At 58.3% G+C, this 57,671-nt stretch carries 37 protein-coding genes, 1 tRNA gene and 8 pseudogenes; 9 read left to right on the top strand and 37 right to left on the bottom strand.

Features of this window, described 5'->3' with window-relative positions; translation table 11 throughout:
* Positions 1–376: 376 nt before the first annotated feature.
* The 5 genes and pseudogenes from ACVIGB_RS42285 to ACVIGB_RS42265 form a co-directional block, all read right to left on the bottom strand.
* Positions 377–1,156: an aldolase gene (locus ACVIGB_RS42285; protein ID WP_456724880.1), complete on the bottom strand. Its 780-nt coding sequence runs from the start codon at positions 1,154–1,156 to the stop codon at positions 377–379.
* 1,052 nt (positions 1,157–2,208) lie between these two features.
* Positions 2,209–3,149: pseudogene (locus tag ACVIGB_RS42280) on the bottom strand (tyrosine-type recombinase/integrase).
* A 486-nt stretch (positions 3,150–3,635) separates the two neighbouring features.
* A pseudogene (locus ACVIGB_RS42275) lies at positions 3,636–3,824 on the bottom strand (IS110 family transposase); the annotation flags it as partial.
* Positions 3,825–4,054: 230 nt separating this feature from the next.
* Positions 4,055–5,254 (bottom strand): ABC transporter substrate-binding protein, encoded by a 1,200-nt coding sequence (locus tag ACVIGB_RS42270; RefSeq protein ID WP_456724881.1) that lies wholly within the window; start codon positions 5,252–5,254, stop codon positions 4,055–4,057.
* A 290-nt stretch (positions 5,255–5,544) separates the two neighbouring features.
* Positions 5,545–6,587, bottom strand: a pseudogene (locus ACVIGB_RS42265) (IS630 family transposase); the annotation flags it as partial.
* A gap of 861 nt (positions 6,588–7,448) precedes the next feature.
* Here ACVIGB_RS42265 and ACVIGB_RS42260 point away from each other — a divergent pair.
* Positions 7,449–8,897, top strand: a complete 1,449-nt coding sequence (locus tag ACVIGB_RS42260) for an aldehyde dehydrogenase family protein (RefSeq protein ID WP_456724882.1) — start codon at positions 7,449–7,451, stop codon at positions 8,895–8,897.
* An 871-nt stretch (positions 8,898–9,768) separates the two neighbouring features.
* Here ACVIGB_RS42260 and ACVIGB_RS42255 read toward each other — a convergent pair.
* Together ACVIGB_RS42255 and ACVIGB_RS42250 are read right to left on the bottom strand one after the other, a co-directional pair.
* Complete coding sequence (locus ACVIGB_RS42255) at positions 9,769–10,674, bottom strand: NAD(P)-dependent oxidoreductase (RefSeq protein WP_456724883.1); 906 nt, start codon at positions 10,672–10,674, stop codon at positions 9,769–9,771.
* Between the two features lie 138 nt (positions 10,675–10,812).
* Positions 10,813–12,543: a dihydroxy-acid dehydratase gene (locus ACVIGB_RS42250; RefSeq protein ID WP_456724884.1), complete on the bottom strand. Its 1,731-nt coding sequence runs from the start codon at positions 12,541–12,543 to the stop codon at positions 10,813–10,815.
* 131 nt (positions 12,544–12,674) lie between these two features.
* On the opposite strand from ACVIGB_RS42250, the gene ACVIGB_RS42245 reads away from it, so the two are divergent.
* Positions 12,675–13,571 (top strand): LysR family transcriptional regulator, encoded by an 897-nt coding sequence (locus ACVIGB_RS42245; RefSeq protein ID WP_456724885.1) that lies wholly within the window; start codon positions 12,675–12,677, stop codon positions 13,569–13,571.
* 464 nt (positions 13,572–14,035) lie between these two features.
* Positions 14,036–14,269 carry a hypothetical protein gene (locus ACVIGB_RS42240; protein WP_456724886.1) on the top strand — a complete coding sequence of 78 codons (234 nt, stop codon included), beginning with the start codon at positions 14,036–14,038 and terminating at the stop codon, positions 14,267–14,269.
* A gap of 129 nt (positions 14,270–14,398) precedes the next feature.
* Here ACVIGB_RS42240 and ACVIGB_RS42235 read toward each other — a convergent pair.
* The 4 genes and pseudogenes from ACVIGB_RS42235 to ACVIGB_RS42220 all read right to left on the bottom strand — a co-directional run.
* Positions 14,399–14,710, bottom strand: a pseudogene (locus tag ACVIGB_RS42235) (transposase); the annotation flags it as partial.
* A gap of 354 nt (positions 14,711–15,064) precedes the next feature.
* Positions 15,065–15,196 (bottom strand): hypothetical protein, encoded by a 132-nt coding sequence (locus ACVIGB_RS42230; RefSeq protein ID WP_456724887.1) that lies wholly within the window; start codon positions 15,194–15,196, stop codon positions 15,065–15,067.
* A gap of 187 nt (positions 15,197–15,383) precedes the next feature.
* The gene (locus ACVIGB_RS42225) at positions 15,384–15,623 is read right to left on the bottom strand and encodes a hypothetical protein (protein WP_456724888.1); all 240 of its coding nucleotides are present in this window, start codon (positions 15,621–15,623) and stop codon (positions 15,384–15,386) included.
* Positions 15,624–16,843: 1,220 nt separating this feature from the next.
* On the bottom strand, positions 16,844–17,767 hold the full coding sequence (locus tag ACVIGB_RS42220; protein ID WP_456724889.1) for a dihydrodipicolinate synthase family protein: 924 nt from the start codon (positions 17,765–17,767) through the stop codon (positions 16,844–16,846).
* 980 nt (positions 17,768–18,747) lie between these two features.
* Here ACVIGB_RS42220 and ACVIGB_RS42215 point away from each other — a divergent pair.
* Entirely contained in the window at positions 18,748–19,710 is a 963-nt protein-coding gene (locus ACVIGB_RS42215; protein WP_456724890.1) for a D-2-hydroxyacid dehydrogenase, read from the top strand.
* 283 nt (positions 19,711–19,993) lie between these two features.
* On the top strand, positions 19,994–21,421 hold the full coding sequence (locus tag ACVIGB_RS42210) for an FAD-binding oxidoreductase (protein WP_456724891.1): 1,428 nt from the start codon (positions 19,994–19,996) through the stop codon (positions 21,419–21,421).
* A gap of 893 nt (positions 21,422–22,314) precedes the next feature.
* Here the strand turns inward: ACVIGB_RS42210 and ACVIGB_RS42205 are convergent.
* The 14 genes and pseudogenes from ACVIGB_RS42205 to ald all read right to left on the bottom strand — a co-directional run.
* Positions 22,315–22,642: pseudogene (locus ACVIGB_RS42205) on the bottom strand (ABC transporter permease subunit); the annotation flags it as partial.
* A gap of 117 nt (positions 22,643–22,759) precedes the next feature.
* The gene (istB, locus tag ACVIGB_RS42200; protein WP_456724892.1) at positions 22,760–23,530 is read right to left on the bottom strand and encodes an IS21-like element helper ATPase IstB; all 771 of its coding nucleotides are present in this window, start codon (positions 23,528–23,530) and stop codon (positions 22,760–22,762) included.
* A pseudogene (locus tag ACVIGB_RS42195) lies at positions 23,527–25,140 on the bottom strand (IS21/IS408/IS1162 family transposase). The gene istB and the pseudogene ACVIGB_RS42195 overlap by 4 nt, the downstream one beginning before the upstream one ends.
* A 623-nt stretch (positions 25,141–25,763) precedes the next feature.
* Positions 25,764–26,216, bottom strand: a pseudogene (locus ACVIGB_RS42190) (IS110 family transposase); the annotation flags it as partial.
* A 729-nt stretch (positions 26,217–26,945) separates the two neighbouring features.
* Positions 26,946–27,725 (bottom strand): class II aldolase/adducin family protein, encoded by a 780-nt coding sequence (locus ACVIGB_RS42185; RefSeq protein WP_456724893.1) that lies wholly within the window; start codon positions 27,723–27,725, stop codon positions 26,946–26,948.
* A 211-nt stretch (positions 27,726–27,936) separates the two neighbouring features.
* Positions 27,937–28,920, bottom strand: coding sequence for a phytanoyl-CoA dioxygenase family protein (locus tag ACVIGB_RS42180; RefSeq protein ID WP_456724894.1), 984 nt, complete (start codon positions 28,918–28,920; stop codon positions 27,937–27,939).
* 353 nt (positions 28,921–29,273) lie between these two features.
* On the bottom strand, positions 29,274–30,158 hold the full coding sequence (locus ACVIGB_RS42175; RefSeq protein WP_456724895.1) for a 3-keto-5-aminohexanoate cleavage protein: 885 nt from the start codon (positions 30,156–30,158) through the stop codon (positions 29,274–29,276).
* 171 nt (positions 30,159–30,329) lie between these two features.
* Positions 30,330–31,289 (bottom strand): 3-hydroxyacyl-CoA dehydrogenase NAD-binding domain-containing protein, encoded by a 960-nt coding sequence (locus ACVIGB_RS42170; protein ID WP_456724896.1) that lies wholly within the window; start codon positions 31,287–31,289, stop codon positions 30,330–30,332.
* Between the two features lie 189 nt (positions 31,290–31,478).
* Positions 31,479–32,261 carry a carnitinyl-CoA dehydratase gene (locus ACVIGB_RS42165; protein ID WP_456724897.1) on the bottom strand — a complete coding sequence of 261 codons (783 nt, stop codon included), beginning with the start codon at positions 32,259–32,261 and terminating at the stop codon, positions 31,479–31,481.
* Complete coding sequence (locus tag ACVIGB_RS42160) at positions 32,254–34,332, bottom strand: acetate--CoA ligase family protein (RefSeq protein ID WP_456724898.1); 2,079 nt, start codon at positions 34,330–34,332, stop codon at positions 32,254–32,256. The genes ACVIGB_RS42165 and ACVIGB_RS42160 overlap by 8 nt, the downstream gene beginning before the upstream one ends.
* A 147-nt stretch (positions 34,333–34,479) precedes the next feature.
* A complete protein-coding gene (locus ACVIGB_RS42155; RefSeq protein ID WP_456724899.1) occupies positions 34,480–35,658 on the bottom strand; it encodes an acyl-CoA dehydrogenase family protein in 1,179 nt (392 codons plus the stop codon).
* Between the two features lie 47 nt (positions 35,659–35,705).
* Positions 35,706–36,902: an acyl-CoA dehydrogenase family protein gene (locus ACVIGB_RS42150; RefSeq protein ID WP_456724900.1), complete on the bottom strand. Its 1,197-nt coding sequence runs from the start codon at positions 36,900–36,902 to the stop codon at positions 35,706–35,708.
* Positions 36,903–36,924: 22 nt separating this feature from the next.
* Complete coding sequence (locus ACVIGB_RS42145) at positions 36,925–37,563, bottom strand: thioesterase family protein (protein WP_456724901.1); 639 nt, start codon at positions 37,561–37,563, stop codon at positions 36,925–36,927.
* A gap of 1,207 nt (positions 37,564–38,770) precedes the next feature.
* Positions 38,771–39,883 carry an alanine dehydrogenase gene (ald, locus tag ACVIGB_RS42140; protein WP_456724902.1) on the bottom strand — a complete coding sequence of 371 codons (1,113 nt, stop codon included), beginning with the start codon at positions 39,881–39,883 and terminating at the stop codon, positions 38,771–38,773.
* Positions 39,884–40,485: 602 nt separating this feature from the next.
* Between ald and ACVIGB_RS42135 the strand changes: the two genes are divergently transcribed.
* The gene (locus tag ACVIGB_RS42135; protein WP_456724903.1) at positions 40,486–41,685 is read left to right on the top strand and encodes an IS256 family transposase; all 1,200 of its coding nucleotides are present in this window, start codon (positions 40,486–40,488) and stop codon (positions 41,683–41,685) included.
* A gap of 89 nt (positions 41,686–41,774) precedes the next feature.
* Here ACVIGB_RS42135 and ACVIGB_RS42130 read toward each other — a convergent pair.
* The 5 genes and pseudogenes from ACVIGB_RS42130 to ACVIGB_RS42110 form a co-directional block, all read right to left on the bottom strand.
* Positions 41,775–42,887: pseudogene (locus ACVIGB_RS42130) on the bottom strand (IS3 family transposase).
* 369 nt (positions 42,888–43,256) lie between these two features.
* Entirely contained in the window at positions 43,257–44,042 is a 786-nt protein-coding gene (locus ACVIGB_RS42125) for an ABC transporter substrate-binding protein (RefSeq protein ID WP_456724904.1), read from the bottom strand.
* Between the two features lie 84 nt (positions 44,043–44,126).
* The gene (locus ACVIGB_RS42120; protein WP_456724905.1) at positions 44,127–44,891 is read right to left on the bottom strand and encodes an amino acid ABC transporter ATP-binding protein; all 765 of its coding nucleotides are present in this window, start codon (positions 44,889–44,891) and stop codon (positions 44,127–44,129) included.
* A 13-nt stretch (positions 44,892–44,904) separates the two neighbouring features.
* Positions 44,905–45,738 (bottom strand): amino acid ABC transporter permease, encoded by an 834-nt coding sequence (locus ACVIGB_RS42115; protein WP_456724906.1) that lies wholly within the window; start codon positions 45,736–45,738, stop codon positions 44,905–44,907.
* A gap of 334 nt (positions 45,739–46,072) precedes the next feature.
* Positions 46,073–46,570: a tyrosine-type recombinase/integrase gene (locus ACVIGB_RS42110; RefSeq protein WP_456749307.1), complete on the bottom strand. Its 498-nt coding sequence runs from the start codon at positions 46,568–46,570 to the stop codon at positions 46,073–46,075.
* Positions 46,571–47,335: 765 nt separating this feature from the next.
* Between ACVIGB_RS42110 and ACVIGB_RS42105 the strand changes: the two genes are divergently transcribed.
* Both ACVIGB_RS42105 and ACVIGB_RS42100 read left to right on the top strand, forming a co-directional pair.
* Positions 47,336–47,695, top strand: a complete 360-nt coding sequence (locus tag ACVIGB_RS42105) for an IS1096 element passenger TnpR family protein (RefSeq protein ID WP_456724907.1) — start codon at positions 47,336–47,338, stop codon at positions 47,693–47,695.
* Positions 47,696–47,721: 26 nt separating this feature from the next.
* Positions 47,722–48,060 (top strand): plasmid pRiA4b ORF-3 family protein, encoded by a 339-nt coding sequence (locus ACVIGB_RS42100; RefSeq protein WP_456724908.1) that lies wholly within the window; start codon positions 47,722–47,724, stop codon positions 48,058–48,060.
* A gap of 311 nt (positions 48,061–48,371) precedes the next feature.
* On the opposite strand, the gene ACVIGB_RS42095 is transcribed toward ACVIGB_RS42100, so the two are convergent.
* The 7 genes from ACVIGB_RS42095 to ACVIGB_RS42065 all read right to left on the bottom strand — a co-directional run bounded on the left by ACVIGB_RS42095 (position 48,372) and on the right by ACVIGB_RS42065 (position 56,177).
* Entirely contained in the window at positions 48,372–49,520 is a 1,149-nt protein-coding gene (locus ACVIGB_RS42095; RefSeq protein WP_456724909.1) for a M24 family metallopeptidase, read from the bottom strand.
* A 689-nt stretch (positions 49,521–50,209) separates the two neighbouring features.
* A complete protein-coding gene (locus ACVIGB_RS42090) occupies positions 50,210–51,787 on the bottom strand; it encodes a gamma-glutamyltransferase family protein (RefSeq protein ID WP_456724910.1) in 1,578 nt (525 codons plus the stop codon).
* Positions 51,788–52,460: 673 nt separating this feature from the next.
* Positions 52,461–53,303 (bottom strand): S-formylglutathione hydrolase, encoded by an 843-nt coding sequence (fghA, locus tag ACVIGB_RS42085; protein ID WP_456724911.1) that lies wholly within the window; start codon positions 53,301–53,303, stop codon positions 52,461–52,463.
* 3 nt (positions 53,304–53,306) lie between these two features.
* The gene (locus ACVIGB_RS42080) at positions 53,307–53,708 is read right to left on the bottom strand and encodes a VOC family protein (RefSeq protein WP_456717534.1); all 402 of its coding nucleotides are present in this window, start codon (positions 53,706–53,708) and stop codon (positions 53,307–53,309) included.
* Positions 53,709–53,736: 28 nt separating this feature from the next.
* Entirely contained in the window at positions 53,737–54,846 is a 1,110-nt protein-coding gene (locus ACVIGB_RS42075; RefSeq protein ID WP_456724912.1) for an S-(hydroxymethyl)glutathione dehydrogenase/class III alcohol dehydrogenase, read from the bottom strand.
* A gap of 780 nt (positions 54,847–55,626) precedes the next feature.
* Positions 55,627–55,917: a hypothetical protein gene (locus ACVIGB_RS42070; protein WP_456724913.1), complete on the bottom strand. Its 291-nt coding sequence runs from the start codon at positions 55,915–55,917 to the stop codon at positions 55,627–55,629.
* 35 nt (positions 55,918–55,952) lie between these two features.
* Positions 55,953–56,177, bottom strand: a complete 225-nt coding sequence (locus ACVIGB_RS42065; protein WP_456724914.1) for a hypothetical protein — start codon at positions 56,175–56,177, stop codon at positions 55,953–55,955.
* A gap of 1,079 nt (positions 56,178–57,256) precedes the next feature.
* Between ACVIGB_RS42065 and ACVIGB_RS42060 the strand changes: the two genes are divergently transcribed.
* Positions 57,257–57,332, top strand: a tRNA-Ile gene (locus tag ACVIGB_RS42060).
* The last annotated feature ends 339 nt before the right edge of the window (positions 57,333–57,671 follow it).

Here is a 57,671-nt window from a genome sequence, read left to right as displayed (position 1 = left end):
CGAGGCCGCTGGAATGCGTTTCGCCGGCAAGAGGAACACATGGAATTGCTGCATTGATTTAGCCGCAGCGTCTAGTCCTGCATTTCGAACCTTCCTTCGAAGAATTTGGACGACGGCCGTATCCAGTAAGCTCAAATCAATCCGGATATAGTGCGCACGTTCGCCGATGATTTAGACCGATCGTCCCCGCAGCTGCGCACTGCACTCGAACAGCAGGCTCTGCAGAATTGCGGCGCCATCGTTATAGAAATGGGACAAGACGGTTGATGGAAGAAAAGAGAATGCAGTGCCAGATTATCCGTGCTTTCGCAGCGACCCGCACCGGAGTCCCTCTCCCGCATGTGGGAGAGGGTTTCGTTTAAGCCAAAACGGCTATTTAGCTCCGATAATCTTTGGGCTCCTTACGCTCAAGCATTCGTTTCAGGGCATCAAAGTGAAGGTCCCAAGGTTGCCGATTTCCGTAACTGTAGTTGTTAGTGTACTGCGATGTCAAACGGTGCACCACCTCGGGGTCGACTGGCCGAAGCTCTTGTTGCGTCCACATCGCATAGATCTGCACTTGGCAGGCGCGCTCGAGATAGTAGAGCCGATCATAGGCCTGAGCAGCCGACTCCCCAATGACGAGAACGCCGTGATTAGCCATGAAAAGAATCGACTTGTCCCCGAGGATGTCGGCAAGGCGTTCGCCTTCATCAGCGTCGTAGGCGAAGCCCGTGTAGTGCGCATCATAGGCGATCTGGTTCATAAAGCAGATCTCGGTCTGGCCTATCGCCTGAAGGTGCGGATCCTTGAGCCGGGTGAGCGCGCTGGCATAGGGCATGTGGGTATGGAATACGGCTGCGGCCTTGGGGTTACGGCGATGAATCGGCGCGTGGATGCACAACGCGGTGCGTTCAATTTCGCCACTGCCGCTCAATACTTTTCCATCATAGCTCACTTCAAGGAATGAACTGGCCGTGACTTCCGACCAATGCAAACCAAACGGAATCACCAGGAAACTGTCCGTTTTGCCCGGCGCGATCAACGTCAAGTGGTTGCCGATACCCTCGCTGAAGTGCTGAAGATCAGCCAAGCGATGAGCTGCCGCGAGATCGACTCTTGCTTGCCGTTCGGCAAGGTTTTGATCGGCTTGATCATTGCGTTGAACTAGATTCATCTCCAGGTCTCCATCAACAAATTTGGCGAGGCATCGCTCGCTTGGCTGAGTTTAGTGGTTGATACGGTGCGCAAGCCAGCCACTGGCTCGTCGAGGACAATTTGGGTGCCGGAAAATTGAGGTCCCCGACGAAGCAGGATCACGGCCACTCCGCGCAGCTCCGCCTTCCGATAGATGTCCCACGCCGCAACACAGCTGCTGCAGCTCATGGACGTGAGAGGATTAGTTTATTTCAACTGCCTAGCTTCCTCTCTTTTAAACAGAGCTACACCGCCCTACGCTTTTAATGATCGTAAGGAGGTCGCACGCTTAAAATAGGTAAAGATCGAGTTCCGACGGTGAAATCCTGCAAAATTGGGGTTTCGTCGTTTCGCGAACCGTCTGGCCGCCTGTGAATCACCCGGCAGACTTATCACGCCTTGGTCAACAGCACAGTCGCCAAGCCACGCTGTAGAGCGGCGGTCATCGAAACCCGCTGGCCGAAGCGACGACCAAGCGCAGGTCATCGCGAGTGTGCACAGGCGATGGCGCAGCATTGGCGCGGGCTGCGGAACGCTTGCGCGTTATGACGTGAACCTGGCACTATCAGGACGCGGAAGGATGAAGGTTGCCAGGTTCGACGAGGCATGCCGATAGTCCACCTAGGCAAGGTGGCTCGACGGGGTAACTCCTCCAACTCGCGATAGTGTCGTACACAGGATCGCATCATCCCCGACATCAACGCTCATATCATCTCAAGAGCCCGGCTTGAGGCAACGTTTGATCGCCTTGCACAGAAGAGCGACACGGCGAAGGCTTTGCGTTATGCGTTGCGTCACATCGAGATGGACACCAATGTGAACTGGGTATTGCTCGAGACCGCCCTATGCCGCGCTCGGCATAGAGCTGTTTATGCCGCCCGCCGAACTATGCCGAACGAGTTCGGTATGGCACGTCGTATCACGCTGGCACCGTCGATCGCGTGCACGGTTGCCCCATTCCATTCGGCATAGTCTGGTCGTTCAGAGAGCCTCTAAGAAGGCGAGCAGGCGGTCGTTCGGCTGGAAGCGGGTTCACTTGCCGCGCTCGTACGGCTTAAGCTTCGCCAGGGCAGCTTCCTTGAGGGCGAGGTGGGCGTGCAGGTACGTCTGCGTCGTCTCGACCGATTCATGACCGAGCCACAGCGCGATCACGGAGCAGTCGACGCCGGCTTGCAGGAGTTCCATCGCAGCGCTGTGCCTCAGCACATGCGGTGACACGCTCTTGGCCTTCAAACAAGGGCAACTCTTGTGAGCGGCACGAACATGCTTTCCCAGCAGCGATTGGACGCTGTCGGCACTGAGCCGCCCCCCGTGCACGTTAAGGAACAACGCTGTTGCTCCTTTCCGTAATGGTTCCTTGAGCCATGCCTGGAGGCGCACCCCGAGCGGGTGTGGTCAGCGGAGTGGTCCGCTCCCTCCGCCCTTTACCGACGCATCGTACGTGTGCGCCAGACCCGAGGTGAACGGCATCCCGGTCAAAGCCAGTCAGCTCGGAGAGGCGTAAGCCCGTCTGGGCCGCGACCAGCCGCAAGGTGTGATCGCGGCCATGCCACGTCGTTCGATCGGGCGCGGCGAGAGCCGCCTCGATCTCGGGGCGCGTCGGGAAGTGCACCTGTCGCTTATCGTGGCGCTTGCTCGGAATGGCGAGCACGCGCTGGATCAGCGAACCGTGTGCCGGCTCTTCGAAGGACACAAACTTGAAGAAGGATCGGATGGCGGTCCGACGCAGGTTACGCGTCTTCGCGCTGGCGCCGCGCTTTACCTCGAGATCGGTTAGGAACGCGCCGATGAACGTTGCGTCCAAATCGGTGAGCGTCAGGGCCGATGGGGGCTTCCGCAGCTGCACCTGTGCGAACATGAACAGCGGCCGGGACGTGTCCCTGTAGGAGGCGATCGTGTTGGCGCAAACATTGCGCTGGCGCATGAGGCGCTCGGCGCTCGATCAACGTGGCCACATTGCGGGCGGGCTTCATGGCGTCACCTCCTACCGCCGATCGAGACGCCGCGCCGCTTCTTCCGTCCACTGGGGGCAGGCCGAGAGATACCAGTAGGTATCACGCATGCAGGCGTGGCCGAGGTAGGTGGGGAGCCCTGGGAGTTGCTGCTTGACGTCCTTGCCTTCGCGAGACCAATCGAGCAGCAGATGGCGAAGCGATGACGGAAGTCGTGCACGCGTGACCCGGTACGATCACCTGGGCGCCGCAGCCCGATCTCTCGGGACAATCGCCAGAAGGCGCGATGAACGTACTGGTGTAGCAAGCGGCCTCCCTGTCGGGAACGAAGAAGGTCGAGCCGCAACGTAATCCGAGCATCGCGTCGCGCCGGTGGGCGTAGTCGCGCAACGCGGTTCTCGGCGTAATGGCACGAGCCGCGACTTGCCGAGCTTGGTCAGCCGGACCGTCAGCACGGGGCGTCGAGGTCGACGTCATCGCACTCCAGGCCCATCGCCTCGGATATACAGTAGATTCCATCGCGACACTGGTTACCCCACACGCTTTAAACCAGTCCGCCAGACCATCCAAGTCTTGCGTAAATGTGCCAGACGTACGCACCGGCGTGTCGTTGCGTCGTTGCCCCCTGGGGTCGACCGCCGCCATGTGCATTTTTGATCCAATGTCGATGGCGGCGGCTCCAACGTTGTCCGGCATAAATTCCGAGCGGCCACCGGGAGGCGTTGGGCATCCTACCGCCCGATCATGGGCTGGAGGGTCTGCGTTATGCCAATCGTTATCTTCCTGATCGGGATCGCAGCCGGAACAGCGTCACCACTCTCAAGTGCTGAACTTCCGTCGTTGCATTGCCCACCTCCAGCTCCATGAAACGCCTAATCTTGGTGTCCATCAGTAGCTCATCCGACGCGACTGCGTCGCTCAGCCGGTTACTGTACTCGCCAAGCCTGCCAACGCTCGCCGATGTATTCAAGATTTGTCTTACCATCGGGGCGCTTGGCGGAAAGCCAAGCGGAATCCTCGCGTACGACGTTGGAGGAGTTTTCGGGATTGATGTTTAGGAGCGCAGCCAGATCGGAAGGTAAATGCTTAAGCAGATTCGTATTAGCACCGGGATACCCTGTTCCCATTGTAAAGCCAGCAGCAATTTGCGCTCTATTGACGAAAGCGATCAGCTTCTGTGCGTTTTGGTTGTTCGGGCCACCTTTAAGCACCGTCCAATAAGTGTAACTCACGGCTGCACCATTCCAAATCATCTGGATCGGCACACCTTGACGAATTGGTCCGATCGCCCGACCGTCGAAGTTGCTGGACATTACAACCTCTCGATTCGTGAGGAGCTGATTCGGTTCGTTGGCTGCTGTCCACCATTTCGTCACGTGGGGCTTGATTTCGTCGAGTTTTTTCAATGCCCTTTCAATTTTCTCGTCAGTCAGCGGCCATACGTCTGATGGCGCAACCCCATCGGCTTGCAAGGCATACACGAAGTTGTGCTTGGCGTTTGTGGGCAGCGCCGTAAGACTGCGCGGGCCGGGAAAGGCTTTGACATTCCAAAAGTCAGCCCAGGTTTTTGGACCATTGTCTCCAAACACGCGCTTATCATAGGTAAGCACGCCGGCGGATGAGATTGCGGGAACCGCATCCTTGAGACGGACGGCTTCGGGGGTGCCCTCGACCGATTCAGCATCCCAAAGGCCGTAGTCGATTGGGAGGAACATGCCAGCAGCGTCCATCATAGGGAAGCTCGCACCTACTATGAAGGCCGTATCCCAATCAACCCGTCCAGCTTGGTTCATCGCCTTGACCTGAGGCTCGGCGACGTCAGCGATCACATCGACCACCCTAATCCCCGTTGCTTGGGTAAAGGGCGTGTAGACGTACTTGCGAAGACCCTGAGTGGACACGCCACCCCAAGAGAAAGCGACCACCTGACCGCTCCCCGCGAGCTTCTCTTCAGCAAAGGCGGTCGTTGATTGCGCGACTGCAGGAACAGCCATCGCGGCTACAGCAACCCGCAAAATGTCCCGGCGATTAAACTGAGATTTCTCATGGGGAACTTGCAATGGAACTGTGCCCTGCGATCGCTTGTTGACCAACATAATCTCCCGCTTCGCCTGCTGGCTGACCATTTGCGCAAGCCTGAACTGTGTCCCGCATCGATAATACAATCCAATTCAAGACGAAAAACTGCATTGGCTCATGCGCCAGCGCCTAAGTTCTGCGTCAGAGTGCCGTTTCCCTTGGAAGGTGTTGCTCTTATGGGGACGCAATTGTATGCGTGCGGGATATTTTACGATAGCGGGGCATTTAGTGCATGTCAGCTCGACTGAGTGACTTTCAGCAAATGCATCGCAACCGCTCTATGGTCGTGGATCAGAAGTTCGCGATATCGAATCTGGTTTGGCGGAGCGTTGTACCGGCAGAAGCGTTCGATGGATGCCAGGATGTCATCGGCGGACTTGGTCCAGCGGAACGGCTTGGGATCGGCGTTGTGCCGGTCGATGAAGGAAGCGATGTCTGCCCGGAGGGCGGCAACGCTTCGACAGATGCCGCGTCTGATCTTCTTGTCGGTTAGGAGTGCGAAGAAGCGCTCGACCTGGTTGAGCCATGACGAACTGGCCGGGGTCAGGTGCACGTGCCACCGACCGCTTGGCGAGCCATCTTCGGACCAATTGGCGTCTTGTGGCGTGGCGTAATTGTCCATGATCAAATGGACGTCGAGGTCGCGCGGCACGGCAGCCTCGATCTCGTCGAGGAACTTGCGGAACTCGGCAGCACGGTGGCGTCCATAGCACTTGCCGATCACCCGTCCACTGGCAATGTCGAGGGCGGCGAACAGCGATGTGGTGCCGTGCCTGGTGTAGTCATGGCTTCTTCGGGCCGGCTGGCCAGCACGCATCGGCAGCATCGGCTGACTGCGATCCAGTGCCTGTATTTGGGATTTCTCATCCACACATAGAAGGATGGCGTGCTCCGGCGGTAAGACGTAAAGGCCCACGACGTCGCGCACTTTGGCCACGAAGTTTGGATCGGTCGAGAGCTTGAACGTCTCCAGCCGGTGCGGCTGGAGCCCGAAGGCCCGCGAGATGCGTTGCACCGTCGACACCGACAGGCCGCTGGCCTTCGCCATGCCGCGGGAACTCCAATGGGTGACGTTCTCGGGGCAACTTTCCAACGTCCTCACGATCAGGGCTTCGATGCGGACATCGTCAACCGTACGTGGCGCCCCGGAGCGGGCCTCGTCATGCAGCCCGTCCACGCGCCGCTCCACAAAGCGCCGCCGCCGCTTGTTGACCGGCCCAAGCCCGGCTTGGCCGCCACTTCCTTGTTTTGACCGCCTTCCGCGCAGGTCAGCACGATCCGGGCCCTCAGCTGCGCCGTCTTCCGCCCCGTCGTCAGCGACTTCAGTTCGGCGCGCTCTTCATCACTCAATGTCAGGGAGGCAAGTTGCCGGACCGCCATCAGCTCCTCCTTCACTGCTGCTGCCTCCAGGCTTGGCACAGCGACGCGAACCTACTGCGAATCTACGACTGCGAACTTGTGACTCGGGACACTAACGATGCGGCGTCACGTAATACTGCCGCTATGGGGAGGTAAGCCGTAAGCCGTGCAGCTCACAAGGACGGCTGGTGGTTTGTGGCTTCTGTAGTGTAGTAGGGCACTGCTTGTTCCTTGAATGCCATCGCCCGAAACATGATCAGCGGAACCCACACTGCACCACCGCGGATCCAGGGAAGCCGCCTTCGACGCCTCTTTTCCGGCGGAAACGTGAAGGAATTTGCTGCAATTCTGCGCGTAGCGGATGTTAGCATGAATTAACAAGCCAATCGGAGCCATTTGATCAACGAAGATTGCCAGCGTTTCAGGTCGCACGCACAAGATAGTCAAGAGGGGAATACCGCTCAGCGGCGGCCTCCCTTTTTACTGCCGCTCGCAAAGTTCGAACAGGTCATTGATGAGAAATGTGCGGTGAGCAAGCAACTCGAAATTGGGCCTATGTCACCGAGGTTCGCAATCTGTTGGTGGTACGTCCGGCGTCGACCTTGTGACGCTCTACCCGCTCGAAACCATGGTCTGCGGCTGGGCGTGCCGCAGATCGCACAAGAACGCGCCGGGGAAGTGGATCGGCTCTTCGCGCTCTGCTTCGCTTCAAAGGCAGCTGCACCATCAGCAGCAATGTCCCAAGCAGACCGTGGCCCGACTGCGCATACCCAAGGGCCATTGACCCGATGTTGCCAATGAGATGGGCTCGCGTTGGCGCCGGGTGGGCTCTTCCAATCAGATCATGACCAAGACGAATTTGGCCTTCGTGGAGAAAAAGAGATGACTGCGATTCTGAAGAATTTCATCGGCGGCGAGTGGGTGGACGGCACCGTCCTCGCAAAGAACATCAACCCATCCAATACCAAGGACGTCGTAGGCGAATACGTTAGGGCTGACAAAGGGCAGACCGAGAAGGCGATCGCGGCCGCGAAGGCTGCCTTTCCTGCTTGGGCGCGATCCACGCCGCAGGAGCGCTATGACGCACTGATCAAAATCTCAGTGGAACTTCTTTCGCGTAAGGAAGAGCTCGGCCATCTGCTCGCCCGCGAGGAAGGCAAGACGCTGCCGGAAGGCATTGGCGAGGTCGGGCGTGCCGGGCAAATCTTCGCCTTCTACGCCGGCGAGGCGTTGCGGCTGACCGGCGAAAAAGGGGCCTCTCTTCGTGCCGGCCTAGATGTCGAAGTCACCCGTGAGCCGATGGGTGTGGTCGGACTGATCACGCCTTGGAATTACCCGATCGGGATCCCAGCCTGGAAAATCGCGCCCGCGCTCTGCTACGGGAATACCGTAGTGTTCAAGCCGGCCGAGCTCGTGCCGGCTTTGGCGCATGCACTTTCGGAGATCATCGCGCGATCCGGAATTCCCGTCGGCGTATTCAACCTCGTCATCGGCTCCGGCTCGGTCGTCGGCCAGACACTGCTCCAGCACCCGGACGTGGCTGCGATTTCCTTCACGGGTTCGGTCTCGACCGGCCGCAAGATCGCGCAAGCCTGCGTGCAGTCGACACCAATGAAGAAATTTCAGCTCGAGATGGGCGGAAAGAACCCTCTGGTGGTGCTCGATGACGCGGATCTCAATGTCGCGGTGGAATGCGCGGTCAACGGCGCCTATTTCTCGACCGGCCAGCGCTGTACCGCCTCCTCGCGCGTGATCGTCACGGCAGGTATTCACGATCGCTTCGTTGAAGCAGTGACCGAACGTATGAAGGCTCTCTGTGTTGGAGACGCGCTTAAAGCGGGCGTGCACATTGGGCCCGTCGTCGATCAGAGCCAGCTCGATCAGGATCTACGGTATCTCAAAATTGGCAAAGACGAGGGTGCAAAACTCCATTGGGGCGGCGAAGTCCTAAACCGCGACACGCCGGGCTTCTATCTTCAGCCGGCGCTGTTCACGGAGGCCAACAACAACATGCGTATCGCCCGCGAAGAGATTTTCGGCCCGGTCGCGTGTGTTATCCGCGCGAAGGATTATGACGAGGCCCTTGCGATCGCGAATGATACTGAGTTTGGACTCTCGTCAGGCATCTGTACCACCAGCCTGAAATATGCTTCGCATTATAAACATAACAGCGATGCCGGGATGGTGATGGTCAACTTGGCGACTGCGGGGGCCGACTATCACGTGCCGTTCGGCGGCCGCAAAGGTTCGAGCTACGGCGCCCGCGAGCAGGGTTCTTACGCTCGGGAGTTCTACACCATCGTGAAGACCAGCTACGTAAATCCCGTTTGAGCGCAGGAATTAAGAGCTGATCGCAGCGATCAAGTTCCGGCAGGCGGTAATGTTGGGGTGTTAATAGTGATATCTGAGGTACCCATCTCGTCTTGCCACGGATTTAGACGTGCCCCGCCTGGTGCTGCAGAGGTACAAGGCGGGCCCCTCCACCGCGTGAGACAGCCGCTCAGAATGAAGTCTAGTCCGGTGCTCGGAGGAGCAAATCGTCCCGAGCTTGCGCGAGCACGAAGCAGGGCGCGCAGACCCAGATGTGTTCCGCAAGCACGATCACCTGTCCATACTCTTAGAAAGCCACGGCGAGCCCTGACAGCCCGATGCCATAATTGAGTGAAGACGCTCGGGGGATGATGAGTACGCGAACGAAGGGTTGAAGAAGTTGCTGGCGCGGCAATGCTCAACGATGCAGTGCGATCCGTCGTTCGTTCGCAGAAGTTTCCTGCTATCGTTACAGATCATCCTCTGAAGATTCGACATCAATCACAAGAAGCTCACCGGAGGAACGGATTCAAGTGCGTCGGAACATCCGAGCATCGGCCGACCGAAAGGCAGCCGTGATGTGCCATCCCAACACGTCGGCGCAAGGCTATCGAAGCCTGAAGCGGCATTCCTGCAGGGACTTCAACGTGATGTCGCGTCTCCAGGGTCCCGATCCTGGTTCGAAAAAGACCTCGTGTCCCAAAGAGCTAAAAGGGGTGACTTAGCCTATGTCCGCCTTACGTAACTAAGAAGGTATGCGATCCATCCGTTCGTACGCTTTGCACACGAAAGAACCGCCGAACGCAAGATTTGTATCGAAGCGGCCGCGCCGGAAAGCTTCCCCGCGCAGTGCGAGCTGCGCAGTTCGCGCTTAATTTGGCATCATGTGAGCTTAACCTTTCGCAAACTGGACTTTAAGTAGGCCCTCAAAGGGCAGCACCATGGCGCCCTTGTCCTTGTTACCGTGTCCCTGCCGCAGGGCGGTTTGGTATGTCGCTGTGGCCGCTGCGGTTACGGGTAGTGGGAAATTGCCCTCAGCCGCCAGCGCTGCGACATTGACAAGATCCTTGTAGGCCTTCGCCATCGGATAACCCTCGTCGAACAGACGCTTCAGGATACGGGGCACGAAGTATTGTGAGGCGTAACTGCGACTGGTGCCGGTGGTTACGACTTCTGCGAGCTTTTCAGGATCCAGCCCCATAGTCACGCCCATGGGCAGCACCTCGGCAAGCGCGGCGATATTGATGTCGTAGATCACGTTGTTGATGGTCTTGGTCAACTGACCCGAGCCGGTCGCGCCCATGTGCAATACGTTTGTTCCCATGCGCGCGAGCAGCGGCCGCACAGCACTGAACGTTGCTGGGTCGCCACCACACATAATGGTGAGCGTGCCGGCCGCCGCCCCGGCCGGCGCGCCGGATACAGGAGCATCGATGAATCTCTTCCCTTCAGCTGCCAACCTTCCGCTTATCTCGAGTGTCTTACCATGTGCAATCGTGCTGTGGTCGACTACGACTGCGCCGGTGGCCAGGCCCGCCGCAACGCCCTCGTCGCCGAAGAGGACCTTCTCCACCACGTAGCCGTCCGGCAAACAAAGGAACAGTACTTCCGCGCCAGCAATCTTCTTGCGGTCAAGGGTGGCCAATAGGCCAGATTCAGCGAGACCCTCAAGGCGAGCAGGATCGGCATCAAGCGCCACAATCTTTTGTAGTTCAGACTCGCGCTTGTTTGCGAGGTGGAGAGCCATCGAGCGGCCCATGGCGCCAAGGCCGATGAACGCAATGTGGTTTGCCGTCATAAGATTCCCCGGTTATTTTGCCGCGCAAGAGCTGTCTACTTTCTTGCTCAGCCGAGAGGATGTGGATAGGTACCGTCATTCGGCAGTTCGATACCATTTGAGCGAACTGCCGCTCGCATCACAGCAGCTCCTTCTCCACTATCTTCGTTGACGAGATTCGTCCGCATCGGCGGAAGAAGGACCGCCGATCAGGAAATCGAAGTCGCAACCCTGTGGGGCTTGGGTAACCGCGCGCCGATAGAGTGCCTTGTAGCCGCGCTGTGGCTCTGGCGGCGGCTCGAAGCTGGCGAGACGGCGGGCTATCTCGTCTGCTTCGACCATAAGGTCGATACGCTTTTCGTGAACGGAAAGACGGATGCGATCACCGTTGCGCACCGCCGCGAGTGGGCCGCCGATCGCCGTCTCAGGTGAGACATGCAGCACGATCGAGCCGAAGGCCGTGCCGGACATGCGGGCATCCGAGACCCGAATCATATCCTTGATGCCAGCTTGCGCGAGCTTCTTCGGGATCGGCAAGTAGCCCGCTTCGGGCATCCCGGCTGCGTGCGGACCCGCATTTTGCAGAACGAGGATGTCCCCTTCGCGGACGTCAAGATCAGCGTCGTCAATCCTGCGAGACAGATCTTCTAGCCCGTTGAACACAACGGCCCGCCCTTCCGACTCGAACAATGCGGGCGACGCAGCTGCGCGTTTGAAGATCGCGCCATCGGGCGCCAGGCTACCAGTCAGCGCCACGAGCCCTCCGACAGGCGAAACAGGATCGTCAAAGCGGCGAATGACCTTTCGATCGATCCAATCGAGAGGCGCCTCCAGCCGCTCCGCGAGCGTGCGTCCCTCAACGTCAATCGTGTCCAGATGCAGGAGCGGCTTGAGCTCGCGCAGCAAAGCACCCATGCCGCCGGCAGCATGGAAATCCTCCATATATCCGTCCCCGACCGGCTTCAGGTCGACCAGGACCGGCGTTTCATCCGATATCCGGTTCAGACGCTCATAGGGGATGCGAATACCCAGGCGGCCGGCGATCGCCGTGAGATGCACGATTGCATTGGTCGAGCCGCTCAGCGCCATTAGAACGCGGATAGCATTTTCAACGGATTTTTCGGTGATGACCTGCCTCGGTGTGACTCGGGTTTGGATCAACCGGACGGCCGCCTTGCCCGTCTCTTCCGCGGCAACCAGTCGGTCGGCATGCACGGCAGGAATTGCGGCTGTGCCTGGCAGTGACATACCGAGCGTCTCTGCAATACATGCCATCGTAGACGCCGTGCCCATCACAGCGCAGGTACCAGCAGTTACCGAAAGTCGGCCCTCCACGGCCTCGATCTCTTCACTGTCGACTGTGCCGGCACGGTATTTTCCCCAGAAGCCGCGGCAATCCGTACACGCGCCGAGCCTCTGTCCCTTGTGACGTCCAGTTGACATCGGTCCGGTGACGAGTTGGATGGTCGGCAGTCCAGCCGACGCCGCTCCCATCAATTGAGCAGGAACCGTTTTGTCACAGCCTCCGATCAGAACGACAGCATCCATTGGCTGGGCGCCGATCATCTCTTCGGTGTCCATCGCCATCAGATTGCGGTAAATCATGCTAGTCGGGTTGAGAAATACCTCGCCGAGTGAGACGGTCGGGAATGGCCGCGGCAGTGCCCCGGTGGCCAGTACTCCGCGCGACACCGCCTCGACCAAATCTGGCATGAGCCGATGACAATTGCTGAAGCCAGACGGTGTCATCGCAATCCCAACGATCGGTCTGCTCAGCAGCTCGGGTGAGATTCCCATTGATCGCGCAAACGAACGTCTTAGAAAGCGTGCGAAGTCCCTATCGCCGTAATTGGTAAGGCCGCGGTCGAGGCCATGAGGTTCGTCGGTCATCTTGTGCATCTCAAAATGTTTCGGAGTCACCGCTACTGGTTGCGGTGCGGGCTTCACGAAAAGCTATGCGCTGCCTTGACCGGCTAAAAAAGCTGTTTTTCATCTCTTTAGGTGACGTATAATGCGCGGTCATGGATACCAGCTTCCTTCAAAGTTTCGTGGTCGTCGTAGAAGCCGGCTCTATTGCCGAAGCAGCGCGCCGACTGGACTTGTCTCCAACTACTCTGGCGCAACAGGTTCGCGCGCTGGAGCACAATATTGGCTCGAAGCTGCTCACGCGCGCAGGCCGTACTGTCAAGCCGACAGTCGCGGGCACCCGCATCCTGGACCGGACACGCCGGCTGCTACGAGACGTTCGCGATTTGCGGTCGGCCGCATCCGACACAGGCTTGCCTGCTGGGCCGCTACTCCTGGGCGCGACACCCACGGCCTTGATGGGGTTACTTCCACCGCTCCTGCGAGGCTGGATGCGGGCGCATCCGGATGTTTCGGTTTACATTCATCCCGGCACCTCAGCTGCATTGTTAGAACGGGTGACGTCAGGGGAGTTAGACGCTGCTATCCTCGTGCACCCGGCCTTTGAGTTGCCCAAGACCTGCGGATGGTGCTTGCTGCGCGAGGAACCGCTGATCCTCCTGACGCCCGCCGATCTGGCCGTGCAGACCCCTCTTGCGACAGCGGCGCACGAGGCTTTCATACGCTATGACCGCAGTGTGGTCGGGGGAAAAATGGCCGAGCAATACCTGCGTCGACACCGTGTGAGTCCAAAAGTGCAATTCGAATTGGACGGCATCGAGCAGATCGCGAAACTGGTGGCGGAAGGATTCGGTGTTTCCGTGTTACCGGACTGGCCCATAATTGGATCGCACGACCCGAAGCTCCGCCGCTGGCGACTCCCGTCGCCGTGTCCTGCGCGGCGAGTCGGAATGACGTGGCTACATTCCTCAGTTCGCTCTCAATTGGCGGAGGAATTCGTAAGAATCGCCTCTGGTGAGGGATCTAAACTCCGCAATAAGAATCTCAGGTAGGTTGTCGAGCACGCCGCCCAAACGCTCGCCGCTGTCGAATATACGGCGTGTCAACCCACCCTTTTATTGCGACTTATTATGGAGATGCACTCTTAACTCGTTAGCCGAATGAACCGAATAGTCACAAAGCTGTGCCAGCGGGACACCGTCAGTTCAACGGACCGGAGCGGGAAAGGAGAAAGCAGGATTTAGCCCCCGCCCGCTGCTGGTCCAAACATGTACAGTCGACCGAGTGCAAAACAACGTGTATAATACCGTGTTCGTTTAATCATTCGTTTCGCTTCGTGCGCCCGTCACCGCCGTGTCCGTGGCGCGGGTGATTATCGCGAATCCGTTGCAGGTGAAGGCGACCGCCCAGGCTCACGTAAAGCCCGACAAGATCGAGGCCAACACGCTCGCCAGTCTGCAGGCGACGGGTATCTGCCGCAGATCTGGACGCGGAGACCGAGGGGCGGCGCTGGCTGGTGGCACGGCGCCACCAGGTCGTGCGGCATCGCACGCGGCTCAAGAACGAGGTGCATTCGATCCTGCACGCACACCTGATCCTGAAGTGCCCGCATGCCGATCTTTTCAACGCCCGCGGCCGGGCGTGGTTGGCCGCTCAGCAGTTGCCGGACGATGAACGCGCAGCGGTGATCGGCACGTCCGTGAGCTTGACCGGTTGGCGGAAGACCTGGCCCTGCTCGACCGCGAGATAGCGCACGACGCAATGGACGATCCCGCGGTTAATAGAACAAAAGAATGAACGTGCAGCGATTCCGCAATCGTCGTCTCGGTCAAATAATCGCTTGTTTATCTCAGCCGTCGTGCGCAAGTGATCGCACGCAATGCACGGCAGGGAAGTCGTAGAAGGCCAGCAGCGCGTCGCTGGCGAGGCACTGAACCGCCCGGCCGTACTTGGCGCGGTATTTCTCGACGAAGACGTCGATCACCACTTCGGCGGCCGACCGGTTCGGCGCCCAATAGACCACGCGCAGGTCCTTCTTCATGTTGGCCTGCACCGACAGTGGACCTTTGTCCAGAACCTTAACGGTCTTGTGCATCCGGCAGCGCTGGTGCCGCGTGCCGGGAGAGACATCGTCAAGCGTCTTCCAGAAGCCCAACGCGCCGTCGCCCACGGCAATTTCCGGACGCAGCGACCTAGACCGGTCCGCTGCCGGTCGCAATCGTTCGGGCCGGGTCTGCGACGTTCGGCGCGTCCTTGCCCAGCAGAGCCGTCAGCGCCTCCTGGAAATACTTCTCCAGATCAATTGAGCAAGGTCCAAGGAAGTTCAAGCGACGGATCAAGACGCAGCGCTGCCGTCGGCGGACGCGCTGTCGAGGATCAGGCGCACGATCGGCTCACGCGATCTCGACCGCCCGGAAGGCCCCCGATCAGCGTCCACTTCCGACCGCCGTGGCGGTGGCCCGCAACGCCCGCTTACGCTTTAAGCCAGTCACCTGGCTTCGCCGATAGCGCGGCCGGGCCCGCGCGGCATGGAACTCGTCGTGGATCAGATCTTGATGAACCCGCGCGCCCGGGCGCGCAGCTCGCTCTCGAGCCGATTAAACCAGTTGTCGAAAAGATCAACAGCCGTCTCGGCTGCAGGCTGCGAAGAATAGGGCTTCGTGCGAGTGCTCGTCATGGCGCGGTCTCTAGTCCGAGCCGCTAACGCCGGATGATTCGAGGCTGATCACCCGGAGACTACGCCGCCCCTCATTCCCAACCAACTCTGCGACGGCACCCATAGGCAGCTGGCGGTCCTAATCATCCTGCGGCGACAAAACACAATTATTGGAGCTTGCCGCTCCGCCGCTTGTGCCCGGCGACATTCAGTACCCAGACCTTGCCCACGGTGCGATTGGATCAAGGGGCGTCCGATACAGTTCGATGTTCTCGATGCTGATGACGCGGACCGCGCAGCCCTTGGCTTTGAGATCGGGATGCACAACAGAAAGCTCGATCGCTAACTGATCCGCTCGATCGGCGGCGAGTTCGAGATTTTCGAGTATGAGCCCACCCTGATGCTTGCACTCATCATCAATCACGAGGTCGAAAGAGTAGTACGGCATTCGACTACTCCATCTCATCAGAACTGCAATATTGACACCAATAACCGTGCCCAGAATTCGGATGCGAATGAGCCATTCAACTAGGGAGATACTGTAGGAACAGCAGCGATCTATCGGTAAGATCCGACCTAAGAAAGAACGCCGTTAAAGGGTGGAATTTCCCTAAAATGCCTCCTTCAGCCGCTAAAAAAGTCTGCGTTGTTCTCGACAAGATACAAAGAGTTCTGCACGGGCCATCTGCGCGCGCAAAAAGGAGTTGATCTGATGTCTTAATCGACGCAAGCCGAGTACGTCGGCCTCCTCAATTCGCGCCCCCCATTTTCTAATGAGGGCGATGTCGATCCTCGCTCCGAAGGCTGAGGGAAGTCGCATCCGCCCATACGAAATCTCTTTCATCCGACTAGATTGGAAAGGAGTGGCACGATTGGTCGACGAGCGAGTTGATGAAATTGCGGCGCTCCCAATAATATAACCGCTACCTGGACTGGGCGGCCGTTGGCCAGATTACGATCAGGCCGGTTCGTGAGGTACATCCCAGCCAACGAATGTGTGTCTGTGGGATGGCGTTTGAAGCGACCGGGCAGGCACTACCGTCGCTGCGCTATAATGGTGGGAGCACCAATCGGAGCGTTTTGCCAGCCGGCGCACGGCGCTGCGAAAGGCGCCTCCGCTCCGGGGAAGTAGCGTCGCTTTGTCAATCGTCGATTTCGGGGACCACCGTCTCTCTCCTGCCATGATCTAGACAAAGGACGAGCAAGCGATTCTTCGAGGAGATAGTCATTAGCCACCGACACCCGAGATCTGCACCGCTACTTCCGCGAAGGGCAATGACCAGGGCTGCACCTGCTCCGCGATTGCCTACCGACGGGAGCGTCGTGTACCGGAATTGTTGATTCGGCGTAGCTGGATATCACCCAGAGGTGGAGTGAATTCACCCGTACTTTCGCAGCCAGGACCACGATCGTCTCTGGAGGGTCCAAGTCGAATAGTTCCTGAACGCAATCTTCTGATCATGATTTGACGCCCGATCCGGGTCTGGGTTGACTGTCGAAGAATGGCAAACGCGAAGTAGCCCGCGACGACCTTGACGCTGCTTGGCCATGAGCAGAGACGTCCTCCGGAGCGGTTCTGATCGAGACGGGCAGAGCCGGGTATGGCGCCGATTGACCGAGAGCGCCGCCTCTTCTCGGTGTGGAGGTCGCACGAGCCATCCAGCTAATCTAGTCAGTCTGCAAACCTGGCATGTCGAATCTCACAGCTTCCAGATCCCGAAGGAGCCTTGCGCTCTGAGCTTCCGTCATCTCGATCAGCGGCGGCCGTACCTTCGACCATGCCACATCGTCGCTCCAATGGGCTATCGCCTGCTTAAGCGCTGGGATCATGGGGAAGTTCTGAAAAACTGTCCGCACCGCGTTCAACTTCACTTGTTGAGCATCGGCGTCATCTTGCTTCCAAGTTGCATAGAGACTTTGGATCGGACCGGGATTGACATTGGCCGTGGCACTTATACAGCCTGCGCCGCCGGCCCGCATATTGGCGAGCAAGAACGCCTCACTTCCGGTGAACACATTGAAATTTTCAGAAGCAAAGGCGTCGAGCACGGTCTTTGTGTTGTTCCAGTCACCAGATGAGTCCTTTATTCCTGCGATGATCTTCGGATACTTCTTCAGCAGCCGCTCGATCAAGGCGACGCTTATCGAAATCTGTGATACGGACGGGATATGATAGAGGTAGATCCTCAATCTCGCATCTCCAACCCGGTCAATAACTTCCGCAAAATATCTGTACAATCCCTCGTCGGAAAGCTGCTTGTAATAGAACGGTGGCAGCATCAAAACTCCCGCGCAACCGAGTTCTAAAGCATGGCGGGAAAGCTGCACTGTCTCGGTCACTGAACAGCAGCCAGTGCCAGGCATCATCCGCGCTGGATCAACTCCGGAATCGACCAACGCAGCCAAGAGTGCGACGCGCTCTTCAACGCTGAGAGAATTGGCTTCCGAGTTGGTGCCAAACACAGCAAGCCCAACACCGTTGGCCTCAAGCCAGCGGCAATGCCGTACAAACCGACGAACGTCTGGCCGCAATTTGCAATCAAATGGGGTTACGACTGGTGACAAGACACCGTTAATTGGTTCGATGCTCATTTTTTGACTTCCCCGTCGATCTTTCCGCCTAAGCGCCCAGCTAGTTCGTCGCGCTCAGGCCAAATCCCGGCACCACAAACGTGGCCCTACTTTCTTCTCTTTCGCGGCACCGTTCTAATTCGTCCATCTCTTCGTTTTCCTGCAAAATCGAGCAAAAGCCAGCAACTTCCGGCAGCACTCAAGCTGTTTTTGCATCGATGCTTCAACGAACATCGCCTATCTTGGGCGATGCAAGGTTCAGCGCAGCATGCGAAGGCGGGTGGCAGCGGAAGCAGTCGGAAACGAGGAATCTGGTGCAAGCGAGATTTGTCCCGGCCGAAGCGCCCGTTCGAGTAATTGCTACCGTGCACTCAGACATGCAGCCGTCGTCGTTCCCTCGCGCGGCGCCGACTTCGGCGCGGCGTTCCTACAAGGTCAAAGAAACAACGCAAAAATTCACCGATCAATCGCTTTGAACGCTGTTTTAATTCGGGTTAACTCCAATAATCATGCTTGCCCGATCATCCGGCTTCCAAACGGCACTAGCCGCGGCCGAGTTGAAAGCGGGCGCATTGAAGAGCAATAACCTGCGTTGCACGTGGCAAATTGCCATGAACACTGCGCTGACCAGCTTGTCAAAGCATTGGCGCGCTCTAATCGAGGGCCTGCGGTATGTGATGACTTGTGTGAATAGCGAAACAATCGCGACCGACTTCGCCTTCGTGGAGGGGTTTGGTCTCGTTCAAGCACAGGATGTCTTCATATGCTCCGGGGTAAAGAGGCGCGGGCGCCGGTCGGTCAGTAACGAGTCTACCGATAAGGCGAGGCACCGCGGGCTTCCGTAGACGGTGGGATCTGGGGACGTTGCAGCCTTTTTCCCACTTGTGCATCCATTCGGGTAGAGCGCGCAGAATGGCTGGATTGCATGAACCTGCCGTGCACGTTGATCAGAAATAGCGGAAATGGCAACCATTTCGCACAGTTACTCGTCGGAGGCTAATATGGCCGGTCAGGACCCAGTGTTTACCATAGTTCTGAACCACTTCGCGGCTGAAACATTTGCTCGCTTGATTGTAGAGCGATTTCCGCAGGTTCGAGCGATTGTGGCGCCAGGCCCCGATCAACTGGCTCGGTATATAGATGATGCGGACGCGCTGGTCGCATCTCGCTTTCCGGTTGAACTGTTCGAACGGGCGAAAAAACTTCGCTGGTTCCAATGCACTGGCGCGGGGGTCGAATCCATGGTCCCGATCCGCCACAAAGCGAAACGCATCACGGTTACGAACGCTCGCGGCATTCATGGCGAACTCATCGCGGATTTTGTGATGGCCGGCCTGACGATGCTGCATTGGAATTTCCGCAGGTTCTTGCGCGAACAGGATGAGCGGAGATGGAATCCGCGTTTCGTGTCGCCGTTGTCAGAGAAGACGCTCGGCGTCGTCGGGCTGGGCTCGATCGGCGCGACCGTTGCCCGCCGCGCAAAGAGCACGGGAATGACAGTGATTGGTTCGAAGCGGGATACTGACATCCCGGTTAACGGTGTCGATGAGCTGTTTGCTTCTGGCGCTCTTAACGAGTTATTGCCGTTATGTGATTTCGTTGTCCTCGCCTTACCCTCGACCGCCGAAACGGTGGGACTCATCGGAGCAAGCGAGATCGCGCGTATGCGCCGAAACGCCTTTCTGATCAATATCGCCCGCGGCAATATCGTGGTTGAGGCCGAACTGATCAAGGCCCTGCAGGCGGGCGCAATCGCCGGTGCTATGCTCGACGTGTTCGAGCAGGAGCCGTTGCCACCAAATAGTCCACTCTGGGATATGCCAAATGTGATTGCAACGCCTCATGTCGCGGGAAACCCAACAAACTATCCAGAGCGGGTGTTCTCGATTCTTGGTGACAATATTGAACGCTTTTTGAAGGGCCAGGCGTTGAAGAATGTCGTGGAGATGGGACGGGGCTATTGAGGACAAATGTTCAGACCGCTCGAGTCCCCAGCGTTCAGACTCGGGGAGGCTGCCTTCGATGCTTTAACAAGCCAATTGCGGATATGTGCAACTGCGATGATTGCGCAGATTATTATGGCAGTTGCGCTGCTCGGTCATGTGACGCCTAGGCTACGCTCGTGAACCGTCAGGTGCGAGATATCGTGCAGGCGCAGAAATTCGGCTGCTGTTTCCAGGAGATATTTTTTCCAATGGGGACAACAATTCTTACGGCAAAACAACGAGCGAAGCGAAAGATCAGAAAATGAGCTTAGGACAATCTGCCGTTCCACCTTTCTCACCAGAGTTGATCGAGCGGTTCCGTAGGATCGTCGGCACAAAGTACGCTGTGACTGATACCGTCGACATCGAGCCTTATCTTGTCGAAGAGCGCAATCTGTACCGCGGTCAATCGTCTTTGATCCTCCGTCCTGGTTCGACATCTGAAGTATCGGCAATCTGCCGTCTCGCAACAGAGCATAGGGTCGCGCTGGTGCCGCAGGGTGGAAATACTGGCCTCGTTGGTGGTCAGATTCCGCTCAACGGTGAGGTCGTTGTGTCACTCAGGCGCATGGACAGAATTCGCGAAGTCGACGACGCCTCAAACACGATGACCTGCGAAGCCGGCGTAGTGTTGCAGGTTGCGCAGGAGAAAGCGGCGGAGGCTAGCCGTTTGTTTCCGCTGTCTCTGGGAGCAGAAGGAAGCTGCACTATTGGCGGAAATATCTCGACCAACGCCGGTGGTACAGCTGCCCTAGCCTACGGTGTCGCACGCGATATGACGCTCGGGCTCGAAGTCGTACTCGCCAACGGACGCGTGCTCAACCTTCTGTCGAAGTTGAAGAAAGACAATACAGGCTACGATCTTCGCAACCTATTTATCGGCGCCGAGGGCACGCTCGGCATCATCACCGCAGCGACGCTGAAACTGTTTCCGAAGCCGCGGACGGTTGAAACTGCGTTCGTCGGCTTGAATTCGCCGACCCAAGCCCTGCGCCTCCTTGCTATCGCGCAAGGTGAGGCGGCCAATACACTGACTAGCTTCGAACTTCTGTCCAGGATCGCAGTCGATTTCTCGGTCAGTTATGGTGTTGACGTGCGTGATCCTCTACCGGACCAACATCCGTGGTACGTTCTGTTGGAACTGTCGTCCCCTGACGATCATGCTCGAGGGAGATTGGAATCGATCTTGGCCGAAGCATTGGAACAGGAAATCATTACTAACGCGGTGATCGCGGCAAATTTGGCTCATCGTGCGGCGTTCTGGAAGTTACGTCATGAAATGTCGCCGGCTCAAAAAATGGGGGGAGGGTCGATCAAGCAGGACTTTTCCGTGCCGATCGCGGCGGTGCCAGCCTTCATTGCGCAAGCAGATGAAGCCGTGGCGAAGCTTATTCCGGGCGCACGGCCCGTATCCTTTGGCCACCTCGGCGACGGAAACATTCACTACAACATCAGTCAGCCGATCGGTGCTAACGCGGCCGAATTTCTCGCTCGCTGGCGTGACGTCAACGCCGTTCTGTTTGAGATCGTAGGGCGAATGGGCGGTTCGATCTCCGCCGAGCACGGAATCGGCCTGATGAAACGCGACGAACTAATCGAGAGAAAGGATCAGACGGCCATCACGTTGATGCGTTCCCTAAAGAGAATGCTCGATCCACTCGGAATTATGAATCCAGGAAAAGTCCTGTGAAAAAGCGCTCGTTCGGCAAGTCTGAGCGGAGCACGTCCTGCGTGCTGCTGCGTGCCTTCTCAGTGGTACGTAGATGCGCCCCACCATTACCTGGGTCCCGTCTGCTCGCAGCGAGCAGACGGGACTTCGGTGAGCTGCTCTCGGTTTGATGGACACCGGGCTAAGCAATTCCCACCTCGCGCTCGAACTGAACCGGGCTGAGGTAGCCGACGGTCGAGTGCCTGCGGGGTCGTGTTGTACAACAATGTTTGAGAACGCCCACAGGACCGTTCTTCGTGAGGTTCTTTATCGGCATCCTTCTCGGTGGGGTACCGACTTTGGGATCATGGAGCGGTCGACAAGGCTGATGATGTCGCTTTTCGCTGCACCTTAAACGGGTCACAAGCAGATCGTTGGCTGGAAGTGCCAGCATCGATGTTCGACCGGACGGCGTGCCCTGACCGCCGAGCTTTTTGACAGCTCATCAGTTTGTCAGTATCGATACGCTTGCGGCGCTTTCTGCGCTTCTCGATCTCGCGTAAGGATCCAACGCCATGAGCAGCTCTGCTTTTAGGCGCATCCAAAGGCTCTCACGGGCCGATCCGGGGAGCGACTCATGCCTCGCCAGACGGCAATGCCTGGAGCGGACATCGACACAATCAACAACCGCGGGCGCAGCAGCAGATGAACCTGTACGGGAGTGGCCGGTCGAGCGGCGCGATCGGTGCGCCCACATGGTCGGAGCTTTCGGCGGAAGCATAGGCGTAACTAGAATCAGTTCCCACGTTTGCGGTGATCAGTCAGACTGGCCACAGCAGGAAGCTCGTGCGACAGGTGGTCCGCGGCGAACGTCACGACGTCTTCCGAACCCAGCAAAGTTCATTGGATCCCCATTTGCCTTGACTGAACGAGCAGTTATGCACGATCTCCGAAAACTGTATAACGCTCGCAAGCGACGTCAACTTGACCATGCCGATGAGTTCATTGCCAAGTGGAGGCACGATCATGCGCATCGCCTGCGGCAGAATGATTCGGCGCAGCGCCTGAAGACGGGGCATACCAATTGCGCTTGCTGCTTCGTACTGCCCTTGCTCGACAGACAACAAGGCTGGCGCGCACAACCTCTGATGTATAGGCCCCCTGATTGATGCCCAACCCCAGAAGCGCAGAAAACGGCGTCATCACGTCCACGGTGCGCACTTCAAAAAAGCCCGGCACGCCGAGGTTGGGGAACATCAGTGCGAAAGGTACGACGATGTTGTCGCGCGAAACGCGCAAATGGCCCCGGACGGTCACTTCAAATTCCCCCGGGGGTGGTCACCTCAAACTCCCCCACCTGTGGAGCAGGACAAGCGGTTATTAGGGAGACTGGGTTTTGCGTGCAAGGGCTTCGGCTGCTTCCTTGAGGCGGTAGCTGCGGCCGTCGAACTCGAGCAGATGGCAATGGTGCATGAGGCGGTCAAGGATTGTCGTGCTCATGGTGTTGGCGCGGAGATAAGCGCCCCAATCCTGCACGACACGATTAGACGTGACGATGACGCTGCGGTGCAATTTGTAGCGTTGATGGATCAGAGTCTGCAGCAAAGCGCCAGCTTCGTCGGGGTTCGTGCGAGCGAGGAACAGGTCGTCAAGCACCAGCAGATCGCAGTCAAAGATGCTCCGTAGTCGAGCTTCGCACTGAGCGGCCGGGCTGAGGGCGTAACGGTTAAAGAAGTCATCGGCCTCGACATACTGGACCTTGTGACCTTGCAGGATGGCCTGGTAGGCGACGGCCTTGGCCACGTGCGATTTTCCAGTACCGGGCTTGCCAATGAACAGAGCGTTTTCACCGACGGCGACAAACTTCAGCGCATGCAGCTGGAAGCAGGCCTGACGCGGCAGTTTGGGATTGAAGGACCAGTCGAACTCCGCGAGCGTGAGCTTCTCTTCAAGCCCGGATTGCTGGTAGCGGCGAGCGATGAGACGTGACTGACGACGATCGAGTTCGTCCTGCAGGAGCAGGCAGAAGGTCTCGAGGAACGGTTGGCTGGCGCCCTGGGCCTGCAGGACACGGGTCTCGAGTGTGTCGCGTATGCCCGATAGCCGCAACTGTCGTAGGCAGCGATCGATGTCTGGCAAGGTCATGGTCATTCCGAATGATCTCCTGTGGAGGTTGAAAGGCTGAGTTGATCGGCAATCAAGATCTCGGTGGGAGCGCTCGCGTCGGCGGAGCTGGCCGGGGTTGCGGAGACGACGCGAGCGCGGTTTGTTGCACGTTGATCATCGCCGTTGTTGATTGGCCGGCCCTCGTTGCTGGCATGGTTCTGGGCGCCGAACGAAAGAGTTTGCCGTATTCGTCCGCGGGACGGATCGTGGATGATCCTGCGTCAGAGGCAGCGTGAGTTGTGGTGCATGATCGACGCGCTCGAGCGCCTGCTCGAATAATCGCTCAACGATGGCGCGCACCTGTTTGTAGCGATGGATGTGATGACGCAGCGCGTGATCGCAGGCCTGCTCGACGAGCCGGGCGGGATACTTCTTCGCAAGTCCGACAATACCCCACATCGCGCGTTGACCGACGCGGCCTTCGGTGTCGAACAGGTGCTGACAGAGCGCCTTCGCTTGCGGTCCGATGTCACCGGCGCTTGCCAGTAGGAAGGCGGTCTGACGAGATGGATTGAACGGGCGCTCGTCGTGCGGCAGTTTGAGCGAACCTGGCCGTGCGGCGCGGGCATGAACGCGCAGCAGCGCCTGGGTGCTGCGGTCGCGGATCTCGATTGTGGCCTCGTAGAGGCGTACCACGACCTGGCTTCCGATCGGCGCGGGGCGCGCGGCATAGTCGCTATGATCCACGCGCACGGTGGTGTCGTCGTAGACGGTGCGCACGAGCTCGGAGAAGTAACGGAAGCCGGTCGCGGGCAATGGCCGCAGATGCGGCTTCTCCTCCTGGAACATGGCCTCGACCTGACGCTTTGTGCTGCCATGGATGCGTTTGGAGGCCCAGTTCGCCTCCCAGTGCTCCAGAAACCTGTTCTGAGCCTCGAGTGACTCGAAGCGCCGCCCGGCGAGCGCGGTGCCTTGGGTGTGCTGGATCGCGTTCTCCACGGTCCCCTTGCGGTTCGGGTCCCGCACCCGCGCCGGGTCGGCGACGACGCCGTAATGCGCGAGCACCGCGCCGTAGAGCCGGTTGAGCTCGGGCTCGTACAGGTCGGGCGTGATGACGCCTTCCTTGAGATTATCGAGCACAACATAGCCGACGACGCCGCCAAAATACGGGTCAGCGCGCCTTCGCCATAATCGACCTGGGCTTCCTCGCCGGGGGCAAACTCGAGACGGTCAAACTGTTGGGGATCGATGTGGCGCAAGGCGCGCACGAAACGCTTGACACTCTCGTAGCTCGCAGTGAAGCCGAACTGGTCAACCAGATCCTGGTAGATCGCCTGCGCATTGCGCTTCAGACGGGCCTGCTGTTCGATCCATTCCCGATGCGGTTCACAGGTTGAGCGGGCGAAATCAAACGTCTTGGCGACCACCGTCGCTCCGATACCCGGCGGTCGCGGAGGTGGGGGAGTTTGGCCATCGGCGGCCTCCGAGCCGGCGGTGGCCCCGGGGGAATTTGCCTCCGCCGCTCGCCGGGACGCGAATATCGCCTGGTAGCGCCGGATCGTCTTGCGGTCGATCCCCGTCAGCCGCTGGATCTCTCGTTGGCTCGTCTGGCGCTCAAGTAACGTAAATACGGTGCTTTGCAGATGCGGCTTCAAGACGTTTAACTCCCCGTCCCCTCTTCCCTAAAAGGGGACGAAAATAAACGTCCTGCTACGCGCTTGGCGGCCGATCAGCCGCCCAGCCAGGCGGAATCAGGTGGGGGAGTTTGAGGTGACCACACCTGGGGGATTTTGACCGACCGTCGGGGTGGCAGCTGGATTTGACCAACTCCAAAAATCTGATGGTGAGCGACTCTTATTGGGCCTCCAACTTCGAGGCGCCGTTTCAAAGAGTGGAGACTGAGCTGAAACGCTGAAACTGCCGGAGCTCGACGCCCCCCTCTTCTTCTCCTTGCTAGACTAGGTGCGGAACGCTCAGGGTGTACGAGAGCTATGTACACTCGCAACCGATCGCCAACTTGCTGTACCTGGCCCGACTGATCACCCCATTGGTCCTTGTAATCTTCGCTCGCTGTAAGCGGGCCTGGCCTCTGAGGCGGTCACGTGGCGTGTCGAACATCAGAAGATGAGGTGCCTCGAAAACAACAGTCGATCAGCGAGCTGAGAGCGATGAGCGGTGGTCCAGAAATAGCTGCCATCCGCGGACAACGTCCGGGGCCATCCTTGGACAATAGGCGTAGAATAGAACTGCGATCTTGCGGGCGGTCGCTGTCACCGCCTGCGGCGGCATATTCGACCAACCGCTCCCGCTGGCGCAGGTATGCGCGCAGGGTTGCAATCTCGGCATCAGGTCGGAAGCTGCCGCGGAATAGGCCATAGGAATGAAGCTCGCGCAACCACGCGGCATCACTGACATCGGTCTTGCGTCCGGGCACGTTCTTGGCGTACCGCGCATTGACCAAAATCACATCAAACCCGCGCTGCTCCAGAATCTCATAGACGGGGATCCGATAGACCCCGGTAGATTCCATCGCGACACTCGTCACGCCGCAGGCTTCGAACCAATCCGCCAGATCATGCAGGTCTTGCGTAAATGTGCCGAAAGAGCGCACAGGCACGTCGGTGGAAGCGGGGTTAACCGCAGCGATGTGCATCCTTGATCCGATGTCGATGGCTGCCCCGACGTTGACCGGCTTCAGTTCCGGTCGGTTGCCGGTCGTCCTCTTGGGCATGGCAGTCCTCCAATCAATGATGAGCAGGAGGGTCCGGGCTATGCCAATCGTCATCTTCCCAATCGGGATCGCCGCCCGGGCGACGTTACCACTCTCAAGTTCGCATGTACCCTTGGACCACGTTTTTTAACAGAGATTGAGCCTCCAATAATCAAACGGCCGCTACCCTCCCAGCCGAAGAGGATAGCACAAGGCTGTTTCTAAGCCGCACAGGCGCGCCACGGTGCTGAATAGTTTTTTAGAATGTCGCGCTCCATGCGCAGCCGCTCGGCCTCTCGCTGCAACGCGAGATCTCTGCCGCGTGGTCCGCCCGACGGCAGCGTCGCCTGCGTTGTGGAGGGCCGCGTCGCCGCCGTCGGCTCCGGCCGGGCGCCTCGCTGCTCCACTCACCGCCGCAGCACGGAGCCGCGCAGCCCAAGCTCCTTGCCCACCGATCCGACCGAGCGCCCGCTCGATGCTCGAGATCGACCGCCCGCCGCTTGCAGTCATCCGTAAACGACCGACGTTGACGTCCTTCCATCCGACACCTCCTGGCTCTTCGAGCCTACTACAGGTGTCCATCAATTCGGAGGAGGTTCAAACCAAGGACAGAATCGGATCCCAAATGCAAGGTACGGCTGAGGCAATGATGCTCAGCTTAGACGCTTGGCTTCAAGTTCCTTAGCTTCCGTGCCGCCGGACCCTTCCCCCCTGCAAAGGACGGGGGTCGCATCGGGATCGATGCAGCCCTCAGCTCCGATATTCCTTGCCCTCCTTGCGCTCAAGCATCCGTTTCAAGGCATCGAAGTGGAGCTCGCAAGGTTTGCGGTTGTAGTACGTGTTGTCCTCGGCGTATTGGGACATCATATACTTGACCACCTTTGGATTTACAGGCCGCAGCTCTTGCTGCGTCCACATCGCATAGATCTGCACTTGGCAGGCGCGCTCGAGATAGTAGAGCCGATCATAGGCCTGAGCGACCGACTCGCCGGTGACGAGAACGCCGTGATTGGCCATGAGAAGCACGGACTTGTCCCCGAGGATATCGGCAAGGCGCTCTCCTTCCTCAAGATTGTAAGCGAGACCACCGTACTCCTCATCATAGGCGATCTCGTTGATGAAGCCGATCTCGGTCTGGCCAATCGCCTGGATGTGCGGATCCTTGAGCCGGGTGAGCGCGCTGGCATAAGGCATGTGGGTATGGAAGACGGCGACGGCCTTGGGGTTGCGGCGATGAATGGGCGCGTGGATGCACAACGCGCTGCGCTCAATTTCGCCGTTGCCGCTCAGAATCCTGCCGTCATAGCTTACTTCCATGAAAGAACTGGCAGTGACTTCCGACCAATGCAAACCAAAAGGAATCGAGAGGAAACAGTCAGCCTTGCCCGGCACCACCATGGTCAAGTGGTTGAAAATGCCTTCACTGAAATTCTGGATATCGGCCAAGCGATGAGCGGCCGCGAGGTCAACCCTTACCTGCCACTCGGCAGACTTATGAGCGGCTTTATCGTTGTTGTGAACTAGGTTCATCTCCGAATCTCCATCGCAAAGTTGGCGAGGCACCGCTCGCTTACCCGAGTTTGAATAGTTACTTGGTACTTGCGAAGTCTGGGCTCGCGCGTCTTGACCGGCCGACTTGTCGAGGCAAGCACGAACGACTCACATCTTGTGCAACGTGTGATGTAGCGATCTGAGTGCATGCACTGTCTTGTTGAAGATATCCTCTCCTTGGTGGACATCGTCAGGATTTGATGCGCAACTCCGGGATCCATGCCTCCCGTGCCCGCAGCCGTTTGCGGGATGAAAGATTATCAGCTTTGCCATAGCTGAACCACGTCGTGTACCCAAGCAGATCGAGCAGTCTGTCCGAAGCGTCTGCGAAGACGGCAGGATCTAGTCCGAGGAAATAATTCTCTAAGGGGCGAAACTGCGGACCGCAATAGAAAGACAACATTCCAATCCGGGGTTCGTCAGTGAGGTTCTGACCCGTTCCATGCCAAAGCCTGCCATCGAAGAACATCACCGAACCAGCCTTGCCCGTTGCGGCAATCGTTGGCACCTTGTGAGGCACGGAGCCGTCCGGAGTGCCAGGCAGGCGATGGGAGCCAGGCACGATTCTTGTGCCTCCATTTTCTTCCGTAAAATCGGTCAACATCCAGATCGTATTACAACAAGCAGGCGGGGTGTTTGTACCGCTCGGCGCGCTGTCCGGCTCGGCTGGGTTGCGCTTACGGTCACCGACCTTGATGTAAGAATCCCCTTCTCGGTATCCAATCGGACACCACCAAGCGTCGCGATGCAAACCTTCGAGTGCTCCGCCCCTCACCGCAATATTCACGTCACAGGCGCTCAGGAGGAAATCGTGTCCCAAGGCATGTTCGACCAGCTCGAGAATGACCGGGTTGGTAACAAGATCGCGAAAAACCCTGCCCTTGTTGATAAGGAAACCGACCCGCTGGTTTACACCGCCCTTGATCTCCGAGATATCCTCGCGCAGCAGGGCTTGCTGATCTTGCGTCGACCGTTCTTGATGGCCCACGCCTGCATCGAGTCGCGCCCATCCTAGCGCACGTTCGGCTATGGCTTGTTCGGTAACGCGCTGGCGAACTTCGGCGACCTCGCTTGCCGACAAAATGCCGGGAAGGATGCAATAGCCATTTTGCGCGTAGTCGGCCTTTGCTTTTTCCAGATCGATCGTTGATTTCGCCACCTGTTGCTGGGCCATTTGTTTCGCTCCCTAGAGATTATTTTAAACCGTTCATCGAGGGATTTTACTTCAATCATATCAAACGCAGGAGATCCGATTTGGAGCGATTTGCTCAAGCTCTGCAATAATTATACGAAATTGTTGCGGCAGGAGAATAAATTATGCTAAAATCTTCGATCCGGCGCATCGATTGCTCTAGAGGCCCTGACTTGGCCACGCGGTGAGGCAGAGGCGATGCGATCGTAGAGCTCACGCGCGGCAAGCAAGCTAGCGAGCGTGCCGCGCGTGCTCTTGGAAAGGCCGTCCTTTGATGCCTGGGCGTTTGAACCGTCAGTCCACATAATGGAATTTCATGCTGGACTAGAGTGCCATCATCCCCGCTTTCTTACACCAAGAATTGCCCTAGCCTCGGCGGGTGTGGCAACGCTGGCGCCCATGCGCTCGATGATGCCGACCGCATTTTCGACGAGCGCGGCGTTGGATGCCAGCACGCCACGCCGAAGATAGATATTGTCTTCAAGACCTACCCGCACGTGCCCCCCCATTGTTACCAATTGTCCGATCATTCGCATCTCGTCGGCTCCGCAACCAAACCCTCCCCAGACGGCTTCCGTTGGTAGAATCTCACGCATTGCCTGGAGCGCGAGCGGGACAGCGGGGGCGCCATAACCGGTGCTGAGGCAGAATTGGAATAGGGGCGGCCCGTCAATAAGCTCTTCAAATATGAGCCGCTTGGCATTTTCGATATGACCTAGATCAAAACATTCTAGCTCCGGCTTGACACCCGCTTCGCGCATCAGTGTTGCGAGCTCTCGCAGGTCCGACATCCGCGCAACAAAAATCCGCTCTCCGAACGCCATCGTTCCGCAATCCAAGCTACTTAGCTCAGGCTGAAGTTTGACGGCATGTAGACAGCGCGCTAGGGAATCTTTGAGTGTGCTCGACTTACCAATTTCTATCGGCTGCACGGAGTCCAGGACGATCTCGCCATCCATTCCGCTTGTCAGGTTGATGACGACGTCGGTAGATGAATCCCGAAGCTTCTTTACGACCTGCTCATAGAGCTCGAACCGATTTGACGGCGCTCCAGTCTCCGGATCGCGGACATGGATGTGAACGACCGCAGCTCCGGCTTTCGCTGCATCCAGAGCTGCGTCCGCAATTTGTGCCGGCGTCCTGGGAATGTTGGGATGCTTTGCGAGAACCGCAGCACTTCCTCCAGTTACTGCGCACGTAATGATGACTTTCTGTGACATTAAGGACTCCTGTGTTGATAACTGGGACCTAGGCATAGTCAGTTTTGACGAGTGGCATTCGACCGCTATGTGATCACAGCGACAGAGAACGTCGGCGATCCAGAGTGTTTCTTCCCGCGCGGCAGGGCTGCCACCCCGGCGGCCTGGACAACTTCATCGCCGGCGATCCCTTCAGATACCGTGGTTCGACAGTTCCGCTCGGCGCTGCGCAAGCAGTATCTCGATCACAATACGGTCTCGCGCCGCCGCAAGTTCTGTTCTGCTGCGGTCGGCCTCCATCGCGCGGCACCCTTCTTCCATCACCCGGATAAAATCAGACGTAAACTCTGGGGGTTTCACGTGGGAAAGAAGCGGCTCACTTCCGAGATGGAAACGCTCGAAATAGGCGCGGATGCCGGCTGGATTACCCAGATTGCGTACCATGCACGGGCCGATTGCGGTCCAGCGCGGGGCAAGACCGTGCACAATTGCGGCATCGATTTGCTGAGGGGTGGCATGCCCCTCGGCCACCAAGTGCATAGCCTCTCTCTCGAGCGCCGCTTGCAGATGATTGGCGATGAAGCCCGGGATTTCGTGATCCATTCGAATCACGACTTTTCCGATTGCTCGATAGAACGTCTCTGCAGCGGTGAGCGCTTCCTTGCTGGTGTGCGGTGCGCCAGCAACCTCAACGAGGGGAATGAGATAAGGAGGGTTGAACGGGTGTCCGATGACGACGCGTGGCGACGGCGAGCCTTCGATCTGGAGATCGGCGACGGTAAATCCAGATGAGGACGTGGCGATGACTACATCGGCAGCGGCCAGGGGCTCGATCTCGGCATAGAGTTCTTGCTTCAGCTCCAGCCGCTCTGGAGCACTCTCTTGTACGAAATCAACCGCTGTTACCGCCTCAGCAGCTGTCTTCGCCCAGATCAAGTTGCCACGATCCTCGGCGCGTGCGCCAAGGCGCTCCTGGGTCAGCCATGCCGTCTTCAGAAGTTCATCGAGACGGTCTTTGGCGTCTGCCGCTGGATCCCATACCGCAACCTCGAGCCCGTTTGCCAGAAAGTGCGCGACGAACCCGCCGCCAATGATTCCCGTTCCAAGGCAAGCGACTCGGCGGATCCGATCCGGCCCACGAAAAGTACTCATCGTTTGGCCTCATCGTGGTTGAACTTGCCGATCTGATCAATCTCCATTGGTTGGTCCTTTTCTTGCATTTGGAGTTTACGCGGATGCTGTTGCCGATAATCCGGCCAGGCGCACAGCCGGGTGACATCTTTGGACTTCAGTGAGCAAATACAGTTTCTGATGTAGCGATGATCCTTCTTCGCAACATCGCTATCTCCCTTTCCAAACCGGGGCGCGTTTTTCGGCAAAGGCCCGGGCACCTTCAAGACTGTCTTCCGAGCCGTAGAGCGCATCGACGGTCGCAAGCTGACGGCGTGTCAATCGGTTCATGGCGTCCTGAAATGAAAGAGCTTCAGTTGCACGCACGGTCTCTTTGATAGCGGCAAGAACTAGTGGCGGTCCATTCGAGAGCGTTCGCGCGATTTCCCAGACGCGATCCTCAAGCTTTTCTTTTGGCAACACCTCGTTGACCAAGCCCCAGCGATGCGCCTCGGTAACATCCATCCAGCGGCCAGTGAGCAGAAGACTCATTGCGACGTGATATGGAATGCGTTTTGGCAGCTTGATCGAACCTGCGTCGGCCAACGTTCCGGCACGGATCTCGGGCAGCGAGAATGAGGAATGATCGGAAGCGTAGATCAGGTCGCAGGCGAGCGCCAACTCGAAACCGCCGCCGACGGCCATGCCGTTAACGCAGGCAACGACCGGCTTGTTCAGGTTGCGCAGTTCCTGAATTCCGCCGAATCCGCCGACGCCCCAGTCGCCGGCGACTTTTTCCTCATCAGCCCTCGCCTTGAGGTCCATGCCCGCACAGAAGAATTTATCGCCGGCCGTCTTGAGTATAGCGACGCGCAACTTTGCGTCGTCCCGAAATGCCTTGAAGGTTTCCCCCATCAATCGGGACGTTTCGGGATTGATCGCGTTGGCCTTGGGGCGGTCCAGTGTGACTTCGAGAATGGAGCCATCACGGCAGATCTTGACCGCATCAGACATTGTTCTTCCCTCCAACTACGAGCAATGCATCCGCGATCCAGGCCCCCTTGCCTTCGGCGCAGACGATAAGCGGGTTGATGTCGAGTTCCTCGATCTCGGCTTTCTGCTGCACAAATGCCGCGATGCCGGATACGGCTTCGATCGCCGCCGCCACATCGGCTCTGGGCCGGCCGCGGTAACCTTCCAGCAGAGGATAAAGCCTAAGGCCCCGTAAGGCCGCCTCGATGTCATCGCGTGTTGCGGGCAGCATCAGTGTGGCGCTGTCGCGCAAAAGCTCGACGAAAACGCCGCCCGTGCCCAGCGTCATCACGGCGCCGAAAATCGGGTCTCGGGTGAAGCCGACAATCAGTTCGGCGACGCCGTCGCGCACCATGCGCTCCACATAAAGCTCATTAGCCAGATGCAGCAGATCACTGGCGGCAGCTTTGACGGATTCGGCATCCCTGAGGTTGAGCCGCACCGCGCCGATCTCCGATTTATGGCTTACACCGACGGCCTTCAGCGCGACGGGAAAGCCGAGCGCCTCGGAGGAGGCCACCGCCTCAACCGCTTTAGCCGCTCGTTCGCCCTTAGGTACGGGTAGCCCAGCCTCGATCAGCCGCGCCTTTGCCTCCGCCTCATCAAGCGTAACACGTTCGCTTTCGCGTGCCCCCGAACTCGACGTATCAACTGGCTGCGCCTCTGGCTGGCGCCAAACAGAGCCGATGAGCGCGGCCGCTTGAGCCGCATCCATTGCTTCAGGAACGCCGAACAAGGGCGCCGTGCCCCGCTCCATCAATTCACTGGCGTATTCTTCAGGCATGTTCTCGGGCAGCGACGTGACAATCGCGCCTTGCGCCTTGTTAGTCTTCAGCGCGGCTTCGAAGGCGCGGACGATCGCCCAATAGGGAGCTGCGTTCGAGCAGCGGTCGGGGCGCTGGAAGTCGAGCACCAGCATGTTAAGATCGAAGCCACCCGACACCATGGCGGTGAAGGTCTTGGTCATCGCCGGCTCGTTGTTCCACATGAATGTTTTGTAGTCGAGCGGGTTGGCCACCGTAACCAGTGGCCCGAGCGTTGACCGGACACGGGCGCGGTGCTCCTCAGTGAGGCGAGGGAAATACACCATGCGAGCTTCGGCGGTGTCGGCCATGATTGAGGCTTCGCCGCCCGAATAGCTCATCGACGACAGCCGGTAGCCCGCGAGCGGTCCGGTGACGTGCAAAAGCTTCAGCGTCTCGATAAACGTGGGAATGGAATCGACGCGGGCGATTCCGAGCCGCTTCAGGAATGCGCCAGATGCGGCGTCGGAGCCAGCAAGTGAGGCCGTATGCGATACGGTCGCCTGCCGCGCCTGCTCGGAACGGCCGGCTTTCATCGCAATGATTGGCTTTTTCAGCTCCCGTGCCCGCATAGCCAGTCTTTCGAAATTGGCTACGGAATCGAAACCCTCGATGTGCAGGCCGAGCGCGGTCACGCGATCGTCCTCGATCAGGCCGAGCGCCATTTGAGAAAGACCGGTCTGCGCCTGATTGCCGGCGGTCATCAGAAAGGCGATCGGTAAACTGCGCCTCTGCATCGTCATGCTGATCGCGATGCTGGAGGACTGGGTGATGATACCGACGCCGCGTGCACGCTCGGCAAGTCTGATGCCGCCATGCTGGTCGGGCCACAAGAGCGCACCGTCGGCATAATTGATCAAGCCGTAGCAGTTCGGCCCGATGATCGGCATTTCGCCGGCGGCCGCAACGAGATCGGCCTGCAGCCTCTCGCCGTCATCATCATGGGCTTTGGTTTCGAGGAAACCAGCAGCAAAACAGACAGCCCCTCCGCCATTGCGCCTAGCGAGCGCCTCGATGACCTCTATGGTGAGGTGCCGGTTGACCCCTACCCAAGCGGCATCCGGCGAACCGGGCAACTCGGCCACGGAGCGGTAGGCCTTCAGGCCGCAAACCTCGTCTTTGGTCGGGTGTACCGGCCAGATCTTGCCAGAAAACCCCATGTTGATCGATTGCGCGACGACAGCAGCTGCTTGCTTGCCGCCGAACACGGCAATCGATCTTGGTCGCAAAAGACGCTCAAGCCTATTCATCGATTAGAATTCCTGACTGGCCTCGCAGCGCTCCCGAATCGACCCTTGATGAGCTTTGGCAAGTCCGCTCCGCGCAGTGGGTGCGCTCTTGCTGTCGGGTTCGTGACGATCGAGGGGAACACAATGTTCCAGCCTGACAGATGACTGCTATCGGATCCCATCGGCATTCAATTCGCTCTGCTCGCTGCTGAAGCCATCGAGCCCGGCAAGTCGCTTCAGGTGGTAATCGGCATCGCCGAACAGAATGTCGAGCATGGTCACATGCTTGAAGTAGTGACCTACGCAACATTCTACGGTCATTCCGATGCCGCCGTGCAGCTGGATGGACTGATGACCAATGCTCTTCGCGGCCTGACCGATCCGAATTTTTGACGCGGAAACTGCGCGCTCGCGTTCGGTCGCATCTTCTTCGCCCGCCATCATCGCGGCATACATGGCCATCGAGCGTGACTGTTCCAATTCGACAAACATGTCGACCGCCCGGTGTTGCAACACCTGGAAGGTGCCGATCTTCTTGCCAAACTGCTCGCGCGTCTTGAGATAGTCGAGCGTAATGGCCTGCATCCTGTCAAAGGAGCCTACCGCCTCGGCGCAAAGGGCCGCGACCGCCTCATCAGCCACCCGCGAAATGATCGGGAATGCCCCAGCCGGGTCGCCAATGAGATCGACAGCCTTGACGCGGACATTATCGAGCCTGATCTCGGCCGCGCGCAGACCATCCTGTGTCGGATACCCGCGACGCGTAAGCCCTTTCGCACCGGCTTCAACCAGGAAGAGACCGATCCCATTTTTCTCCCGTGGAGCGCCGGCCGTTCGAGCCGATACGATGATTTTATCCGCCGTGTCGCCATGAAGAACGAGGCACTTGGCACCGTTCAAGATCCAATCGTCTCCGACTTTCTTAGCTCGCGTCTCTATGTCGAAGAGGTCGTAGCGCGACTGCGGCTCGGCATAGGCGAAGGCAAGTATTGTCCGCCCTTCCGCGACAGCGGGGATCAGGTCGGCTTTCTGTGCTTCGCTAGCCCCAAGCCGAAGCGCACCGCCGGCAAGGACAATGGTGGCGAAATAGGGTTCGAGAATCAACGCCTTGCCGAATGCCTCCATAACGATCATGGTATCGACAGGGCTGCCACCAAAGCCGCCATGTTCCTCAGAGAACGGCAGTGCCAACAGCCCGATTTCGGCATAGCGCTTCCACATCGCCTCGCTGTAGCCCCGCTTCTCGGCTTGATAAAGGCGGCGGTCCTCGAAGCCGTAGCTGTCGATCAACAGCCGTTCGACCCTGTTCTTAAGCAGCCGTTGCTCTTCCGATAAATCAAAGCTCACGTTGGAAATTCTCCCAGATAGGGGCGCCGCGACAGGGCCTAGAAGTATCAAAGGCCGAGGATCGCCTTGGCGATGATGTTTTTCTGGATTTCTCTCGAGCCTGAATAGATTGAGGCTGCGCGGCTGTAGAAATAGGTTGGTGCGATTGTGGCGGCCCAATCGGGGCCGATCGGCGAGTCGTTGCGACGCTCGAGTTCCTCTTCTGATAGATATGGAAGCGCGTAAGGTCCAACCACTTCCATCAAAAGCTCTGCCGTTGCCTGCTCGACTTCCGCGCCCTTGAGCTTAAGGATCGCGCTTGCTGGATCCTGTGTATTCTTCTGTTGCTTCGATGCGTTAGCTAGGACACGAAGCTGTGTCATTTCGAGCGCCTTCAACTCGACTTCGACCGCCGCGACCCTCTTGCGAAACGCGGCTTGTTCGATCAATCGTTCGCCGCCGACGGAGGATCGTCCAGCGAGGTCTTTGATACGGCGGATGCACTCCTTGGAAGAACTCACACCCGCGTCGGCGAACCGTTCGTTGCCGAGAAGAAACTTAGCGTAATCCCAGCCCATATTCTCTTCGCCGACGAGATTTTCAATCGGAACACGAGCGTCGTCAAAAAAGACCTCGCTGACTTCGTGACCGCCGTTGATCAACTGAATCGGGCGTACAGTGACTCCGGGCGTTTTGAGGTCGATCAGAAGGAAGGAGATACCCTGCTGCTTTTTCACATCTGGATTGGTCCTGACCAGGCAAAAGATCCAATCGGCGTATTGCGCCCATGTCGTCCAGGTCTTCTGGCCGTTGACAACATAGTGATCGCCATCACGTACGGCCCGCGTCCTGAGGGAGGCGAGGTCTGAGCCTGCGCCAGGTTCCGAGAAGCCTTGGCACCACCAGTCCTGAGCAGTGGCGATACGCGGCAGATAATATTTCCTCTGCTTCTCATTGCCAAAGGTATAGATTACCGGGCCGACCAAAGACTCGCCGTAACCGAACTGGGTCCACGCGGGAAATGCTCGCGCCTCTTCTGTGAAAATATAGTGTTGCACAGGGGTCCAGCCGGTCCCTCCGTATTCCTTGGGCCAGGTGGGGACGCCCTTCTTGTAGAGCACACGCACTCCAGCAGCCTTTTCCTCTTTGGAGAGTTTCCGCCCTTTTTGTAGCTTGCGCTGTAGCTCCACCGGCACATTGTCACGCAGGAATTGACGGACCCCTTCGCGAAATACCTGCTCTTCCTCTATGAACGCGATATCCACGGCGCTTTCTCTGGCAGGAAATTCAATTTCGAATTGAGCGTGACGTGATACTGGCTCCCGCGCGCTCCGGACGAGGCAACTGAGCGTGGCGTTCAGCAAGCTCTAGCAATCGCTCACGTGCCTCGCCCTGCACTGGCCTACTGCGCCGGCTGGTGGCATCGACGTGGATTAGCATCTGCTCGCCTATGGCCACCGGCCGCTCGTCACCCACATGCGTAAGCACGTGGAAGAGGTGAAGGCGCTTCTCGCCAGCTTCGAGGATCTGCGTGAGCACCTGGACGCGGTCACCTGCGCGCAGTTCCTGGAGATGGGACAGATGTGTTTCGACGGTGTAGAAGGCGCCGCATTTTAAGCGGTAGTCGCTATTGATGCCGATGTGGCGTTCCAGCGTACCACTGGCATCGCTGAAAAGCTGGAGGTACCGGCTCTCATTGACGTGGCCGTTGCTGTCGAGCCAGTCGGACGGCATCTGCACTGGCGGCATCCGCAGCGGGCCGAAGCCATCGTCAATCTGAGGAAAGGGGTCGCCTAATGCCTGTTCCCAGAGCGCAAGTGTCTCGCCTGCATAGCAGCGCTGTGAACGCAGCCGTCGCTCCAGCGCCATCACAGGTCGCGTGCCTCTGACCATCCGGGCCCAGGTGATGACTACATCGGAGATCATTTCGCCCCTCGATTACATCGACACTCGATATCGCGCGGAAGGCCAGCGACACCTATTCTTCAAAAATTGTACTCCGACCAACAATCGGATTTAACCGATATAGCCAAACGTGGAGCAGACTCTATGCGCATCAACGGCACACAACGGCGTTTTCATCACGCCAACTCCGCGCTGACGCATTGAGCCACCGGACGCTCTGCAGCCGTTTTTGAGCGAAACAGGAGCGATAGTTCAACCAGCCCCCGGCTCGCGACGATTACAACAATCGCTCCAATTTTTCGGGATTGGGTGAGATGCTTCAACAGCTTCGTACAAGCGCGACAGTGGCAGACGCTATCGGGTCAGTCGATTGGCCGACGTGGTCGAGTAGCTCGGCCATTCGGCTTTGCCTCACAGATCCGGGCGGGCGGCTTTCCCACACCCACGCTCTTCCCGAGAGTAACCCGCGTCATATGCGCGCCTGCGCCCATGTGCAAGTGATGCGTGGAGTTGGCACCGGAAGCGTGTCGTTAGAGTCTCGAACTCCGACCAGCCCATGCGCCGACGTTTCTGGCTACGCTGTCGCAGACAAAGCAGCCAGGTCCGACGCACTTCGCGGTAGAAGCCGTTGCGCGCTGGATAATTGTGCGGACTGCCATAATAGCCATAGTGCCTCGCGCAGCGTGGTGGTGAGCCACTCGTGCTGCATGGCTGTCAATCGGCAAACTTGACCCGCGTATTGCTGCGTCGCCTGAAAGGTCCAGGCGACCGGACATTTTGATCGTAGGCCCCTGCACCAGGAGTCAGCCGAGAGCAAGCAATAGAAGATGGCCTAGTCCACGGTCGCATGGTGATTAGCGCGATCTCTCGATGACAAGCCGCAACGCATCCGACGACCGACAACCGGGCACCTCACCCTTACTTCGACTACATGGACTTGGCTGTCAGACTTGGGAATCCAGCTCCCGCACGCTTCATTGCCTCGCGCTGTCGGACACAAGGCCGGTTATCGCCCGAGGTGCGTCCGCTCATCCCTCTGCCTAGCCTGCGTGGTAGTGGGACTTCGGGTCAATGGCGAGGCCCACTGTGTTTCCGTACGCTCGGGCATCAAGCTAATTCAAGCGCTCCGATTTCCAATGTTGAGCATACTCGAAAAAATGTGGGCCACTCCTAAAAGGAGTGGCCCACCAAGTCAGGGAGGAAACGCCCCCTGGGGAGGCCTCTGGGATCAGGCCGCGGCCTGATCGATCGGTGAGAATGGGAGCCCGAGGCTTTCGGCGACGGCCTTGTAAGTCAGCCGTCCACGGTAGACATTGAGTCCTGCGCGCAGATGCGGATTTTCGAGAACAGCCGCGAAGCCCTTGTTGGCGAGAGCCAAGCCGAAAGGTAGCGTAGCGTTGTTCAAGGCGTGACTCGACGTAAGTGGGACAGCACCCGGCATGTTGGCCACGCAGTAATGAACCACGCCATCGACCTCGTAGGTGGGATCAGAGTGTATGGTCGGCCGCGACGTCTCAAAGCAACCACCTTGATCGATCGCAACGTCAACGATCACGGAGGCCCTTCGCATTGAGTTTAGCATGCTGCGGCTCACGAGCTTGGGCGCACTCGCGCCAGGAACAAGGACAGCACCAATGACGGCATCCGCCGCGAACACCTCTTCCTCGACCGAGTCAATCGTCGAAAATCTGGTGCGAACCCGCCCTTGGAATAGCTCATCCAGTTCGCGAAGTCGGGGAATTGATCGTTCGAGAATAGTAACCTCGGCACCTAATCCCGCAGCCATCCGCGCCGCATGAGTTCCGACTACACCACCCCCGAGCACTACGATTTGGGCAGGCCGGACGCCCGGCACGCCGCCTATCAGAATCCCTCGCCCGCCGGCATGTCGCCTAAGAGCGCCGCCCGCTGCCTCGATCGCAAGGCGGCCCGCAACCTCGCTCATGGGCGCAAGCAGAGGCAGACCTCCATGCGCATCAGTGACCGTTTCGTAAGCGATGCCGATGCAGCCAGAATTGATCAGTCCCTTCGCCTGCTCTGGATCTGGCGCCAAGTGCAAATAGGTGAAGAGGATCTGATTCTCTCGCAACTGGCCCCATTCGGAAGGCTGAGGCTCCTTCACCTTCACGATCATCTCGCTCGATGCGAACACCTCGGAAGCAGAGCCCACAATCGTCGCACCTGCCTTGCGAAAATCGTCATCCGTCGCACCAATGCCAGCGCCAGCGTTAGTTTCAATTAACACGCTATGACCCGCGGCAATATATTCGCGGACGGCTCCAGGCGTAAGGCCGACACGATACTCGTGCGTCTTGATTTCCTTCGGAACACCGACCTTCATTCTGAATCTCCAGCTTGATTGACATCTTTTTAATCGAAAAGTGACGCGAGCCAGCGACGCAGATGATCAAAACGCGCAGAAATCCAGCAATTATTTCGAGCCCGATGCAGGATTGCAACGCAAGCCTGCATTCGATCATGCTCCGCTCTTGATGACGAACCGCAAATCGATATGCCCTCGTCACTTGTATTTTGTACTGCGAATGCACCAGCGGAGAATACCTCTAGGAGGCTTAATTGTCCTTCGATGACAGGCGTCGATTGTGGGAGCGCTTTCCGTTCAGTGCAGGGACTCGCTCCTTCAACGATTTGTCAATCGGCTTTCCGAACGCACTAACGGTCGGGCGGCCCAAGTACGGGGAACGTTTCCCATCTTGCTGTTCTCAACAACTTGGACACTTCTCAATAACATTTTTGGACATCGCGCTACTTGCTGACGTTTCCCGAGGTCGTGTCCCCGGTGGTGGTGTAGCTCGGTAGAGCAAAGCCGCCCGGACGCGCGCCTCAACTAGCGCCGTAGCGGGCGGGCGGCTTTGCGGTGGTCACCGGCGGTTCTCCGGTAGGATCGGGTTGCGACACGCCAACGCAACCGAGGAACCACCGATGACCGACGACATGATGAACCTGCGCACGCTCGTGGAGAAGACCCCTGATGCCGATCTGTTGCGCGAGATGATCGGCTTTGCTGCCCAGCGGCTGATGGAGCTGGAAGTCGAAGGCCAAACCGGTGCAGCCTACGGCGAGAAGAACCCCGAACGGCTGGCCCAGCGCAACGGCTACCGCGACCGGACCTGGGAGACCCGGGCCGGCACGGTCGAGCTTCGCATCCCCAAGCTGCGCAAGGGCTCCTACTTCCCGGGTTTCCTGGAGCCGCGCCGGATGGCCGAGAAGGCGCTCACCGCCGTAGTTCAGGAAGCCTATGTGCAGGGCGTCTCGACCCGCTCGGTCGACGATCTCGTCCAGGCGATGGGGATGAGCGGCATCTCCAAGAGCCAGGTGAGCCGGCTCTGCGCGGAGATCGACGACAAGGTGAAGGCGTTCCTCGCCCGGCCGATCGAGGGCGACTGGCCATATCTGTGGATCGACGCCACCTACGTGAAGGTGCGCCAGCAGGGGCGCATCGTGTCGGTCGCAGTGATCGTCGCTGTTGGCGTCAACAGCGACGGCCGGCGCGAAGTTCTCGGCATGGATATTGGCCCTTCCGAGGCCGAGACGTTCTGGACGGCGTTCCTGCGCAAGCTCGCTCGCCGGGGCTTGCGTGGCGTCAAGTTGGTCGTCTCCGACGCCCATGAGGGCATCAAGGCCACCGTCGCCAAGGTGCTCAATGCCAGCTGGCAACGCTGCCGCGTGCACTTCATGCGCAATGCATTGGCCCATGCCGGCAAGAGCGGCCGCCGCGTCGTCTCCGCCTTCATTGCCACGGCGTTCGCCCAGGACGATGCCGAGGCCGCACAAGCACAGTGGCGGAAGGTCGCCGACCAGCTTCGTCCCAAGCTGCCCAAGCTTGCCGGCTTCCTCGACGAGGCCGAGACCGATGTGCTCGCTTATATGGCGTTCCCGCCGCAACACCGGACCAAGCTGCACTCGACCAACCCGATCGAGCGCCTCAACGGCGAGATCAAGCGCCGCACCGAGGTCGTCGGCATCTTCCCCAATGAAGACGCCATCGTCCGCCTCATCGGCGCGATCCTGCTCGAGCAAAATGATGAATGGGCCGTCCAGCGCGCTCGCTATATGACGCTGGAAACCATCGCGCCGTTGAGCGATGACCCCACTGTCAGCCTTCCGGCGATCGCCAGCTGACCTGCCCGGCTCTTGCCGGTGAACGCGGTCTCCCGCCGCCAGCTACACCACGCAACGGGACACGATCTTTCCCGAAAAAATGGACGCGGTTAAGCTGCTTTTAGCTCTATCTCGATCGGGCTGACAAAGCCGATGGTTGAGTGACGACGAGTCCGATTGTAGAAGCTTTCGATGTAGGCAAAAAGATCCCTTGTGGCTTCAGCCCGTGTTGCACAGTGCCCGTGGTGGACGAACTCGGTCTTGAGGGTGTGAAAGAAGCTCTCCATTGGAGCATTGTCATAGCATTCGCCCTCGCGGCTCATCGATGCCTTAAGGCTGGCGTATTGCATCAGCTAGCGGTAATCCGCGGAGGCAAATTGAACGCCGCGATCGGAAGTGGTGGATTAGGCCGGCGCTTGGACGCTGCGCCGAGATCGCCATCCGCAAGGCCGCCAAGGGCAGCTCGGCGCGCAAATAATCCGCCATCGCCCAGCCGACAATCCTGCGGCTGTACGGATCCATGACGACGGCCAGATAGAGCCAGCCCTGATCAGTGTTGATGTAGGTGATATCGGCCAGCTAGATCTGGTTCGGAGGAGTGGCGATGAAGTTGCGGTCGAGCAGATTTGGTGCCGGTCGGCAGGTCGTGGCGGCTGTCAGTGGTCCGCACCCGGCCTGGCCGCGCCATGATGGCCGTGACGCCGCATCAAGCGCTCTTTGCGACCACGGCTCACTCCACGGCCCCGCGCCCTCAGCTCGACATGGATACGCGGGCTCCCATAGCGCCCGCGGGTACAACTGTCGACCCGCCTGATGTGGTCAACGAGGTCACGATTGGCAGCAGATCGTCGGCTCTCTGGGCGCGAGCGCCAAGCATAATAGCCGGCCGGCGAGACGCCGAGCACGTCGCACAGTAGCGTCACAGGATAATCTTCGCGGCGATCTTCGAAGAAGCGGAATCTCATGTCCGTGTTCCAGCAAAGATCGCAATCGACTATTTTTAAAATGTCGCGCTCCATGCGCAGCCGCTCGTTCTCTCGCTGCAAACGCGTGATCTCTGCCGCGTTGTCCGCCGACGGCAGCGCCGCCTGCGTCGTGGGGTGCCGATCGCTACCGTCGGTCCAGCCGGGCCCCTCGTTGCTCGAGCCACCGCCGCAGCACGGAATCGCGTGGGCCAAGCTCCTTGGCAATGATCCGATCGAGCGGCCGGCCGACGCGACCAGATCAAGCGCCTGGCGCTTGTAATCGTCCGTAAACGACCGACGTTGACATCCTTCCCTCCGAAACCTCCTGGCTCTTCGAGCCTACTACAGGTGTCCATTAATTCGGATGAGGTTTCATTGCAGCGGAAATGCGTCAGCCTCCGGTGACGCATGCAGACGAACCCCTTCGATGCAACCTTGCCGTCAAAACACAAGATCAGCCGGAGTCCAGCGGTCAACCGTTAGCTGCCGGGATAGAGCATTCTTGGCAAACATGTAGGCCATCTACCCCTGTGATCTTAATTGACTCTGTCGGCTTCCCAGCAGATTTTGCGCTACCGCTCTCCGCTTGCAGAATTTTCAAACACCGGGACGATAGACTGCCTGTAGTCAAGGCTGGCCGTTGATCATTGGCTGCTGGATCGAGGAGTCATCCGTTAGGTCCCACTTGCGCAGAAGCTGACCGTACGTGCCATCGGCCATGATCGCGACCAGAGCTTTCTTAAGCTCGTCTCCGAACTGGGGATCGTCCTTTCGAAACGCAATGCCGTACATAGTCTTCACCAAAGGTTTTCCAAAGCTTGCATACTGACGCCCCTCGAGCGTGTTCTGATAGGCAAGCGTAGCGTCACCCGTTAGTGCTGCTTCAGCTTGGCCTTGCTTGACCATTAGCCGGCATTGGGGAGTGCCTTCGCAGGGAGTCAAATTGATCGCTGGCTTGCCGGACTTGACGCAATTCTCATCGCTCCATTTCACGACCGCGTTCATTTCGACGACGCTTGCTCGTGAGGCCGCGACCCGCTTGCCGCACACCGCATCCATGTTCGAGAAGCGATCGACATTGGCGCGCAGCGTGAAGAGTACTTGGTTGACATACACGTAATCGAGGAAATTTGCATTTGTGCGGCGTTCGGGTGTATCAGTCATCGCTGAAATGATGACATCTGCACGCCTTGTCTTTATCGGGGCGAAGCTGATCAGCTGATCAAAGCTCGATTCGATCCAGCTCACTTCCGCGCCCATTTTTTTCGCCATTGCATTGAAAATGTCGATATCGAGCCCCATCAGCTTGCCGGATGTGTCCTTGAATTCGAAGGGTGGATAGTAAGTTATCGTTATTGCATTTATAATCTTCTTTTCGCTCTGCGCGTAGGCGCCTGTGGCTGTCAGGCTCATTGAGGCAGTGAATATGCACAGCGCGAGGCGAAGGACGGCCCTTGAAAACATGCTGAAGCCTTTCGTGTGTTTCAGTTATCAATTTTAGTTCAGTACCGCCGAAATGAAATTCCGTGTCCGGGGATGCGTCGGAGTGACGAGAACCTGCGCGGGATAACCGCTCTCGACCACCTGTCCCTGATCCATGAAAATGACCCGGTTTGCTGCCTCACGGGCAAACCCGAGTTCATGCGTCACCACAATCATCGTCATTCCGCTCCGCGCCAGGTTCTGCATAACGGCCAATACCTCCCCGACAAGTTCGGGATCCAATGCCGAGGTAGGCTCGTCGAACAGCATTAGTGCAGGCTTCATGGCGAGCGCGCGGGCAATCGCCACGCGCTGTTGTTGACCACCCGAAAGCTCGATCGGGTACGCGTCGTATTTCGACTCGAGACCGACCCGGGCAAGCAGTTCGCGAGCAGCGGCTTCAGCCTGCTTGCGTTCATGTTTGAGTACCTGAATCGGACCTTCAGTTACATTTTCCAGCGCTGTTTTGTGCGGAAACAAGTTGAAGCGCTGGAACACCATGCCCGTTGCAAGTCGCTGCCGCGCGATCTCGCGCTCGGAAAGCTCGTACAACTTGCAGCCCCTCCGACGATACCCCAGCAGCTCGCCATTTACCCACAAGGCGCCGCTATCAACAACCTCGAGTTGATTGATGCAGCGCAAGAAAGTGCTTTTTCCAGAGCCGGACGGCCCAATCACACAGACAACTTCGCCCCGATCGACCTCCAGGTCAATTCCCTTGAGCGCTTCGAAAGTGCCATATGACTTGCGCACACCGACGACTTTTACGATCGGGCTCATGTATGCTTCCCATCTATCGTGGCTGCACAATACGACCAGCGCCACGCGCGTAGTATCTCTCCAGCCGAGTTTGCAAAAGCGTGAGCACGGTCACCACGGCCAAGTACCAAATTGCGGCAACAATCAGTAGCTCGATGACGTAGTTGTTCACGTAGTAGATGTTTTCTGCGTTATGCACGATCTCCGAAAATTGTATGACGCTCGCAAGCGACGTCAACTTGACCATGCCGATGAGTTCATTGCCAAGTGGAGGCACGATCATGCGCATCGCCTGCGGCAGAATGATTCGGCGCAGCGCCTGAAGACGGGGCATACCAATTGCGCTTGCTGCTTCATACTGCCCCTGCTCGACAGACAACAGGCTGGCACGCACAACCTCTGATGTATAGGCCCCCTGATTGATGCCCAACCCCAGAAGCGCAGCAACAAAGGGCGTCATCACGTCCACGGTGCGCACTTCAAAAAAGCCCGGCATGCCGAGGTTGGGAAACACCAGTGCGAGATTGAACCAGAGCAATAACTGCAATAGCAGGGGCGTACCTCGAAAGAACCACACGTATCCGACGGCGGCCCAATTGACTACCGGATTGTTAGAAAGACGCATGATCGCGACAGTCACTCCGATCGTAATCCCGATCAGCATCGCCAAGGCGGACATTAGCACCGTGTTGCCTAAGCCGAGAATGATGGTGCGTGCTGCGAGGAATTGGGCCACCACCGCCCATTCGATCTGGCCACGGGCAAACGCCACCGCGATCCACAATGCGAGAGCGGCGATCGCAACGGCACTGAAATATCTGCCCAAATGTTTGCGTCGTACATGCGGCAAGCGCAAGATGTCGTTCAATGGACCATCTTGACCGCCCAAGTTGAATTTTTCGATTAGTAAGCTTGGCACGCGAATTGTCTCCAACAAAGTCGTTAGGCGATCGTTCGAGACATCTTTCCGCATTCCAGCGCATTGCCGCGCCACCTGCGTTATCAGCGGCACGATGTTACGGTGCCTTCAGGCTAGATTCGGTCAATATGCAGACTAGTTTTGCAGAAAATCAGCTCGCATTGAGGCAATTCGATTATTTCCCCCGAGGCCGAACGCGTTTGTTATTTGTGGCCCTCCCGGGGCTGTTAGAAGTGATTCGCTGCCGAGCAATCGCCAATAGCCCGCCCAGGGCGGGTCGATCTCAAGGTTTAAGACGCGGAGCGTGGTCAAGGCGCGTAATGGGAATGTCGGGATGAACGGCATGGCCGGCATGGTTCTCGTGCCGCAGCAACTGTTCGATCTCCGACAAGGTCGCGCCAGATCGGAGAAGCCCGGTAGCGAGACTGTGTCGGAAGATATGTGCGCCGCGGTGTGCGCAACCTTCGATTCCAACGCGATCGAGAGCGGCCTTGGCGATCATGGTGATCGCACATCCGGAAGCAAACCCGATGTGCGGCGCGAGTGTGCGGACGAACAACCGTCGGCACGACGACTTTGGGCGGCCTCTGCGCAGATATGCAACGATGGCCGCGCCAACGTCTGGCGGTATCGACATCCGTGCACGCTGTCGGCCGTTGGCGCGAACGAGTATCTCGCTGGCGCGCCAGTCGATATCATCGAGCGTGAGCGTCGCGACCTCGTCGGCCCGCAGGCCGAGCTTGGCCAGCAACAACAGAATGGCGTAGTCGCGCCGTCCCATCACCGTCTTTCGGTCGCAACCGTCGAGAGCCTTCCGCACCTGTGCGGCAGGCAGATAGATCGGCAGAGTTGCGAGCTTCCATCGCCGCATCGATGGAACGCAATCCGCCAACGGGCGCGCGTTCAGCCCCCGATGGTGGAGGTAACGGAGAAAGGCGGGCGACCAGCACATCGCCTTGCATGTTCCCGGGCTCCAATCCTGGGCGTGGCGCTCAATGTAGCGGATCACGTCCTCTTGGTTGATCTTGCACAGGGCGGCAACGCCGCCGGAGCACCCCTCGTGCAGGAACCTGCGGATGACCGGGAGATGGCGTACGATGGACCTCGGGGCCAAGCCGCGCTCTGATCGCAGGTAGGCATCGAACTCCTTGAAGATCCGTTGGTGCGGGGCGAGAGGCGGTAGCACCAACGGCGCGATCGCGCCTTCCTCGCGCAGCACCGACAACCATCGCTTGAGCGCTGCCGGTCACCGGGTTGGATGGATTGCCTCCCGGCTCGATGTCGGAGGTACCGCTCAACGACCTGTTCATCGAGATCAATCAGCTTATAGCGACGGCCCGCGATCCAACTCAGGAGCCCGCCAACTACGTTGAGGCAACGCCACGCGCCATGCCGAACGAGCCTCTCTTCGACGAGACGAACGGCGTAGCACTCGACGAGCCGTCCGTGCGGCTCGCTTCTGAGACGCCGGTACAGCCGTGCTTCTGCGCAGGTACTCTCCATATTCCTGTTCTCCGCTGTTGACAGCGGAGGCACAGAACGAACTATGCCGAACCGACCAAACGCCGGTCAGCCAGAAATCCGGGGAAACGACCCGACTCGGCATAGTTCGGCGGGCGACATAAACCCGAAGCTCAACAGCGTCAGCGCCGAGCATTTGCTTGCTGACGTTCTCGCGAAGCTGGTGAATAGCCTGTGGCGTGGCGGCATGAGCCTCAACACAACCGCGATCCAGATCAAGGGGACCCTCAAGGACGTGAAACCGGAGGTGATGCTTCGCCTTGTCGTGCCTGTCACCCTACGCCTTGATCGGCTGCATCAGACGCTTCAGGCTGCGTTTGGCTGGACAATCAGCTACCTCTTAGTTCCACGCTGGCGAAGAACGTTGGAGGATCCCGGATCCTGACGGCGATTTTGGCCCCCAGCCTATCGATGTCCGCGACCGGCGCCAAGACGATCCATTATCTCTTTGACTTCGGCGACAGCTGGGACCGTGTGATCAAACTCGAAAATGGCATCGCGACAGAGGGACTTCCCCTCTTGCTCAAGGCCGCCGGCCGGTGTCCTCCGGAAGACGTCGGCGGTGCGCCAGGCTATGCCGAATACCTTGATGGCATCAGCGACCCCGCACATCCGAAGCACGAACAATATACGCTTCTGGAACCCGGAGCGGTTCGATCCCAACGTCGTCGACCGGAAGGCGCTCGAGGCCGCCGTCAACGCATGTCCGACCAATGGAAACCGCGGCGACGCCCCACGCAGCCAAAATAGAGGCCAATCGCCAATCAGCGATGAGCGGCGTGCGTGCAGTTTCGCCCCAAGATTCATTTTTATGGAGGAGGTCGCATGGTCCAGTTGGCATGACTTGTTCGCCAGCCGCAGCCCGAACCATAAAAATCGACCGCGCTCCCGATCTGAATGCCGGGTAGGAAGCCATAGCTACCCGGCGCTATAGGCAATTCGCATTGCCCGCATCGCAGGAGTTTAGCGAATCTCTTCAGCCCACAGTGAATCGCCAACAATATTCGGTGCAAGCCGATCGAAACTGCGACGGCCCCACGGTGCAAACGTGCTCGTCGTTGTCATACGACAATGAGTTGCCGCGGTGTATTCGTCAAAACTTCGATGCCGGCACTCGTAACCGTCCACGTCTCACTAAAGCCGACAGAGCCAAGCCTTGGGATGAAGAGCAAAGGAACTGAATGGAAGGTCATTCCAATTTCAAGCACTCTGGAATCGTGAGGCTTCAGGTCCATGATGTGGCCTTCATTCCACCCTGGCGGAAAGCCGATACCGATGGAATATCCGGCCCGATGAGGCCAGAATTTAGCCAAACCAGCTCGCTCGATAACGGCTCGGCCGACAGCATCTACCGATCCAGAAGTCACGCCTGGCTTGGCGAAGTCAAGCATGGCATTGAGCGCACCGAGGGTGGCATCGGCGACCTTTCTCAATTCCGATGTGGGTGCCCCTACCGAGACGGTGCGCATTATGGCGGCACCGTAGCGAAACCAGCTCGCGCCAATTTCTAGATAGACGATTTCACCTGCTTTGATTACCCCTCGCTCGGAGGTGCTATGCCCCAGAGCTGAACGAGGCCCCGCGACGACATATGGACCGGAACTGGGATATTCACTTCCTGCTCTCATCATTTCCAGATAGGCGGCGCCTGCTATCTCGTTTTCTGTGCGACCAGGTAATATGGCCTCCACGCCGGCTCTCATGCCCTCATCGGCCGCCTTTGCCGCGTTGCGTATGTAGGTGAGCTCTTGCGGGGACTTTATTCTTCTTGATTCTTCGATAACGCCGCTGGCCGGCACGAAAGTTCTGTCTCCGAGATGACGGCGCAAAAGCTCGAGCAACGCGGATGGAAGGAAGAAACCTTGGTCTTCATAGCCTATCCGGGAGCCGAATTCCGTTACGTTTTTGATACAGTCAACAAGCGCATCACCATAGCTCGCTGTGTCGGGCACCGGATAGCCCTGCTTCAGCCACGACAAGATTTCGACGTTCGGATATTCAAGCTTCCGGATGACGAAGCGCGGATCGCCTGCCAGCGGCACAATCAAGCATTGCGCGACGTAATAGCCGGTGGTCCGATACCCCGAGAGATAGTATATATTCTCCGGCACAGTGACGATCAGAATATCCAGCGCCAGCTGCGCCATCTTCTTTCGGACAAAGGAAAGGCGATTTTTATACTCTTCAATACTGAACGGATATTCGCTCACGGCACCATCCCTAATATTCCAAACAGCTAGCGTGCAAGGAAAGTGATTTCAATCTTAGTTGGCGGCAGACGAGTGAACCCCAAGCGTTGAAGCAACTTTAATGTTCTGGGATTCAGCTCAAGTCGTCGGGAATTCTCGCCGCATAGCGTATCTCGTAGGCGAAAAACGGTGCTGCACCGCTCCGCTACTCCCGTTCTTTGGAAAGCAAGTAAGCTCGTTCACCCGACAGACTGTAGTCATTGTTCTAGTATTGATTCCTGCAATAAGAACGATGTCGGCGCCCAAATTCTGCTTCACGGCGTCTCTTTGGCTTGAGGTATCGTTCGCACGTCGAAGCAGGACCATTGAGTAGGGATTGGCTCGATAAGTATCTCGGATAACAGTCATTGCTTGCAGTATCACGGTCATCTTTAGTCCCTGCAAGCCATAGACCTCCCGATCACTGATCATTCCGCCACGAGCTTGGGATACCCAGAGGAATACGCACTTCCTCTCCTTGTAGATTATTCAGTGCGTCCTCCGCTCCGAAAAGTTGATGTCCATTTCCTATATCCGATTACATCAATGCGACGTCGATCACCTCAATCGTCGACGCTCCGTTGCCGTTGCTACCCTGCTTGGTGCATCCCTCGGAGCCACCGACCAACATGTGAACCTATCTTAGAGGGGATCTTGTTGATCGGACATTGTTAAATGACCAATCCGTCCTTGCGGTGATCCGCCGCACCTTCGAGAACACCATCTCGCAGAACGATCACCTGAGCTGCTCCAAGTGGGCCCTCATTCGCGAATGGCCCGCGAGAGCGCGGAACCATTTTATGCCCAAGACTGGCCAAAGCCGCGACCATGTCAGGCGACAATCCACTCTCGTATTCAACCAGATCGGGCCGACCGAATATCCGCGGCGCACTAACGGCTTGCTGTGGGGACATGCCCTCGTCGATGATGCGAGAGAGGACGGTCGCAAGCCCCATCGGCTGGAAGATTCCTCCGACGACTCCCGCACTGATCAACGGCTTACCATCCCGGCAGACCATAGCTGGTAGGGAGAACGACAGAGGTCGCTTGCCGAGCAAGTAGTAGTTGGGATCCTGCCTGTCCGTTGTAAAATATTCCCCGCGACTATTAAGCAGGATACCCGATCGCGGTGTAGTCATTCGGCAACCGAAAAAGTCAACTATCGTCGACATGAAGGACACGACGTTCCGTGCCTTGTCGACGACCGTAAGATAGGTGGTTTCGTTGCGTCCCGAAATATGCTTGGGCGTCTGCATCTGAGGAACAGATTCGGATGATATCTTCGCCACTAATTCAGCAACAAAGGCATCCTCGAAAAGGGCGTCCGCACAATAACCGCCGGTCTTGGCATCGTAGCGGATATGATCGCGCGCAGAGTAGGCAAGTTTCCCTGCCTCTATCATGAGGTGAAGCCTCTTACGTAGCGGCATCGACTTGTCGGAAAAGCCCAATCTTTCAAATAGGCGGAGTATAAGCATCGCCACGACGCCAGCCGAGGGTGGCGGACAGACGTGCACGTCAAAGCCACGATAGGAGAGTGATATCGTATCGACATAGGCCCCTTTGTAGGCCGCTAAATCCTGCGGGGTCACCTGCGCCCCTAGGGCATTGTAGGTTTGTACCAATTCCGCTCCGACTTCGCCTCCGTAAAATGCCGCGCGGCCTTCTCGACCGATACTGCTCAGCACCTTGGCAAGAGGGCGGTGGAAGAATGTGTCACCGCACAGAAATGGCTGCCCATCGGATTTCAGATAGTGGCGCGCTGTATTCCGATCAGCATTAAGTGCATCGGCAAACCGACCCCAGTCATATCCCGTTCGCTCGGAGACGACGAACCCGTTGTTTGCTAGTCCGACCGCTGGGGCGAGCAGATCCGCTAAGGGCTGTGAGCAGAAATCGCGGGCCAGCGTATCCCAGATGTCTACTAAGCCGGGCAATGCGGTCATCGCGGCCGCCACGCCGCTTGCAGGATCGGCAATTCCCGTTCCTAAGGCGCTGTAGGCGCGTGGTGCGGAGTGATCGGGTGTGGAAAAGATCACCATTCCGTCTCCGCCGATACCAGTCATCGCCGGCTCGACGACAGCCAGGACGGCATTAGCTGCGACAGCGGCGTCGAACGCATTGCCCCCGGCGCACAGGACGTCTCGTGCGGCAAGTGTCGCGAGTGGATGCGAGGTAGCCACCATTTGATCACGTGCATATTGCGTAGACCGAGCCGGAATCTCAAAATCACGCGCCCTAACTGTCATTTTCGATCTCTTCAGCATGAAAGAAGGAGGGAAGGTTCGATGATCCACACCTGCGCCAATACACGCGCGCGACCTGGCGTTGTTGAGATGTTGAACTCTCTGGCCCAGTAGTTCTGTCCGAAGAGTGCCCTTTTTGTCTCACGGTTCGCTCAATTTACCATCCTCGTCAGGCGCTGACGAGAATATCGTGCTGCATTTTCCACGCTCTACTGGCTGGCGCGCGGCTTCGCACTCCCCAACGCCAGTGCTATCGCAGTGGACACAAGGTCTGTGGTGGACCGCCAAGGCAAGATCACCCAATCGTCAGTATGCATGGCAGAAGGACTCAGTGCGCCGACAGCCCGACCCCAGAGTGGAATAGAGCAAATTGCCGTAACAAATCTATCTTCACAGAGTTGATCGACCTCGTTCGGCTGAGGAACAAATTACGCTGACCGCCCAGCGCCGTGATATCGGCAATGGTAAGTTCATGCTCTTGGAAGGCGTACAGGGGCCGTTGTTCATAAGAGGGCGCTTCTGGGGGCTATTATTCTTGGTTACCTGCCCTGATCCCTTCTCATCAATGCCAGCCGATGCCCAACGCGATCTTCGGCGCGCCTGCCGCCCTAACCGGTATCGCGATCTTGTGCTGCTGAAGAGAGTGCTGATGGCGTCGTGAGGCCAGATGCCGCTGCTAGGCCAGTCGTTCGGCATGCCAGTGCAGATGGTCACTCATGAAGGTGGAGATGAAGTAATAGCTATGGTCATAGGCGGGTTGCAAGCGCAGCGTCAGGGCGATGGCCGCCTTGGCGCAAGCGTCACGCAGCCTGTCAGGCTGTAAGTGGATCGCGAGGAACTGATCGGCATCGCCCTGATCCACCAGCAGATCCCGCACCTTGGCGCCATCCTCGATCAGCGCCACCGCGTCATGCTTGCGCCACGCGGCTCGGTCCGAACCGAGATAGCCGGCCAGGGCCTTCTGTCCCCAGGGCACCTGACTGGGAGCCGAGATCGGCGCGAAGGCCGACACGGCTAGGTAACGATCAGGGAAGGTCAGGCCGATGGTGAGGGCGCCATGGCCGCCCATCGAATGGCCCATGATCGATTGCTTATTAATATCCGCGGGAAAATGCGCGGCGATCAGATCCGGCAATTCCCGGGTGACATAGCTCCACATCCTGTAATTCTGCGAGAAAGGAGCTTCAGTCGCGTCGACGTAGAAGCCCGCTCCTAGCCCGAAATCATAGGCCTTGTCGGCATCGTCTGGCACGCCTTCGCCGCGCGGCGAAGTGTCGGGCGCGACGAAGATCAGGCCGAGTTCTGCGCACAAAGCGCGATATTCGCCCTTTTCCGTGACATTGGCATGGGTGCAGGTCAGGCCGGACAGATACCAGACCACCGGCAGCTTCGTCCCGTCCGCATGGGGCGGGACGAAGACCGAGAAGACCATCTCCGTGCCGGTGGACGCCGAGACGTGCTTATAGACGCCCTGCACTCCTCCGAAGGAGCGGTTGGCGCTGACCTGCTCCAAGCCCATCGGTTAGTTGCCGTCCGTGAAGGTGTAGGTGCAGACCTTGTTGCCGGCCGGATCACGCAGATAGGCAGCATAGGCTCCGGGCAAGTGGCCACGCGGACCGGGCGCGCCCTCATCGGTGCCGCCATTGGCGATGCCGGCGGCATGGAAGGCGTCGACCTGGGCCGTGCTGGCCGCCGCGAAGCCGATGGTCACGCCATTGCTCGACGGGGCGGCTCCGCTGCCCGGACGCGCGATGATGAAGGCCGGCTTGTCCTTGCCGTACAAAATCCAGCCATTGCCGAATGGCCCGAGATTCTTCACACCCAAGGCACCCAACGTCGCATCATAGAATTTTTCCGACGTCTTGAGATCGGCGGCGCCGATAAAAACGTGCGAGAAGATGCCGTCCCCCGAGATTACACCCATTATTTGCTCCTACCGTTGTAAAGCTGTTTCAGAACATCACCACGCTGCGGATGCTCTCGCCAGCGTGCATCAGTTCGAAGCCCTTGTTGATCTCGTCGAGCTTCAGCACGTGGGTGATCATCGGATCGATTTGGATCTTTCCGTTCATGTACCAGTCGACGATCTTCGGCACGTCGGTGCGGCCGCGCGCGCCGCCGAACGCGGTACCCTTCCAGACCCGTCCGGTGACGAGTTGGAACGGCCTGGTTGCGATCTCCTTGCCGGATTCCGCGACGCCGATCACGACCGACACGCCCCAGCCACGGTGGCAGGCTTCAAGCGCCTGGCGCATCACGTTCGTGTTGCCGGTGCAGTCGAAGGTGTAGTCGGCGCCGCCGTCGGTCAGGCTAACCAAATGCTGCACGATATCGCCGCTCACCTTGGTCGGGTTGACGAAATGCGTCATGCCGAACTGGCGGCCCCAATTGTCCTTGGAGTCGTTGATGTCGACCCCGATGATCTTGTCGGCGCCGACCATCTTGGCGCCCTGGATCACATTGAGGCCGATGCCGCCGAGTCCGAACACCACGACGTTGGAGCCCGGCGTCACCTTGGCGGTGTTGACGACGGCACCGACGCCGGTGGTGACGCCGCAGCCGATGTAGCAACTCTTGTCGAACGGCGCGTCCTCGCGGATCTTCGCCACCGCGATCTCAGGCAGCACGGTGAAGTTCGAGAAGGTCGAGCAGCCCATATAGTGGAAGACCGTCTTGCCCTTGTAGCTAAAGCGCGAGGTGCCGTCGGGCATCACGCCCTTGCCCTGCGTCGCGCGGATCGCGGTGCAGAGATTGGTCTTCTGGCTCAGACAGCTTTTGCACTGGCGGCATTCCGGCGTGTAGAGCGGGATCACGTGATCGCCCGGCTTCACCGACGTCACGCCGGAGCCGACCTCGCGAACGATGCCGGCACCTTCGTGGCCGAGGACTGAGGGGAAGATGCCTTCGCTGTCGAAGCCGTCGAGCGTGTAGGCGTCGGTGTGGCAGATGCCCGTCGCCTTGATCTCGATGAGGACCTCGCCGGCCTTGGGCCCTTCCAGGTCGAGCTCGACGATCTCAAGCGGCTTCTTGGCTTCGAATGCGACTGCGGCGCGGGTCTTCATTGCTGCCCCCTTGGGAATTTTAGTGACGTCAGACCGCGATCCAACCGACCGCAGACACGTTGTCTGCGCATGAATCGGACCTGACGCTACGATAGGAGATCGAGAAGCACATATATTAAGTGGCTGGGACTCGCGAAGGTTACGTCTAGCGTAGCTCGGCAACTCTATTGAGAGAGCAACGAGCGAAACCTAGGAACATTTCGATCTCGATTGATGCTAATTTCGATAGCATCGCGCTCAAATCCTCCTTCAGGGGCTCTTATTTTGAAGGATTCCAACGCAAGCGTCACGACGCGAGCCTTCCTGACCGAATACGGCAGCGCCGGTCGGAAGCGAATTAATCGATTTTCAGCTGGCCGAAGGCCCCTCATTGGCTGGGAGCGATTGCAGATTAATAGTAACCCGCGTGAGGCACCCCACCTAGCCGTCCCTCGGCTTGCGCGCGATACAGCCTGGCACGAGGAATCGTCGGAGGTGGAATGATGGCAAATGCCATGCTTGATGCCAGGCAGGAAGGTGACTCCTATCGTCATATCGAGGTGATCACCGGCGAGCGTCGGCGGCGACTATGGACGGGCGAGAAGAAGGCCGGGATCGTGGCGGGAGCTTTGAGGAGGGAGCGAACACCTCCGAGGTAGCGCGGCGCGATGGCGTTCCCCCAATGCGCTGGACAGTGATCGGCAGCCCCCCCGTCGGGGTTGGTGACCGGTGTCCTTCGCTGGTCAACATGGCAGCGATCTTGTCGTCGTGCATCTTGGTGCGGGCGAGTTCGAGCACATGTTATCGCATCTCCGCGCCCTGCGTGAGATTCTCTCCTGAGCTGACACGCATCTCTACCTCGATCTCGATGACGGCTCGCCGCGCCACACGATCCTCCACCCTGACGACGTCGTACTCGCCACGATCGAGGATCACCTTGTCAATGAGCCAACGCAGCAGCGCCTTGCGTTTCGCGTCGGTCGTGCTCGAGTCCGTCCAAATCTCAGAAAGACGGCCGGAGAGGTGAACGACTTTGTCGTTCAGCTCCATGTTGCCGACGGCGGTCTGAGCAATAGCCTGGGGAGCCTTCAAACGGGCCAGTACCTCCTCCGCCGCTCTGGCCTCCTTCAGAGACGCCTCCCAACGGCGTTCGAGCTCGGCAGCGACGAGCCGGTGTCAGAATCTACTCGGTTAAACTGACGTTCGGCGAGCGCTGCTTCGTAACGCCGGCGCTGGAGCTGCTGCTCGGTATTGCTACGTATTGCTTTGTACGTCTGCTGCTGAGCGCGATAAGCGCAAGACAACGCGTCAATCTCGGCCGGCGCCAGCGCCACGAGGAACGCTTGCGCCATGGCGGCGTCGACGCGGGGAGCACGGATGTATGGCACGCCGGCAGCCCGTGATGCGAACGCAGGTGATTGGCAGACGTACTCGGCGCGCCTCTGTAGCGAGCGTACATCTTGTGACCGCATCCGAGGCAGCCGTGCAGCCCGCAGATATCGAGCAGCGGATAGTGTCGCGCAGAATAACTACCGACTGACCTTTGAAGAGGTAACAGAAAAACGCGACAAATTGCTCAATCAGTACGCTGCGTACGCAACTTTTTTCTTTTGCTGCAATCTCGATTGTATTACCTGGGCCATTGAGGTGTTGGCCTCTTCGCACCGCTTCGAATCACTGAGTTGGTGGATAATGCCCCAGACTAGCGCTGAAATGTTCATTCGAGATCCGCCAAGAGATTTGCGGTATCTTGCGGTAGTCTCGCTACCGCAACCCTAACGGACCTTTCCTCCCTGACCTGGCCACCGGTCCTGTAGGATCTGGACGGCGGCGACCAAGGTGAGACGCGCTCTCTTCCTGATTGTCGCCCCATAAGGATTGGCGGCTCTCTTCGGCCTCAAGTTTAGTTGTGCTGATTGAGGAAGCATCCATCGGTCTGCGCTGCACCGACGCGGCGTCCGACAGGGGCAACGTGCGCGTTTGAAGTTTGAAGAGTTAATGCATACAGAGGCGTGCAGTTCAGTATCTAAGAAGCACTACCAGGCGCGTGGCTACCGCTTCAGAATCGATGGAAAGACGATCATTGGCAAGACGCAAACCAAATTGCAGCTTCTTCCGGTAAGTCGGGTACGATCGGATAGACCGTGAGCCGAATCGCAGCCCGGAAGTTGAGAGCTGATGGTGAGGTTTCGGCCTCTTAGTTTGGTTGGCTACCGGGGCGAAAGGCGAAGCGCCTCAGCGACTTTGTCGATCAGACTTCCATTGGCGCATCAAGCGATCGACTGCGATCGGCATTTCCTAGCAGAGGCGCTATCACTGGCACGGCAATTGCGAGCATTGGCGGACAATCGCTTGGCACCGGCACGGAGCCGCATGCGGCAGATGCGCTATTGCACCTTGGGCGCCAAGCTTGTAAGACGGCATACGGTATGGGCCTGTAGCTCAATGGTTAGAGCCGGCCGCTCATAACGGTCTAGTTGTAGGTTCGAATCCTGCCGGGCCCACCAGTATAATCAGCCAGCAGCAGCAGCAGCCCAGAATGCGCTAGATGGGGTGATCAAACTGATCATCATCCGGAATGTTCCGAATAGCTGGCGACAACCCGTCATGCGCGCCTTTACAAGTCGTGATTTTCGCGCCACCAAACATCGCGCAAACAGCTTGTTGTAGGACGAAGTTGAACTTTGGGCCAGGATCGGCGCATCGCACGTTTTGAGGCCAGCCAATCTACTCATGAGGCCGCTGGATTATCTAACTACCAGGTATTGAGTTATGGAAGCACCACAGAGCGGACGAATGTTTGCACGGCTCGAAGCTGCCGATGAACAGTAGCGGTGAAAGGCGCG

The sequence above is a fragment of the Bradyrhizobium sp. USDA 4341 genome, assembly GCF_054063755.1.
This window is presented reverse-complemented; position numbering and strand designations above follow the sequence as displayed.

Bases quoted from the DNA above. Each gene is read 5' to 3' on its own strand.
- ACVIGB_RS42120 (WP_456724905.1), bottom strand. From the start codon at position 44,891: ATGAGCCCGATCGTAAAAGTCGTCGGTGTGCGCAAGTCATATGGCACT.
- ACVIGB_RS42100 (WP_456724908.1), top strand. From the start codon at position 47,722: ATGTCCGCGACCGGCGCCAAGACGATCCATTATCTCTTTGACTTCGGC.
- ACVIGB_RS42175 (WP_456724895.1), bottom strand. From the start codon at position 30,158: ATGTCACAGAAAGTCATCATTACGTGCGCAGTAACTGGAGGAAGTGCT.
- ACVIGB_RS42170 (WP_456724896.1), bottom strand. From the start codon at position 31,289: ATGAGTACTTTTCGTGGGCCGGATCGGATCCGCCGAGTCGCTTGCCTT.
- istB (WP_456724892.1), bottom strand. From the start codon at position 23,530: ATGACCATGACCTTGCCAGACATCGATCGCTGCCTACGACAGTTGCGG.
- ald (WP_456724902.1), bottom strand. From the start codon at position 39,883: ATGAAGGTCGGTGTTCCGAAGGAAATCAAGACGCACGAGTATCGTGTC.
- ACVIGB_RS42220 (WP_456724889.1), bottom strand. From the start codon at position 17,767: ATGAGCATCGAACCAATTAACGGTGTCTTGTCACCAGTCGTAACCCCA.
- ACVIGB_RS42185 (WP_456724893.1), bottom strand. From the start codon at position 27,725: ATGAACCTAGTTCACAACAACGATAAAGCCGCTCATAAGTCTGCCGAG.
- ACVIGB_RS42180 (WP_456724894.1), bottom strand. From the start codon at position 28,920: ATGGCCCAGCAACAGGTGGCGAAATCAACGATCGATCTGGAAAAAGCA.
- ACVIGB_RS42075 (WP_456724912.1), bottom strand. From the start codon at position 54,846: ATGAAGACCCGCGCCGCAGTCGCATTCGAAGCCAAGAAGCCGCTTGAG.
- ACVIGB_RS42245 (WP_456724885.1), top strand. From the start codon at position 12,675: ATGGATACCAGCTTCCTTCAAAGTTTCGTGGTCGTCGTAGAAGCCGGC.
- ACVIGB_RS42065 (WP_456724914.1), bottom strand. From the start codon at position 56,177: ATGGCGCAAGCGTTCCTCGTGGCGCTGGCGCCGGCCGAGATTGACGCG.
- ACVIGB_RS42285 (WP_456724880.1), bottom strand. From the start codon at position 1,156: ATGAATCTAGTTCAACGCAATGATCAAGCCGATCAAAACCTTGCCGAA.
- ACVIGB_RS42105 (WP_456724907.1), top strand. From the start codon at position 47,336: ATGCCGAACCGACCAAACGCCGGTCAGCCAGAAATCCGGGGAAACGAC.
- ACVIGB_RS42090 (WP_456724910.1), bottom strand. From the start codon at position 51,787: ATGACAGTTAGGGCGCGTGATTTTGAGATTCCGGCTCGGTCTACGCAA.
- ACVIGB_RS42125 (WP_456724904.1), bottom strand. From the start codon at position 44,042: ATGAGCCTGACAGCCACAGGCGCCTACGCGCAGAGCGAAAAGAAGATT.
- ACVIGB_RS42230 (WP_456724887.1), bottom strand. From the start codon at position 15,196: ATGACGAGCACTCGCACGAAGCCCTATTCTTCGCAGCCTGCAGCCGAG.
- ACVIGB_RS42160 (WP_456724898.1), bottom strand. From the start codon at position 34,332: ATGAATAGGCTTGAGCGTCTTTTGCGACCAAGATCGATTGCCGTGTTC.
- ACVIGB_RS42165 (WP_456724897.1), bottom strand. From the start codon at position 32,261: ATGTCTGATGCGGTCAAGATCTGCCGTGATGGCTCCATTCTCGAAGTC.
- ACVIGB_RS42225 (WP_456724888.1), bottom strand. From the start codon at position 15,623: ATGCCGTACTACTCTTTCGACCTCGTGATTGATGATGAGTGCAAGCAT.
- ACVIGB_RS42080 (WP_456717534.1), bottom strand. From the start codon at position 53,708: ATGGGTGTAATCTCGGGGGACGGCATCTTCTCGCACGTTTTTATCGGC.
- ACVIGB_RS42210 (WP_456724891.1), top strand. From the start codon at position 19,994: ATGAGCTTAGGACAATCTGCCGTTCCACCTTTCTCACCAGAGTTGATC.
- ACVIGB_RS42255 (WP_456724883.1), bottom strand. From the start codon at position 10,674: ATGACGGCAAACCACATTGCGTTCATCGGCCTTGGCGCCATGGGCCGC.
- ACVIGB_RS42270 (WP_456724881.1), bottom strand. From the start codon at position 5,254: ATGGTCAGCCAGCAGGCGAAGCGGGAGATTATGTTGGTCAACAAGCGA.
- ACVIGB_RS42215 (WP_456724890.1), top strand. From the start codon at position 18,748: ATGGCCGGTCAGGACCCAGTGTTTACCATAGTTCTGAACCACTTCGCG.
- ACVIGB_RS42135 (WP_456724903.1), top strand. From the start codon at position 40,486: ATGACCGACGACATGATGAACCTGCGCACGCTCGTGGAGAAGACCCCT.
- ACVIGB_RS42260 (WP_456724882.1), top strand. From the start codon at position 7,449: ATGACTGCGATTCTGAAGAATTTCATCGGCGGCGAGTGGGTGGACGGC.
- ACVIGB_RS42110 (WP_456749307.1), bottom strand. From the start codon at position 46,570: ATGGGACGGCGCGACTACGCCATTCTGTTGTTGCTGGCCAAGCTCGGC.
- ACVIGB_RS42145 (WP_456724901.1), bottom strand. From the start codon at position 37,563: ATGATCTCCGATGTAGTCATCACCTGGGCCCGGATGGTCAGAGGCACG.
- ACVIGB_RS42250 (WP_456724884.1), bottom strand. From the start codon at position 12,543: ATGACCGACGAACCTCATGGCCTCGACCGCGGCCTTACCAATTACGGC.
- fghA (WP_456724911.1), bottom strand. From the start codon at position 53,303: ATGGGCTTGGAGCAGGTCAGCGCCAACCGCTCCTTCGGAGGAGTGCAG.